Annotated in this window: 52 protein-coding genes (2 of these 52 running past the window's edge); 24 read left to right on the forward strand and 28 right to left on the reverse strand. The window is 66.4% G+C overall.

From position 1 onward, the window contains the following. Positions 1 to 77 carry the 3' portion of a DUF6625 family protein gene (locus ACT2BZ_RS07535; RefSeq protein ID WP_457940242.1) on the forward strand. Its footprint begins 790 nt before the window's first position, so the window shows 77 of its 867 coding nt (coding positions 791-867); its start codon lies off the left edge, out of view; the stop codon is at positions 75 to 77. 18 nt (positions 78 to 95) lie between these two features. Here ACT2BZ_RS07535 and ACT2BZ_RS07540 read toward each other — a convergent pair whose 3' ends face one another. The 3 genes from ACT2BZ_RS07540 to ACT2BZ_RS07550 form a co-directional block, all read right to left on the reverse strand. Next, entirely contained in the window at positions 96 to 911 is an 816-nt protein-coding gene (locus ACT2BZ_RS07540; protein WP_457940243.1) for a YiiX/YebB-like N1pC/P60 family cysteine hydrolase, read from the reverse strand. A gap of 76 nt (positions 912 to 987) precedes the next feature. Continuing rightward, the gene (locus ACT2BZ_RS07545; protein ID WP_457940244.1) at positions 988 to 1,932 is read right to left on the reverse strand and encodes a CHAD domain-containing protein; all 945 of its coding nucleotides are present in this window, start codon (positions 1,930 to 1,932) and stop codon (positions 988 to 990) included. After that, the gene (locus ACT2BZ_RS07550) at positions 1,929 to 2,402 is read right to left on the reverse strand and encodes a CYTH domain-containing protein (RefSeq protein ID WP_457940245.1); all 474 of its coding nucleotides are present in this window, start codon (positions 2,400 to 2,402) and stop codon (positions 1,929 to 1,931) included. Before ACT2BZ_RS07550 ends, ACT2BZ_RS07545 begins: the two co-directional genes overlap by 4 nt. A gap of 79 nt (positions 2,403 to 2,481) precedes the next feature. On the opposite strand from ACT2BZ_RS07550, the gene ACT2BZ_RS07555 reads away from it, so the two are divergent. From ACT2BZ_RS07555 to ACT2BZ_RS07575, 5 genes are all read left to right on the forward strand, one after another. Next, the gene (locus ACT2BZ_RS07555; protein ID WP_457940246.1) at positions 2,482 to 3,171 is read left to right on the forward strand and encodes a CerR family C-terminal domain-containing protein; all 690 of its coding nucleotides are present in this window, start codon (positions 2,482 to 2,484) and stop codon (positions 3,169 to 3,171) included. A 2-nt stretch (positions 3,172 to 3,173) separates the two neighbouring features. Then, positions 3,174 to 4,124 (forward strand): HlyD family secretion protein, encoded by a 951-nt coding sequence (locus ACT2BZ_RS07560; protein ID WP_457940247.1) that lies wholly within the window; start codon positions 3,174 to 3,176, stop codon positions 4,122 to 4,124. After that, entirely contained in the window at positions 4,121 to 5,038 is a 918-nt protein-coding gene (locus ACT2BZ_RS07565) for an ATP-binding cassette domain-containing protein (protein WP_457940248.1), read from the forward strand. Before ACT2BZ_RS07560 ends, ACT2BZ_RS07565 begins: the two co-directional genes overlap by 4 nt. After that, positions 5,035 to 6,171 carry an ABC transporter permease gene (locus ACT2BZ_RS07570; protein ID WP_457940249.1) on the forward strand — a complete coding sequence of 379 codons (1,137 nt, stop codon included), beginning with the start codon at positions 5,035 to 5,037 and terminating at the stop codon, positions 6,169 to 6,171. The genes ACT2BZ_RS07565 and ACT2BZ_RS07570 overlap by 4 nt, the downstream gene beginning before the upstream one ends. A 74-nt stretch (positions 6,172 to 6,245) precedes the next feature. Further along, entirely contained in the window at positions 6,246 to 6,596 is a 351-nt protein-coding gene (locus ACT2BZ_RS07575) for a hypothetical protein (RefSeq protein ID WP_457940250.1), read from the forward strand. A 55-nt stretch (positions 6,597 to 6,651) separates the two neighbouring features. On the opposite strand, the gene ACT2BZ_RS07580 is transcribed toward ACT2BZ_RS07575, so the two are convergent. Next, the gene (locus ACT2BZ_RS07580; RefSeq protein WP_457940251.1) at positions 6,652 to 6,987 is read right to left on the reverse strand and encodes a hypothetical protein; all 336 of its coding nucleotides are present in this window, start codon (positions 6,985 to 6,987) and stop codon (positions 6,652 to 6,654) included. A gap of 182 nt (positions 6,988 to 7,169) precedes the next feature. Between ACT2BZ_RS07580 and mbfA the strand changes: the two genes are divergently transcribed. After that, entirely contained in the window at positions 7,170 to 8,153 is a 984-nt protein-coding gene (mbfA, locus tag ACT2BZ_RS07585; protein WP_457940252.1) for an iron exporter MbfA, read from the forward strand. Between the two features lie 15 nt (positions 8,154 to 8,168). Here the strand turns inward: mbfA and ligD are convergent, their stop codons facing one another. The 3 genes from ligD to ACT2BZ_RS07600 all read right to left on the reverse strand — a co-directional run bounded on the left by ligD (position 8,169) and on the right by ACT2BZ_RS07600 (position 12,219). Then, positions 8,169 to 10,700, reverse strand: a complete 2,532-nt coding sequence (gene ligD / locus ACT2BZ_RS07590; protein ID WP_457940253.1) for a DNA ligase D — start codon at positions 10,698 to 10,700, stop codon at positions 8,169 to 8,171. A 3-nt stretch (positions 10,701 to 10,703) separates the two neighbouring features. Then, positions 10,704 to 11,600: a non-homologous end joining protein Ku gene (gene ku / locus ACT2BZ_RS07595; protein WP_457940254.1), complete on the reverse strand. Its 897-nt coding sequence runs from the start codon at positions 11,598 to 11,600 to the stop codon at positions 10,704 to 10,706. 112 nt (positions 11,601 to 11,712) lie between these two features. Then, positions 11,713 to 12,219: a YciE/YciF ferroxidase family protein gene (locus ACT2BZ_RS07600; RefSeq protein ID WP_457940255.1), complete on the reverse strand. Its 507-nt coding sequence runs from the start codon at positions 12,217 to 12,219 to the stop codon at positions 11,713 to 11,715. 395 nt (positions 12,220 to 12,614) lie between these two features. Between ACT2BZ_RS07600 and ACT2BZ_RS07605 the strand changes: the two genes are divergently transcribed. Then, entirely contained in the window at positions 12,615 to 12,767 is a 153-nt protein-coding gene (locus tag ACT2BZ_RS07605; RefSeq protein ID WP_457940256.1) for a hypothetical protein, read from the forward strand. Here the strand turns inward: ACT2BZ_RS07605 and ACT2BZ_RS07610 are convergent. From ACT2BZ_RS07610 to ACT2BZ_RS07620, 3 genes are all read right to left on the reverse strand, one after another. After that, positions 12,761 to 13,129 carry a DUF1850 domain-containing protein gene (locus tag ACT2BZ_RS07610; protein ID WP_457940258.1) on the reverse strand — a complete coding sequence of 123 codons (369 nt, stop codon included), beginning with the start codon at positions 13,127 to 13,129 and terminating at the stop codon, positions 12,761 to 12,763. The genes ACT2BZ_RS07605 and ACT2BZ_RS07610 overlap by 7 nt on opposite strands. Beyond that, entirely contained in the window at positions 13,126 to 15,246 is a 2,121-nt protein-coding gene (locus tag ACT2BZ_RS07615; protein WP_457940260.1) for a TRAP transporter permease, read from the reverse strand. The genes ACT2BZ_RS07610 and ACT2BZ_RS07615 overlap by 4 nt, the downstream gene beginning before the upstream one ends. Before the next feature lie 102 nt (positions 15,247 to 15,348). After that, the gene (locus ACT2BZ_RS07620) at positions 15,349 to 16,305 is read right to left on the reverse strand and encodes a TAXI family TRAP transporter solute-binding subunit (RefSeq protein ID WP_457940262.1); all 957 of its coding nucleotides are present in this window, start codon (positions 16,303 to 16,305) and stop codon (positions 15,349 to 15,351) included. A gap of 235 nt (positions 16,306 to 16,540) precedes the next feature. On the opposite strand from ACT2BZ_RS07620, the gene ACT2BZ_RS07625 reads away from it, so the two are divergent. From ACT2BZ_RS07625 to ACT2BZ_RS07635, 3 genes are all read left to right on the forward strand, one after another. Beyond that, entirely contained in the window at positions 16,541 to 16,894 is a 354-nt protein-coding gene (locus ACT2BZ_RS07625) for a YciI family protein (protein ID WP_457940263.1), read from the forward strand. Further along, positions 16,891 to 18,132, forward strand: coding sequence for an RNA polymerase sigma factor (locus ACT2BZ_RS07630; RefSeq protein ID WP_457940264.1), 1,242 nt, complete (start codon positions 16,891 to 16,893; stop codon positions 18,130 to 18,132). Before ACT2BZ_RS07625 ends, ACT2BZ_RS07630 begins: the two co-directional genes overlap by 4 nt. 162 nt (positions 18,133 to 18,294) lie before the next feature. Beyond that, complete coding sequence (locus tag ACT2BZ_RS07635; protein WP_457940265.1) at positions 18,295 to 19,065, forward strand: MBL fold metallo-hydrolase; 771 nt, start codon at positions 18,295 to 18,297, stop codon at positions 19,063 to 19,065. A 73-nt stretch (positions 19,066 to 19,138) separates the two neighbouring features. Here ACT2BZ_RS07635 and ACT2BZ_RS07640 read toward each other — a convergent pair whose 3' ends face one another. Together ACT2BZ_RS07640 and ACT2BZ_RS07645 are read right to left on the reverse strand one after the other, a co-directional pair. Next, positions 19,139 to 19,564, reverse strand: a complete 426-nt coding sequence (locus ACT2BZ_RS07640) for a hypothetical protein (RefSeq protein ID WP_457940266.1) — start codon at positions 19,562 to 19,564, stop codon at positions 19,139 to 19,141. Positions 19,565 to 20,262: 698 nt separating this feature from the next. Continuing rightward, positions 20,263 to 20,820 (reverse strand): endonuclease domain-containing protein, encoded by a 558-nt coding sequence (locus ACT2BZ_RS07645; protein WP_457940267.1) that lies wholly within the window; start codon positions 20,818 to 20,820, stop codon positions 20,263 to 20,265. A 202-nt stretch (positions 20,821 to 21,022) separates the two neighbouring features. Between ACT2BZ_RS07645 and ACT2BZ_RS07650 the strand changes: the two genes are divergently transcribed. Then, complete coding sequence (locus tag ACT2BZ_RS07650) at positions 21,023 to 21,811, forward strand: hypothetical protein (RefSeq protein ID WP_457940268.1); 789 nt, start codon at positions 21,023 to 21,025, stop codon at positions 21,809 to 21,811. Between the two features lie 209 nt (positions 21,812 to 22,020). On the opposite strand, the gene ACT2BZ_RS07655 is transcribed toward ACT2BZ_RS07650, so the two are convergent. Then, entirely contained in the window at positions 22,021 to 24,300 is a 2,280-nt protein-coding gene (locus tag ACT2BZ_RS07655; protein WP_457940269.1) for an NADP-dependent malic enzyme, read from the reverse strand. A gap of 176 nt (positions 24,301 to 24,476) precedes the next feature. Between ACT2BZ_RS07655 and mutS the strand changes: the two genes are divergently transcribed. The 3 genes from mutS (at position 24,477) to ACT2BZ_RS07670 (ending at position 29,621) form a co-directional block, all read left to right on the forward strand. Then, complete coding sequence (gene mutS, locus ACT2BZ_RS07660) at positions 24,477 to 27,128, forward strand: DNA mismatch repair protein MutS (RefSeq protein WP_457941247.1); 2,652 nt, start codon at positions 24,477 to 24,479, stop codon at positions 27,126 to 27,128. Between the two features lie 320 nt (positions 27,129 to 27,448). Next, a complete protein-coding gene (locus ACT2BZ_RS07665) occupies positions 27,449 to 28,468 on the forward strand; it encodes an HD-GYP domain-containing protein (RefSeq protein ID WP_457940271.1) in 1,020 nt (339 codons plus the stop codon). A gap of 142 nt (positions 28,469 to 28,610) precedes the next feature. Beyond that, positions 28,611 to 29,621, forward strand: a complete 1,011-nt coding sequence (locus ACT2BZ_RS07670; protein WP_457941248.1) for an aminopeptidase — start codon at positions 28,611 to 28,613, stop codon at positions 29,619 to 29,621. A gap of 30 nt (positions 29,622 to 29,651) precedes the next feature. On the opposite strand, the gene ACT2BZ_RS07675 is transcribed toward ACT2BZ_RS07670, so the two are convergent. The 5 genes from ACT2BZ_RS07675 to ACT2BZ_RS07695 all read right to left on the reverse strand — a co-directional run bounded on the left by ACT2BZ_RS07675 (position 29,652) and on the right by ACT2BZ_RS07695 (position 33,167). Beyond that, on the reverse strand, positions 29,652 to 30,440 hold the full coding sequence (locus tag ACT2BZ_RS07675; RefSeq protein ID WP_457940272.1) for a 2-keto-4-pentenoate hydratase: 789 nt from the start codon (positions 30,438 to 30,440) through the stop codon (positions 29,652 to 29,654). A gap of 86 nt (positions 30,441 to 30,526) precedes the next feature. Further along, positions 30,527 to 31,171 (reverse strand): CDP-alcohol phosphatidyltransferase family protein, encoded by a 645-nt coding sequence (locus ACT2BZ_RS07680; protein WP_457940273.1) that lies wholly within the window; start codon positions 31,169 to 31,171, stop codon positions 30,527 to 30,529. Then, complete coding sequence (locus ACT2BZ_RS07685) at positions 31,168 to 31,551, reverse strand: hypothetical protein (protein WP_457940274.1); 384 nt, start codon at positions 31,549 to 31,551, stop codon at positions 31,168 to 31,170. The genes ACT2BZ_RS07680 and ACT2BZ_RS07685 overlap by 4 nt, the downstream gene beginning before the upstream one ends. A 3-nt stretch (positions 31,552 to 31,554) precedes the next feature. Continuing rightward, entirely contained in the window at positions 31,555 to 32,499 is a 945-nt protein-coding gene (locus ACT2BZ_RS07690) for a phosphatidate cytidylyltransferase (RefSeq protein WP_457940275.1), read from the reverse strand. Further along, positions 32,496 to 33,167 (reverse strand): lysophospholipid acyltransferase family protein, encoded by a 672-nt coding sequence (locus ACT2BZ_RS07695; protein ID WP_457940276.1) that lies wholly within the window; start codon positions 33,165 to 33,167, stop codon positions 32,496 to 32,498. Before ACT2BZ_RS07695 ends, ACT2BZ_RS07690 begins: the two co-directional genes overlap by 4 nt. 240 nt (positions 33,168 to 33,407) lie before the next feature. On the opposite strand from ACT2BZ_RS07695, the gene ACT2BZ_RS07700 reads away from it, so the two are divergent. The 8 genes from ACT2BZ_RS07700 to ACT2BZ_RS07735 all read left to right on the forward strand — a co-directional run bounded on the left by ACT2BZ_RS07700 (position 33,408) and on the right by ACT2BZ_RS07735 (position 45,757). After that, positions 33,408 to 36,134: a bifunctional diguanylate cyclase/phosphodiesterase gene (locus ACT2BZ_RS07700; protein WP_457940278.1), complete on the forward strand. Its 2,727-nt coding sequence runs from the start codon at positions 33,408 to 33,410 to the stop codon at positions 36,132 to 36,134. Between the two features lie 78 nt (positions 36,135 to 36,212). Further along, positions 36,213 to 39,005: a [protein-PII] uridylyltransferase gene (locus ACT2BZ_RS07705; protein ID WP_457940279.1), complete on the forward strand. Its 2,793-nt coding sequence runs from the start codon at positions 36,213 to 36,215 to the stop codon at positions 39,003 to 39,005. 45 nt (positions 39,006 to 39,050) lie between these two features. Next, on the forward strand, positions 39,051 to 40,655 hold the full coding sequence (gene murJ, locus ACT2BZ_RS07710; protein ID WP_457940281.1) for a murein biosynthesis integral membrane protein MurJ: 1,605 nt from the start codon (positions 39,051 to 39,053) through the stop codon (positions 40,653 to 40,655). 101 nt (positions 40,656 to 40,756) lie between these two features. Beyond that, positions 40,757 to 41,281, forward strand: coding sequence for a dTDP-4-dehydrorhamnose 3,5-epimerase family protein (locus tag ACT2BZ_RS07715; protein WP_457940283.1), 525 nt, complete (start codon positions 40,757 to 40,759; stop codon positions 41,279 to 41,281). Between the two features lie 3 nt (positions 41,282 to 41,284). Further along, positions 41,285 to 42,601, forward strand: coding sequence for a glycosyltransferase family 2 protein (locus tag ACT2BZ_RS07720; protein WP_457940285.1), 1,317 nt, complete (start codon positions 41,285 to 41,287; stop codon positions 42,599 to 42,601). A 206-nt stretch (positions 42,602 to 42,807) separates the two neighbouring features. Next, entirely contained in the window at positions 42,808 to 44,028 is a 1,221-nt protein-coding gene (locus ACT2BZ_RS07725) for an acyltransferase family protein (protein ID WP_457940287.1), read from the forward strand. An 85-nt stretch (positions 44,029 to 44,113) separates the two neighbouring features. Then, a complete protein-coding gene (gene trpS, locus ACT2BZ_RS07730) occupies positions 44,114 to 45,181 on the forward strand; it encodes a tryptophan--tRNA ligase (protein WP_457940288.1) in 1,068 nt (355 codons plus the stop codon). An 84-nt stretch (positions 45,182 to 45,265) separates the two neighbouring features. Continuing rightward, on the forward strand, positions 45,266 to 45,757 hold the full coding sequence (locus ACT2BZ_RS07735) for a universal stress protein (protein WP_457940290.1): 492 nt from the start codon (positions 45,266 to 45,268) through the stop codon (positions 45,755 to 45,757). Here the strand turns inward: ACT2BZ_RS07735 and ACT2BZ_RS07740 are convergent. From ACT2BZ_RS07740 to ACT2BZ_RS07775, 8 genes are all read right to left on the reverse strand, one after another. Next, positions 45,754 to 46,371: a 2,3-bisphosphoglycerate-dependent phosphoglycerate mutase gene (locus tag ACT2BZ_RS07740; RefSeq protein WP_457940292.1), complete on the reverse strand. Its 618-nt coding sequence runs from the start codon at positions 46,369 to 46,371 to the stop codon at positions 45,754 to 45,756. The genes ACT2BZ_RS07735 and ACT2BZ_RS07740 overlap by 4 nt on opposite strands. Before the next feature lie 109 nt (positions 46,372 to 46,480). Then, entirely contained in the window at positions 46,481 to 47,299 is an 819-nt protein-coding gene (dapB, locus tag ACT2BZ_RS07745; RefSeq protein ID WP_457940294.1) for a 4-hydroxy-tetrahydrodipicolinate reductase, read from the reverse strand. A 26-nt stretch (positions 47,300 to 47,325) separates the two neighbouring features. Continuing rightward, complete coding sequence (locus ACT2BZ_RS07750) at positions 47,326 to 48,345, reverse strand: glucokinase (protein ID WP_457940296.1); 1,020 nt, start codon at positions 48,343 to 48,345, stop codon at positions 47,326 to 47,328. A gap of 35 nt (positions 48,346 to 48,380) precedes the next feature. Further along, positions 48,381 to 48,764 carry a methylglyoxal synthase gene (locus tag ACT2BZ_RS07755; protein WP_457940298.1) on the reverse strand — a complete coding sequence of 128 codons (384 nt, stop codon included), beginning with the start codon at positions 48,762 to 48,764 and terminating at the stop codon, positions 48,381 to 48,383. A 139-nt stretch (positions 48,765 to 48,903) separates the two neighbouring features. Further along, positions 48,904 to 49,965, reverse strand: a complete 1,062-nt coding sequence (gene mepA / locus ACT2BZ_RS07760; protein ID WP_457940300.1) for a penicillin-insensitive murein endopeptidase — start codon at positions 49,963 to 49,965, stop codon at positions 48,904 to 48,906. 90 nt (positions 49,966 to 50,055) lie between these two features. Continuing rightward, the gene (locus tag ACT2BZ_RS07765; RefSeq protein WP_457940302.1) at positions 50,056 to 50,973 is read right to left on the reverse strand and encodes an SDR family oxidoreductase; all 918 of its coding nucleotides are present in this window, start codon (positions 50,971 to 50,973) and stop codon (positions 50,056 to 50,058) included. Further along, the gene (gene queG / locus ACT2BZ_RS07770) at positions 50,970 to 52,166 is read right to left on the reverse strand and encodes a tRNA epoxyqueuosine(34) reductase QueG (protein ID WP_457940304.1); all 1,197 of its coding nucleotides are present in this window, start codon (positions 52,164 to 52,166) and stop codon (positions 50,970 to 50,972) included. The genes ACT2BZ_RS07765 and queG overlap by 4 nt, the downstream gene beginning before the upstream one ends. Next, positions 52,147 to 52,839, reverse strand: a complete 693-nt coding sequence (locus ACT2BZ_RS07775; RefSeq protein WP_457940306.1) for a glutathione S-transferase family protein — start codon at positions 52,837 to 52,839, stop codon at positions 52,147 to 52,149. The genes queG and ACT2BZ_RS07775 overlap by 20 nt, the downstream gene beginning before the upstream one ends. A gap of 154 nt (positions 52,840 to 52,993) precedes the next feature. Between ACT2BZ_RS07775 and ACT2BZ_RS07780 the strand changes: the two genes are divergently transcribed. Beyond that, positions 52,994 to 53,800, forward strand: coding sequence for an undecaprenyl-diphosphate phosphatase (locus ACT2BZ_RS07780; protein ID WP_457940308.1), 807 nt, complete (start codon positions 52,994 to 52,996; stop codon positions 53,798 to 53,800). Positions 53,801 to 53,807: 7 nt separating this feature from the next. Here ACT2BZ_RS07780 and ACT2BZ_RS07785 read toward each other — a convergent pair whose 3' ends face one another. Both ACT2BZ_RS07785 and ACT2BZ_RS07790 read right to left on the reverse strand, forming a co-directional pair. Continuing rightward, positions 53,808 to 54,575 (reverse strand): sulfite exporter TauE/SafE family protein, encoded by a 768-nt coding sequence (locus ACT2BZ_RS07785; RefSeq protein ID WP_457940309.1) that lies wholly within the window; start codon positions 54,573 to 54,575, stop codon positions 53,808 to 53,810. Positions 54,576 to 54,594: 19 nt separating this feature from the next. After that, a protein-coding gene (locus tag ACT2BZ_RS07790) for a complex I NDUFA9 subunit family protein (RefSeq protein ID WP_457940310.1) crosses the window boundary here: on the reverse strand, positions 54,595 to 55,304 show its 3' portion. 265 nt of this gene lie beyond the right edge of the window; only the last 710 of its 975 coding nucleotides appear in the window; its start codon lies beyond the right edge, outside the window — the gene reads right to left on this strand; its stop codon occupies positions 54,595 to 54,597.

A 55,304-nucleotide genomic window follows, 5' to 3' on the forward strand; every position in this document is an offset into this window, starting at 1 on the left:
TCGTCCAGTGCGACTGGCGCGAGGCCGCAGAGCGCGGCTTCTCGATCTCGCCGCAAGGGATCCGCGCGCTGCCGTGAGGACCCTGCGGCGACCGCTCAGGCGTCCTTCGCCGTTGCCGCGCTCGTGACCTCGGCCGGCTTCTCGCTCCAGATCACCGCCTTGTAGTCGAAGCCATATTCCAGCGTCGGCTTCACGATCCTGAAATAGGGCGACAGGTCGAAGTCGCGCGGCGTGTAGAGAGAGTGGTGGCGGATTTGCAGGATTTCCCTGCGCGAATAGTTCGACTGCGCCGAGGCCCGGCCGGGCGCGCGGGTGATTTCTGGCAGGATCGGGTAGCGGATCGTCTCGTAGGCCTGCGCGATCAGCGACGAGCAGATGGCGCGCGTCGGGTCGCCGGAACCGAAGGCCAGCGCGCGGCGGCGCCAGCGCACCGGCATCGGCGGCGTCGGGAAGAAATAGCGCAGCATGTCGAAGATGTTCTTCATGTCGTACTTCAGCCCCAGCCGCTCGACCATGAAGCCGACCACCTGGTTGCGGTCCTCTGGCGACATGCCGTGCGCGCGGCAGATGCGGGTGTTGTAGGTCTTGTATTTCGACAGCGGCACGGCGACGCAGCCTGCCCCGAGATTGACCTCGATCAGCCGCGGCCGTTCCGTGCCGTCCTCCGGTTCAGGCAATGTGTCCCCGACATAGAGCGCCGAATGCGACCAGGTGGACTGCGTCAGGTATTTGATCGCCGCCGAGATCTTCTGGTTGCCTTCGACCAGCAGGATGTCGCCGGGCTCCAGCGTACGCAGCAGGGTTTCGGGGTCTGACGGCGTGTAGGGCTCGTAGCCCGACGACTGCATCGTCAGCAGGCCGGCGAGAAAGCGCCCGAATCTGTCGAGTAGCGTGTCGCTGGTCTCGGTCATGCCTTGGCCAGTAGCATGACCTGACGGTCTTTTGCCACCGGGAGCACGGCTCACGAATCCGTCAGGGAGCAGCCTGCTAGGCGGCGCGGTGCGTTCCGGCCGGCCCGCGGCCTTCGGCGAGGTCGTCGCGCGCCCTGCGGGCAAGCTTCTTCACGGCCCGTTTCGGGCTGTCGGAGGACAGTTGCCCGGCCTCCGCGAGGCAGGTCTTGCGCAGCCTGCGCTCGGAGCGCTTGAGCAGCCGGTCTATGAGCTTCGTCTCGGCCTTGCCGGCAAGCGGATCGCCGTCTCCGGCAAGCAGCGCGCGCATGACGAGGATGTCATGCAGGTCGCCCAGCCTTTCGCCGAGCGCCTCCACCTCCTGTGCCTGCGCCTGTATTGGCTTCGGCCACAGTTTCTTCAGCAGCCACAGGTGCATGGCATGCGCCTTCACCGCCTTGCGCAGGTCGTGGAAGTCACTCGCTTCGCCGCGCTCGCCGGCGTCCCTGAGAGCCTTGCGCGCCTTGGTCAGCACGTCGCGCGCGCCCTCCGCCAGCACGTCGGCGGCCTGTTCCGGGTCGCCCGGCAGCACCAGCGCGTCGATCTTGCCGAGTCCTGCCCGGCACGACGCGGCGGCGCCCTCGGCCAATGCGGCAAGCGCCCTGTCCTCGTGCAGCAGGCGCTTGCGCCGGGCCTTCAGCGTGGCGCGCATCGCCTCGAAGGCTTCTGCCGCCGCGTGTTCGGGGAAGCTGTCGGCCAGCCTGTCGATGGTCTCGATGAGTGCCGCTGCCTCGCGCGGACCGGCGAGGCTGGCCGAGATGTCGCGGTAGCGCGCATTTTCCTCGCGGACGAAACCCGGGTCGCCCGTGCGCACCAGCCGCAGCAGAGCACGCAGCCGCTTGATGCGCTTGCGGCAGCCATGCATCGCCTTGTCGGGACTATCGGGCGCCGACGCCAGGTGACGCAGCATGCCCTCGATCTCGCCCTTGGCGATGCGGCGCACCTCGGCCGTCAGCGGCAGGCGCGGATCGATGCGAAAGCTCATGCGGCCGCCTCAGGTAGGTCGCCAAGGGCAAGCGATGCGTTGTAGTAGCGGGAATCGTCGGTCACTTCCTGCCCAAGCCATTCCGGCAGCCTGTCGTCCGGCACGTCGTCGGGCGTTTCAAGTTCGGCGATCACCAGTCCCGCGAGCGCTCCCCCGAAGACATCCACTTCATAGAGATAGCCAAGATGCCTAACATGGCAGCGTGTCTTCTCGATGACGCGCCCGAGCGCGAAGGCCTGCATCTCCTCGGCGTCCCCGAGCGGGATCGGATACTCGAATTCGTCGCGCCGCCGCCCCGCCCCGCCGAATTTCAGCGTCAGCATCCCCGACGTGCCGTCGCTTACCCGGACGCGCAGCGAACGACCGCCGGCCGCCGACAGGTAGAACTGCCGGATCCGGATTTCGGCCTCCACGCCGTCGCGCCAGCCATTGCCCGACACAAGGAACTTGCGTTCGACTTCTTCTGCCATGCCCGGCACTAAAGCCCGCGCCAGTCGGGGAGGCAAGGCGCTCCTTGACTTTAATCATACGATTGATTAAATTTGAAGAATGATCAGGAATACCGAAACCGCGCCGTCCGCGCGTGACCTCAACAGGTCCCCCGCCGAGCAGACCCGAGGCGCGCTGGTTCATGCCGCGCTCAAGCTGTTCGGTCGGCAGGGCTACCACGCCACCTCGACGCGCGAGATCGCCGCGCTCGCCAAGGCCAATATCGGCTCGATCGCCTATCACTTCGGTGGCAAGGCCGGGTTGCGCGCCGCATGTGCCAACTACATCGTCGAAATGATCGGCCAGATCGCCGGCGCGGCCCTGGCCGAGCCGCCCGAGGCGCCGAAGGATGACCCCGAGGCCGCGCACCGGCAGCTGAACCTCATTCTCGATCGCATGGCCGGCTTTGTCGTCGCGCGCCCGGAGGCCGGCGAGATCGTGCAGTTCGTGCTGCGCGAGCTGTCGCAGCCGAGCGAGGCGCTCGACATCATCTACGAAGGCGTCTTCGATCCCGTCCACCGCAGGCTTTGCGCCATCTGGGCCAGGGCCAGCGGCGAGGATGCCGACAGCGACCGCACCCGCATCACCGTCTTCACCATGATCGGCCAGGTGATCTATTTCCGCATTGCCCGCGAGGCGGTCATGCGCCGCATGGGCTGGACCGCCATCGGGCCGGCCGAGGCCGGCATGGTCGTCGATGTCGTCAGGGACAATCTCGACGCCGTGCTTGCCGCGCGCAGGAGGGGCTGACGATGAGCATCTTCTGCTCCGTTCCGCTGATTGCCACGCTTCTCGGCTGCGGCACCGCCGCGCCGCTTGCCGTCGGCTATGTAGAGGGCGAGTTCGTGCAGCTGGCGCCGATCGAGGTCGCCACCGTGCAGTCGGTTCTGGTGCGCCGCGGCGACCGCGTCGAGGCCGGGCAGGCCGTTGTCGAGATGCAAAGCGCCGATGTGGCCATCGCCGTTGCCCAGGCCGAGGCGGCGCTGGCGCAGGCCGAGGCGCAGTTGGCCGATCTCAAGCTCGGCAAGCGTCCGGAAGAGATTGCCGTGCTAGAGGCCATGGTCCGTTCGGCCAAGGCCCAGGCCGAAGAAAGCCGGCGCGTGCTGGCGCGCGCCGACGACCTCCTGAAGCGCGGCATCGCTCCGCAGGCGCAGTATGACGAGGCGAGCACCGCCGTCGAGGTCGCCGAGGCCCAGATCAACCAGGCCGAGGCCAATCTCGCGGTGGCCAGGCTCCCGGCCCGCGCAGAGGCGATCAAGGCCGCCGAGACGCAGGTCGTCCAGGCCGGGCAGGCGGCCGCGCAGGCCAAGTGGCGGCTTGCCGAGCGCACCGTCGAGGCTCCGGCGGCCGGCCGCGTCGACGACGTCATCCGCAACCCCGGCGACATTGCCGGCCCGTCGGCGCCGGTCATCTCCATGCTGCCTGACGGCGCGGTCAAGCTCACCCTTTTCGTGCCCGAGCCGGCCTTCGCGTCGATCAGCGTCGGCAGCCTGCTTGAGGTGCATTGCGACGGCTGCGCGGCCGGCCAGCAGGCGCGCGTCAGCTACGTCTCGCCCGATCCCGAATTCACGCCGCCCGTCATCTACTCGCTCGAGAACCGCCAGAAGCTCGTCTACCTCGTCGAGGCGCGCCCGCTCGCCGACGCTGCCGCCCTGCAGCCCGGCCAGATCGTCGACGTGGTGCTGGCGGACCCGTCGCGATGAACGCCATCGAGGTCCGCGACCTCGTCAAGCGGTTCGGCGATCGCACCGTCGTCGACCATGTCACCATGACCGTCGCCGAGGGCGAGATCGTCGGCTTCCTCGGCCCGAACGGTTCCGGCAAGACCACGACCATACGCCTGATGTGCGGCCTGCTAACGCCCGATGGCGGGGAGGGCACCGTGCTCGGCTACGACCTCCTGACCGAAAGCCTCAGCATCAAGCGCGAGGTCGGCTACATGACGCAGAAGTTTTCCTTCTACGAGGACCTGACGATTGCCGAGAACCTCGAATTCGTTGCCCGCCTCTACCGCCTGAAACCGGTCGCCGAACATGTCGACCGCACGCTCGAAGATCTCGGCCTCTCCTCGCGCCGCAACCAGCTTGCCGGCACGCTGTCGGGCGGCTGGAAGCAGCGCGTCGCGCTTGCCGCCTGCATCATGCACCGGCCGAGGCTGCTGCTTCTCGACGAGCCGACCGCCGGCGTCGATCCCAAGGCCAGGCGCGATTTCTGGGACGAGATCCACCGGCTGGCGCGCGACGGACTCACCGTGCTCGTCTCCACCCACTACATGGACGAGGCCGAGCGCTGCCACCGCATCAGCTACATCTCCTACGGCAAGATGCTGGCCACCGGCACCGTGGCCGAGGTCGTCGAGAATGCCGGTCTGACGACCTTCGTCGTCGAGGGACCGCGGCTTGGCGAAGTGGCGGCGATGCTCGAGGGGCGGCCGGGCGTCGAGCAGGTCGCTCCCTTCGGCGCGACGCTGCATGTCGTCGGTTCCGACCGCAAGGCGCTGAAGGCGGCGCTCGCTGACATCGGCCGGCGCGAGGGCGTCAGCGTCAGACCGGGCGAGACCAGCCTCGAGGACGTCTTCATCCAGTTCATGGCCGGCTCGCAGGACAACATGGCATGAACGCCGTCTTCTCCTTCGCCCGTCTCAGCGCGCTGCTCATCAAGGAGTTCATCCAGATGCGGCGCGACCGCATCACTTTCGCCATGATGCTCGGCGTGCCGCTGATGCAGCTCGTGCTGTTCGGCTTCGCCATCAACAACGATCCGAAGAGCCTGCCGGCGGCCTTGGTGGCGATCAGCAACGACCACTACACCCGCGCCATGGTCTCGGCGCTGGAGACGACCGGCTATTACCGATTCGACCATGTGGTCGCGAGCGCGGCGGAGGCCGAGGCGCTGATGGCGAGCGGCGCCGTCTCCTTCGTCGTCACCATCCCCGCCGATTTCGCCCGCCGCGTCGATAGCGGTAACAATCCGCAGATCCTGATCGAGGCCGACGCCACCGATCCATCTGTCGCCTCGGGCGCCATTTCGACGCTGGGCACCGTGGCCTCCACCGCGCTCCTGCGCGAGCAGGGCATACAGGCGCAGGCAGCCGAGAACGCCAGGAGCCAGCTCGAGGTCGTCGTCCACCGGCGCTACAATCCCGAAGGCATCTCGCAATACAACATCGTGCCCGGGCTGCTCGGCGTCATACTGCAGATGACGCTGACCATGATGACCTCCATCGCGCTGACCCGCGAGACCGAGCGCGGCACGATGGAAGACCTGCTTGCCATGCCGGCAAGCCCGCTCGAAATCATGCTCGGCAAGGTGCTGCCCTATCTGGTCGTCGGCGCCGTGCAGGTCGTTGTCGTGCTGGTCGCCGCGAAGCTGCTCTTCTCGGTGCCCTTCGTTGGCTCGCTGCCGCTGCTGCTCGGCGCCATCTTCGTCTTCGTCATGTCGCTGGTGCTGCTCGGCTACACCATCTCCACCGTCGCGCGCACCCAGATGCAGGCGCTGCAGCTCACCTTCTTCTTTTTCCTGCCCTCGCTGCTGCTGTCAGGTTTCATGTTCCCCTATCGGGGCATGCCGGCCTGGGCGCAGTATGTCGGCGAGATCTTCCCGTTGACGCACTTTTTGCGCATCACCCGCGCCGTCATGCTGAAGGGTGCCGACTTCGCCGCGATCGGGGCTGAGGTCGGTGCGCTCGCCCTGTTCATCGTGCTCTTTGCCGGTGTGGCATTGCTGCGCTTTCGCCGTACGCTGGACTAGTCTATCTCGATTCGGCGGCACGCAACCCGAAGGTCTCGGCTGCGTTAAGCCGTGTCGAAACTGGAACCTCCAAGATGCGCAAATATGTCGTTGGTTTGGCCCTCGTGGCCGGCTTGTCTTCACTGTTGCCTGCGGCCTCCTTTGCCAAGGACCTGCAACTCGAGATCGGCCGCGACGGGCTTCGACTGAAAGAAGCATGCGATTGGCGCTATGACGACTGCCGCGATGACCGGCATCACCGCGATCAGGGCCGGCGCTTCTGCACCGAGGAACGCGCGCTCGACAAGGCGGAGCGGATGGGCGTCAGGCGCGCCCGCGTCGTCGCGGCAAGCCGCCGCTCCATCGACATTCGCGGACGCGACCGCCGCGGCGACCGCGTCATGCTTCGCTTCGGCCGCGACCGGGATTGCGCGCTTTACCGCTAGGCATCCCGCAGCAGGAAGCGCGGCAGGCGGGGCGCAACCCTGCCTGCCGCGACGCTCAACCCATCAGCGAGCGTACGCGCTTTTCGCCGCCCGCCTTGCGCCAGGCGTTGAAGCGGTGCGTCGCCGCGGCAAACGAGATCTTCATCGCCCGCGCCACCGAGTAGCGGCTCTTGCCTTCGTCGAACATGCGATAGCAGCATTCGACGCCCTCTTCCGACAGCTTGCCGTCGGCGGTCTTGTTCTGCGGGTTGGCCGGATCGAATTTCTGCGCCGCCTGCTCGACCAGCCCCTTCAGCCGGTCGAGATCGCCCTGGATGCCGGCAATGAGCTCGAGCACGGGTTGGGGATCGAACGCCACCTTTGCGGCCTCTTCGGATTTCTTGGTCGTCATGGCAGAACCTCGCCTATAGGGTAAGGTTAGCCTATATAGGTTCGGTCCCGTGCCGGAGAAGACATGGCTTGCCAAAATTGCGGCGCTGCCGAGCATCCGCTTCCACGCGGACCGCGTCCGCCATTGACCTGCCCTAGGTTCCGACATACTTTAGAATAATTCTAAACTAGAGATTTGCAGCCATGTTATCTCGCGTCTTCGGCATTGGCCGCCGCTCCTTCGATTCTCTGTCCGAGCAGGAAATTCTCGCGCTCGCCATATCGTCGGAGGAGGACGATGGTCGCATCTACCGTGCCTATGCCGACGGGCTGCGCGAGGAATACCCGGCCTCGGCCAAGGTGTTCGAGGAGATGGCCGAGGAAGAGGACGGCCACCGCGCCTCGCTCATCGCGCTGCACCAGAAGCGCTTCGGCGAAAGCATCCCGCTGATCCGCCGCGAGCATGTCCGCGGCTATTACGAGCGCAAGCCCGACTGGCTGGTCCGCCCGCTCGGCATCGAGCGTGTTCGCGATCAGGCCGAATCCATGGAGGACCAGGCGCATCGCTTCTACCTCGAGGCGGCAAAGCGCACCTCCGACGCCTCGACCCGCAAGCTGCTCGGCGACCTCGCCGCCGCCGAGAAGGCGCACCAGGCGCTCGCCGTCCGGCTCGGCCTCAAGCATCTACCCGAGGACATCCGCGAGGAGGAGAATTCCGCCGAGCGGCGCCAGTTCATCCTCACCTTCGTGCAGCCCGGCCTTGCCGGCCTGATGGACGGTTCGGTCTCCACGCTGGCGCCGATCTTCGCTGCAGCTTTCGCCACCGGCGACACCTGGCAGACCTTTCTCGTCGGCCTGTCGGCTTCGGTCGGCGCCGGCATCTCGATGGGCTTCACCGAGGCGGCGCATGACGATGGCAAGCTGTCGGGTCGCGGCTCGCCGCTGAAGCGCGGCCTTGCCTCCGGCATCATGACGGCACTGGGTGGCCTCGGCCACGCTCTGCCCTACCTGATCCCGGATTTCTGGACCGCCACCACCGTTGCGGTGGTCATCGTCTTCTTCGAGCTCTGGGCCATCGCCTATATCCAGAACCGCTTCATGGACACGCCCTTCCTGCGCGCCGCCTTCCAGGTCGTTCTCGGCGGCTCGCTGGTCTTTGCCGCCGGCGTGCTGATCGGCAACGCCTGACCGGGCTCCCGGCGGCTAGCGCCGGCCGAGAGGCTTGCCCTGCTTGAAGAAGTCCTTCCACGGGTCCGGCTGCTTCAGCCGGTCGAGCGTCGACTTGTCGCCTATCGGGAAGGCGTTCGGCGGCAGCCCGTCCTCGATCTCCTGCCATGTCACCGGCATCGAAACGGTGGCGCCCTTCTTGGCGCGTGACGAGTAGGGCGCGACCGTCGTCGATCCCTTGCCGTTGCGCAGGTAGTCGATGAAGATCCGGCCCTTGCGCGCCTTCTTCGACAGCGTCGCCGTGTAGCGGTCGGGCTCGGCCTGTTCCAGCGCCTTGGCGAAGTCGTGCGCGAAGCCCTTCACCTGCGTCCAGTCGGCCGAGGGCTTCAGCGGCACCACCACGTGGTAGCCCTTCCCGCCCGAGGTCTTGACGAAGGTCGGCAGCGAAAGCTCGTCGAGCCTGGCGCGGATGTCGAGGGCAGCCTGGCGAACGTCGTCGACGTCGAGCCCCTCGTCGGGGTCGAGGTCGAAGATGATCTGGTCGGGCTGTTCGAGCTTGTCTACCGTGCTGCCCCAGATGTGGATCTCGACGACGCCGAACTGCGCCAGCGCGGCAACGCCGTCGAAGTCGCGCACGAACAGCAACTCCTGCTCGTCCTCGGGGTCCTTCATGCGCAGAATGCTTTCGTGCATCCCAGGCGAGGCGTGCTTCTGAAAGAAGCGCTGGCCGTTGACGCCGTCGGGCGCGCGTACCAGCGCCAGAGGGCGGTTGACCACGAAGGGCTCCATGCGCGGCCACACCAGCGCGTAGTGTTCCCGCAGGTCCTGCTTGGAAACCTTCTCGTCGGGCCACAGTAGCTTGTCGGGGTGGCTGAGCTTGACCGACGTCTGGACGTCGCTCGCCGCGGACTTTGCGGGTTTCGCAGCCGCCTTCGTCCTGCTCTTGGGCGCCGCCCTGGCGGCGGGCTTCGCGCCCTTGTCTGCCGGCTTCGGCTTTTCTTCCACCACTTCCTCCGCCGGCTTGTCTTCGCGCAGCCCCTGGAACGATGCGTGGCGGATCATATGCTCGGCCGTCCAGCTGCGAAACTCCACTTCGCCGACCAATTCCGGCTTCACCCAGACCAGCCCCTTGCCTTTCGGCAGGCTGGCGTCGAATGGCGACTTCGCGGTCTTCAAGCCATCGAGCTTCTTTTTCAGGTCCTCCGCGACCATTGCCGAGAAGCCGGTGCCGACCCGGCCGGCATATTTCAGCGCGCCGTCCTCGTGATAGCCGACCAGCAGCGAGCGCAGCCCGCGCCCGGTCTTCTCCGACGGCAGATAGCCGCCGATGACGAACTCTTGGCGCTGCGTGCATTTCGACTTGATCCAGACCTTGCCCCGCCCGCTGCGGTAGGGCGCATCGGGCCGCTTCGACACGACACCCTCGAGCCCCATGCGGCAGGCGTGCTGCAGCATCACCTTGCCGGGTTCGGTAAAATGGTCGCTGAAGCGCACCGCCGCGTTCTCATCCTCCGCGCCGAGCAGTTCGCGCAGCCGCTCCTTGCGCTCGACCAGCGGCTCCTCGCGCAGGTCCTCGCCGTCGAGCCGCACCAGGTCGAAGACGTAGTAGATCATGCGGTCTGTGCGGCCCGACGACAGGTCTGCCTGCAATTGCGAGAAGGAGGAGATGCCGTCGCCGCCGAGCACCACGATCTCGCCGTCGATGATGGCGTCCCGGCATTTCAGCTTGCCGAGCGCCGCGGTGATCTCGCCGCCGAATTTCTCGGTCCAGTCGAGCCCGGTGCGCGTCAGCAGCTTTACCTCGGTGCCGGCGATCTGCGCCTGCATGCGGTAGCCGTCGAACTTGATCTCGTGCAGCCATTCCTTGCCGGCGGGTGCTTGCGCCTGCAGCGTCGCCAGCGCCGGCTCGATGAAGTCGAGGCTCGTTGACGCCTTGGTAGTCTTGCCGGCGGCCGGCCTGTTGGAGTGCCAGACCTTGGGTTTCTTGCCCTTGGCCGCCTTGCCTTCGCCGACCTCCTCGACGGTCAGGCCGGATTTCACCGATTGCGGCGCCTCCACGAGAATGTCCTCGCCGGGCCGTGCGGCCTGGTCGTCGGACTTGATCAGCAGCCAGTTGTCGCGCTTCTCCCCCGGCCTCGGTTTCAGCCGCACCAGATGCCATTTTCCCGACAGTTTCTCGCCCTTCAGCTCGAAGTCGATATGGCCCTTCTTCATCCCCTTGGCCGGGTCGTGCTCGGGTACCCAGGTACCCTCGTCCCAGACGATTACGGCGCCCGCGCCGTATTCGCCCTGCGGGATCGTGCCCTCGAAGGGCGCATACTCGATCGGGTGGTCCTCGACATGCACCGCCAGCCGCTTCTCGTGCGGATCGAGGCTCGGGCCACGCGTCACCGCCCAGCTCCACAGCACGCCGTCATGCTCTAGCCTGAGGTCGTAGTGCAGCCGCGTCGCCGCGTGTTTGTGGATGACGAAGATGCCGCCGGCGCCTTTCTTGCCGCGTGCCACCTTGCCGGATGGTTCGGATGTCTTCTTGAAGTCGCGCTTGGCGCGGTATTGTTCGAGCGCCATGGCCTAGGCCGATTTGCGCTTCGGCGCCGCCTTGCCCTTCGGCTCGGCCTTTGCCTTTCCGGTCGACTTCTGCTTGCCGGCGCCCGTCTTGCGCTTCGACGACGACGACGGCTTCTCGTCATTGTCGGCGGCGAGGCTCTTTTTCAGCGCGTCGAACAGGTTGACCACGTTGGACGGCTTCTCCGCCTTCTTCGGCTTCGGTGCCCGCCGGCCTGTCTTCTTGGCGCGGATCAGTTCCAACAAGGCTTCCTCGTACTTGTCGTCGAACTCGGCCGGGTCGAACTTGCCCGCCTTCTTGCCGATGATCGTCTCGGCAAGGTCGATCATTTCCTTGTCGGTCTTCACCTTGTCGATTCCGTCGAACACCGTGTCCGGCTGGCGCACAGTGCTGTCGTAGCGCAGGGTCGTCAGCAACATGCCCTTGCCGAGCGGCTCGACGATCACCGGCCGCTCGCGCCGGTAGAGCACGATGCGAGCCAGGCCTGCCTTCTTCTTCGCAGCCATGGCGTCGCGGATCACCGCGAAGGCGTCTTCCGAGACCTTGTCTGCCGGCGTCAGGTAATAGGGCGTGTCGAGATAAATCTGCTGGATCGAGGATTTGTCGACGAAGCCGTCGAGGCTCATCATGTTCGAGGATTCGATCTGCACCGCCTCGAACTCGTCCTCCTCGATCTGGATGTACTCGCCGTTGTCGACTTCGTAGCCCTTGACCTGGTCGTCATCGTCCAGCGGCTTGCCGGTCTCTGCATCGACATAGATGCGTTTGACGAGATTGCCCGTCTTGCGGTTGAGGATGCGGAACGACACTTTCTCCGCATGTGTGACAACATTGGTCAGCTCGACCGCGCAGGTCACCAGCGAAAGCTTCAGATAGCCCTTCCAAGCGGGACGCGGCGCCATTGTCGTACTCCCTCACACGGAACAATAGCATCTTGAACGGGCGAGCCCATGCCCGGTTCCCGATTCGCACGGCCGGGACCGGCCTGTGCCGGTCCCGATCGCTTGTGGCGGCCTATTCGGCGGCCTGCATGTTGATCGAACCCTCGCCGAGCGCGCTCAGCTTCTTGTCCGTCTCCTGCTCTTCCTTCAGGTTCTGCGCCAGCACCGAGGCGCAGTCGTTGCGACCGAGCTGCTTGGCCCAGGCCATCAGCGTGCCGTAGCGCGTCATCTCGTAGTGCTCGACTGCCTGGGCCGAGGCGATCAGCGCGGCGTCCAGCACCTGCTTGTCGTCGATGTCACCCGAGACGTCGTCGGCTTCCTCCAGGATGCCGTCGATCGCCGGGCAGTTGACCGCCTTGGCCTCGACGCCGTGCATCTGGAAAACCTGCTCGAGGCGTTCGATCTGACCCTCGGTCTCCTGCAGGTGCTTCTCGAAGCCTGCCTTCAGCTCGGCGTCGGTCGCCTTGTCGATCATCTTCGGCAGCGCCTTCTTGATCTGCTTCTCGGCATAATAGATGTCGCGCAGCGTGTGCACGAAGAGATCGTCGAGCGTCTTGATGTCTTTGGAAAAGAATCCCATGGCATTGTCCTTCCTGTCTGGATTGGTCTTTCGGCGTCGGCGAAATGCCGACAGGCCGGGCCGGATGCTGTCCGGCTTGGGCGGCAAACGTGCCGGCCCGGCGCACGGTTCCTGACCGGCGGCAAAACCGACTCGAGGAATGTTTCCGCGGTTCCGTCGAAGCGGAAACAGGAGGCGCGTCGCTGCGACACCGTGGCGAAACCGCTGTGCTGCAAAAAGCACAGTAGGAGGGCGTTAATTCGCGAGCCGCCGAAACACCGCGAATCAGGCGCAATTCCGCCATTGACAGACGCGAATCCTGCCAGGGCTTAACAACGCGTTCACGGAAGATTCACGACTGATCGCTAGGATGGCGCCTAATCGGAAGGGACATCCGAGATACAGGGCTTGAGACGATGACTTTCTGGAACAACCTTTCGCACTTTGCTGTCGCCCTGCGCGAATTCGTGGCGCCGACCTATCGGCCCGAGCGCCACTACATGCGCGGCCCCGGCCCTGCCTGTGCCCGTCGCCAGCCCGGCTCCTTCAGCACGCCCGGCTTTCAGTGATCGCTGCCGCACGGCTCTAGCGTGACCGGCTCGCCGGCAGCGGAGCCGAGCTCCATGCAGCCGTCATCCGTGCACAGCGTCCAGCCCTGGCTGGTCGCGCCCGATGCGGCCAGCACCAGCCTGGGCAGCGCGCCGATTCTCGGCACATAGACCCACCAGCCGTCCTTCAGCACCGCGCCCTCGGGCGGCTCCATGCCGGCGCCCGATCCCTGCACCCTGGCCTCGACGATGCGCAGCCCCTCGGCGCCGACCGTCCAGTTTTCCTGCCAGCTCGTCTTCTCCACCGAATGCGTCCACGACAGTGTGAAGGCGGCTGCGACGAGCGTCACCGTCTTGCCGGCCGCGACGATGCAGAGGCTCATTCGGGCCGCGCGGCGTCCGCCGCCGCTGCCGCGCGCTTGCCCCGCGTCCGGTAGAGGTGCTGGCCGATCACCACGGCGGCGAGCGCGAAGCCGGCCTCATCGGTCATCGGCAGCGCGGCGATCAGCGTGAAGGCCGCGCCTGCCGCGAGCAGCCTTTCCCAGACCGCCAGCGGCGTGCGCAGGAAGCCGATCACCGCCGCGCCCCACAGCCCGATCGCCAGCGCAGTCTTGAAGACGATGTAGGCGACCGCCGGCAGGTAGCCGATCTCGGCCGCCAGCGGGCCGCCGTCCTGCAGCATCAGCGCCGGCGTATAGACTGCCATGAACGGGATGACGAAACCGGCCGCCGCCACCTTGATCGCTTCGAGCGATATCTTCAGCCCGCTCTCGCGCGCAATGGGCGCGGCCGCGAAGCAGGCCAGCGCCACCGGCGGCGTCAGGTCGGCGAGGATGCCGAAATAGAACACGAACATGTGGCTGACCAGCAGCGGCACGCCGAGCTGCAGCAGCGCCGGCCCGGCGATCGAGGCGGTGATGATGTAGTTCGGGATCGTCGGGATGCCCATTCCGAGGATGATGCAGGTCACCATGGTCAGCACCAGCGACAGGAACAGGCTGGATTCGCCGACCGAGACAATGAACTGGCCGAAGGTCGTGGCGACGCCGGTCAGCGTCATCGTGCCGATGATGATGCCGACGACGGCACAGGCGACGCCGACAGGCAGCGCGGTCTTGGCGCCCTCGGCAAGTGAATCGCGGCAGGCGGCAAGCGTGTCGCGCCCGCCGGCGACGAAGATGTTGGCCACCACCAGCACCGCCGCCGCGACCAGGATGGCGTTGATGCCGATCTTGAAGAAGCTCGCCGCCACCAGGCCGAGCCCGATCCAGAAGATCGCCCGCAGCACCATCGAGGGCAGCCCGAGCGCAACCGAGCCGCCGAGGATCAGCAGCACCGTCATCGCCAGGCCGATCGTGCCGGCATAGAGCGGCGTGTAGCCGGAAAACAGCAGGTAGATCAGCACCGCCAGCGGCAGGATCAGGAACCAGCCGTCGCGGAACGCCTTGAGCGGCGAGGGCAGGTCGGCCTTCGACAGGCCGAGCAGATTGTGCTTGCCGGCCTCCAGATGCACCATCCAGAAGGCCGAGGCGAAATAGAGCAGCGCCGGGATGATCGCCGCCTTGACCACCTCGTAATATTCCACGCCCAGCGTCTCGGCCATGATGAAGGCCACCGCGCCCATCACCGGCGGCATGATCTGCCCGCCCATCGAGGCTGTCGCCTCGACGCCGCCGGCGAAGGCCGCGCGATAGCCGAAGCGCTTCATCAGCGGGATGGTGAACTGACCGGTGGTGACGACATTGGCCACGCCCGAGCCCGAGATCGTGCCCATCAGCCCGGAGGCGATAACCGACACCTTGGCCGCGCCGCCGCGCGCATGGCCGACGAAGCCGAGCGACACGTCGGTGAACAGCCGGATCATGCCGGCGCGCTCGAGGAACGAGCCGAACAGGATGAACAGGAAGATGTAGGTCGCCGAGACATAGACGGGGATGCCGTAGATGCCCTCGGTGCCGTAGGCCATCTGGTCGATGACCTGCGAGAAATCGTAGCCGCGGTGGTTGAGCGGCGAGGGCAAATATTCGCCGAACAGCGCGTAGAGCAGGAAGGCGCCCGAGATGACCGGCAAAGCCGGGCCCATCATCGCATAGGCGGCGATGAACACGGTCGCCAGCGCCACCACGCCGAACACCAGGTCGAGCGTGTTGAGATCGCCGGCGCGGAAGATCAGCGGCTCGTATTCGACATATTGGTAGACGGCGACCGCCACGCCCGCGAAGGCCAATGCCCAGGCGATCGTCTTGCCCATTGCGCCATAGCCGCGCGCCGCCGCGACCAGCGGGAAGGCGAGCAGCATCAGGAAGGCGACGTGGTCGGCCCTGAGGATCTGGCTCGGAATGCTGATGATGTGCGCTGCCGTGGCGATCTGGAACACCGAGAAGGCGACCGCGATCCAGAACAGCAGACGGCCTTGGCCGTCATCCCTGAAACCGCGCCCTGTCGGGTCGTGGAATTCGTCGAGCGTGCTCGCCTCGGCCTGCTCGGGAGTGCTCGCCATGTCTGCCTCTGGGGGTGTTTATGGAAAGGGCCGCGGCGGGCCAAGGACCCGCCGCGGCGTCGTTGCCTGGCGCTGCGCAGCGATGCCGCGCGGGCGGGCTTTCTACATCACGCCCTTTTCCTTGTAGTAGCGTTCGGCACCCGGATGCAGCGGGATCGGCAGGCCCTTGGCTGCATTCTCCAGCGAGATCGCCTTGGCGGCATTGTGCGCGGCCACCATCGAGTCGAGGTTCTCGAACAGCTGCTTGGTCATCTGGTAGGCCTCCTCGTCCGACAGGTCGGAGCGGGTGACCAGGATGTTGGTGATGGCCAGCGTCGGCACGTCTTCCGTCTGGCCCTCATAGGTGCCGGCGGGAATTGTCGCGGCCTGGAACGGTGCGCCGAGCTTTTCGGCGACCTCTGCCGGTACCGCCACCACGGTGATCGGCAGCGAGGTGGCGAGGTCCTTGATCGAGGCGACGCCGAGGCCGGCCGACTGCAGCGTCGCGTCCAGCTGGCGGTTCTTGATCAGCTCGACCGACTCGCCGAACGGCAGGTACTCGGTCTTGGCGAGATCGTCATAGCTCATGCCGAGCGCGCCGAAGATGGCGCGGGCGTTGAGCTCGGTGCCCGATTTCGGCGCGCCGACCGACAGGCTCTTGCCCTTCAGCTCCTCGAACGAGCCGATGCCCGATTCCTTGCTTGCCACGATCTGCACGTAGTTCGGATAGATCGCCGCGATGGCGCGCAGCTTGTCGAGCGGCTTGGCGAAGCCGGCGTCGGCATTGCCCTCGGCCGCCGCCTTGACGGAATCGCCGAGCGCGAAGCCGATCTCGCCCTTGCCCTGCTGCAGGAGGTTGAGGTTTTCGACCGAGGCCTTGGTCGACTGCACCTGCGTGCGCACGCCCTCGATGTTCTTGCCGTAGATCTCCGACAGCGCGACGCCGAGCGGGTAATAGACGCCGGACGTGCCGCCGGTCAGCACGTTGATGAACTGCTCGGCCTTGGCCGGGATGGCCGATAAGCCGATAGCCAGCGCCATGGCGCCGGCGGCCAGCGGCCTGATCGTCGAATTCAGCATGAGTTTCTCTCCCTGGGTGTCTCTCTGCTAGGCGCGCGAGTTTAGACACCGGGAGTGAAATGCCAAGTTGCAAATGCACCACGTGCGACGAAGGGCTGATGCCGCAAAGGCCGACCCCTTGCCGATGCCGCGGCGGCGGGCGCAAAATAGTCAGACCGCTGTCGAAACCGGCGTGCTCCGAGCGACATCAGTACGGGTCGCAACGATGCGGCCTTGAACCGCGAAGGAGACCATCATGCGATACATGCTTCTGATCTATGGCGACGAGGCGGCAATGCGCAGCGCCCCCGCCGACGCCGTCACCAAGATGTCGGCCGCCTATGCGTCCTACACCAAGGCCATCAGGGAGGCTGGCATCCTGCTCGCCGGCGACCCGCTGCAGCAGACCCGCTCGGCAACCTCGGTGCGCGTCGGCGACGGCAAGACCAATGTCATCGACGGTCCCTATGCCGACACCAAGGAGCAGCTTGGCGGCTACTACATGGTCGACGTGCCCGACATCGACGCGGCGATCTCCTGGGCGGCGCGCTGCCCCGGCGCCGCCACCGGAACCGTCGAGGTGCGGCCGGTCTGGGAAATGACGATGTGACCAGCGGCGCCGAAGCGGCGCGGGTGGCGGCCGAAACCGCCGCCCGCCAGAGTTACGGCCGCCTCGTCGCCTGGCTCGTCGCCCGCACCCGCGACGTCGCCGGCGCGGAAGACGCGCTTGCCGATGCCTTCGCGGCCGCCCTCGAGCGCTGGCCGCAGGCCGGCGTTCCCGACAGGCCGGAGGCATGGCTGCTTGCCGTCGCACGCCGGCGCGGCATCGATGCCGCAAGGCGCCGCCAGACGGGCGTGGCGGCGCAGGAGCATCTGCTGCTGATTGCCGACGAACTGGAGGCCGAAATCGCCGACCACGACATTCCCGACGAGCGGCTGCGCCTGATGTTCGTCTGCGCGCACCCGGCCATCGAGCCGGGCATCCGCGCGCCGCTCATCCTGCAGACCATACTGGGCTTCGACGCTGCCACAATCGCCTCGGCCTTCCTGGTGTCGCCGGCCGCCATGGGCCAGCGGCTGGTCCGCGCCAAGGCCCGCATCCGCGAGGTCGGCATACCCTTCAGCGTGCCTGATCGCGACAGCCTCGCCGAGCGGCTGGGCGCCGTGCTCGAGGCCATCTACGCGGCCTTTGCCGAAGGCTGGGCGGACCCGGCCGGCACCGAGACGCGCCGCCGCAACCTCGCCACCGAGGGCATCTGGCTCGGCCGGCTGGCCGCCTCGCTGCTGCCCGACGAGCCGGAGGCGCTCGGCCTGCTCGCGCTGATGCTGTTTGCCGAGGCGCGGCGGCCGGCCCGCCGCAGTGCTGCGGGCGACTACGTGCCGCTGACCGAACAGGACACCGCGCTGTGGGACGCCGCGCTGATCGACGAGGCCGAGGCGCTGCTGTCCCGCGCCGGCCAGATGGATCTCATCGGCCGCTACCAGCTCGAGGCAGCGGTGCAGTCGGCACATGTCTCGCGCCGCCGCTCGGGCCGCACCGACTGGCCGGCGATCCGCGCGCTCTACGATGCGCTGGCGCTGGTCGCGCCCTCGCCGGTGGTCGGCATCAACCGCGCCGTGGCGATCGCCGAGACCGACGGGCCGGCAACCGCGTTGGCCGCGCTCGATGCCATCGGCGGCGACAGGCGCCTTGCCGACTACCAGCCCTGGTGGGCCGCCCGCGCCGGCCTGCTGGCCCGGCTCGGCCGTGAGGCGGAAGCCCGCGAAGCCTATGAGCGGGCCATCGGCCTCGAGCACGACCCCGCCGTGCGCGCCTTCCTGCAGCAGCGCCAGTCGGCATTGGCCTGACGGGTGCGTTCTGACACGCCACCCGCCGACCCGCGCAGCGCTCACGTTCGCGTGACACGGCTTGCCCGAAGCGCCCGGCGGACTAGTCTTGGGGCGAGCGCCGGAAGCGATGCGCCTCCGCCGTCGTTCACCGCATGCGCACAATCGAACAGGGAGAATCCCATGCCAGTCACACGACGCGACACGCTGCAGCTTGGCCTCGTCGGCCTTGCCGGTCTCGGCGCCACCACCCTCGTGCCGTATCAGGCGCGCGCCGCGGGCGAGGCCGACAGTTACAAGACCGACTCCGGCGCCATCGGCGTCATGCCGCTCAGCCACGCCTCCTTCGTCATGACGACGCCAAGCCTGACGATCTACAACGACCCGGTCGGCGGCAAGGAGCTCTATGACGGCCAGCCGGCGGCCGACCTCATCCTCATCACCCACGAGCATGGCGACCATTACGACGCCGACACGCTGGCCGCCATCACCGGCCCGGACACGAAACTCGTCGTAAATCCAGCGGTCATGGCCATGCTGTCCGACGAGCTGAAGGCCAAGGCGACAGCCATCGGCAATGGCGAAACGACGACGGTGGGCGAGATAGGTATCGAGGCTGTGCCGGCCTACAACACCACCGAGGAACGGCTGAAATACCATCCCAAGGGCCGCGACAACGGCTATGTGCTGACCATCGACGGCAAGCGCATCTACATTGCCGGCGACACCGAGGACATTCCCGAGATGCGCGCGCTGAAGGACATCTACGTCGCCTTCGTGCCGATGAACCTGCCCTACACGATGGACACCGACCAAGCGGCCTCGGCCGTCTCCGAGTTCAAGCCGGTCTATGCCTACCCCTACCACTACAAGGGCTCCGACCCGCAGGCCTTCGCCGCCAAGGTTTCCGACGGCACCGAGGTGGTGATGGGCCCCTGGTACGCCGAGGGCTGAACCCGGCAAAGACACCTCCACCCCTGCGAGGCGGGCGGGCCAAGCGCCCCGCCCGTCCCCTGTCGGACAAGCCTCACCGCTTTTCGCTGGCGTAGATCGGCGAGTGGCGTTCCGGCTTGCTGCGCCCGAACGCCCAGGGCGCGTAGCGCCTGGCGAAGTGGATCAGGAAGGCGAGCATCAGGGCGGCCTGGTCGAGGTCGGCCGAGGTCATGCCGCCAGGGCAGACGCCGTCGCCGTTTTCCTCGAGCCGCAACTGGCAGCCGAACTTGCGGCATCGCGGGTTGCGGCAGTTCTTCGTCGCGCCGCGCGTGGTGAGCGCGAAGCGCATGGCCATCACCAGGACCTCCTCCATCTCGCGCGCGATCCACGTCTCGCCCGTCTCCGGATCGACATGCACCGACGAATGCGTGGCGTGGTAGCCGGCGATATCCCTGATCTCGCGGACCAGCTTTTCGAGACCGTCGTCGTCGGTCGCTGCGGCGGGTTTCTTGCGGGCCATGTCGGTCGTCCTTTGCTGGTTTGTCTGGGGGAAATGTTGGGCGCGCCAAGGCGGCCCGCGCCTTTGAAAAGGCCGGGAAGCGAGGCCGGGAAACCGCGCCTTCTCTTTAGTTTTTTGCGGCGCGGTTTCCCGGGTCGCCGACGTTCTTGCCCTGCCGCAGGGAGCAACGAGTTTCACGCACATGCCTCGGCCAGGGCCCGGGTGTGTGGACGATGATGTCCAACCGCGCCACCGTTTCGCGCAGCCACCCGGCGCCGTCACCCTCCCCTGATCCCCGGTCCGGACCAGGTTTCCCGCGAGGGCGATGCGGGCATTATGCGGGAGGGGCGAGGGGTGGGGATAAGTGGGGGTGAGAAAATCCCCTCTCTTGCGATTTCTAACACTTAGCCCCGTGAACAACTCGGCTAAGATGTTGAAATCGGCCCTTCGGGCGTTCGTCATTTGATAAGCCCATTCAAGGGCTTATCATCCGCTTTGCGGAACTATCCTCACTCTCCCCCGCTTGGGAGGAGATCAGGGCTGCCTTGATGCCGGCGAAAATCCATCCACGGTATTGGGACAGAAACAGATTGCGGCGTTTCAAGAGACGGTGAAGGCGGCGGCGCGCATTATCTCCCCCCTTGCGGGGGAGAAAGGATTTTCACGATCTTAGCGAAGCCAAGTCGTAGAAAATCCAAGAGAGGGGATTTCTTCCGGCATCACCCGTCGCCCAGCCGCCCCTGCGCCTCGCGCAGGATCACCATGCACACCCCATCGAGCCCGGTCAGCACGTCGTCGTTCCAGAAGCGCAGCACCCTGAACCCCGCCGCCTCGAAGTGCCGGTCCCTCGCCTGATCCTGCGCCGACTCAGCATGCTGGCTTCCGTCCACCTCGACGACCAGCTTCGCGTCGAAGCAGACGAAGTCGAGAATGTAGCCGTCGAGCGGAACCTGCCGCTTGAACTTTAGGCCCTCAAGCTGCTTGCGGCGCAACGCCTGCCACAGCACGTTCTCGGCCTTGGTGGCGTCGGCGCGCATCTTGCGTGCGAAGCTGCGGTGCGGTGGTGGGACGGCCTGGCGCATGGTGGGCAGGATAATCCCCTCTCTTGCAAATTCTAAGGACTTGGCTTTGCCAAGCCCAAGAATTTGCTTTCTCCCCCGCAAGGGGGGAGATAACGCCGGCCGCAAGGCTTCCACCAAAATCGCCAGATTTGCCAGATTCGCATCGGCTTGCCCCGATCTGCCGCATTCCAAGACTGGCGCAACGCCGCCGCGCATATCTCTCCCCTTGCGGGAGAGAAAGCGATTTCAACATCTTAGCCGAGCACGGCCGCCAGGCCGCGCACAGGCCAAGTGTTAGAAATCGCAAGAGAGGGGATTTGTCCGATCCACATCTGCCAACCTTGCGACCCCACTGACCGCGTTGCCGTCTCGTGACTACCAAGATGACTCCGCACTTCCGATAGGCCAAGCTCGAGACATGATCCTGCACGAGTCGGCAATCGTCTCCGCCCACCATGCGCTCCTCGCCAACGGCAGTCTCGGCGACGCATATTCGCGTGCGGGGATTGGCTGCGTCCGGTTGATTGAGAAGGTCGCACTATCACGCGGCGAATACATGAATGGCCGACCAGAAATCGCAGTCGTTCTCGACCTAGGCGCGCGCATGGTGAACAGTTGTGGGGCTGCCGGTCGCCTAATGCTTTGCGGATATTGGTCTCCGTCTGCGCACCAATGTCGCGATATTGTCGAGTGCCATCAGCTTGTCGAGCACTTCCGTTTGCATCCGGAGAAGGCACCGGACTGGTTGAACGCAACGGGAAAGGCGCGCTTCAAGAAATTCAAGTTTGGGGTTATCCGAAAGACCCTCCTGGCGGACCCCACTGCCAAGGATGTCGAGTACGTGAAGGGTGCGTTCGACTTCTACTCTAATGCCGGCTCGCATCCGAGCATTGAAGGACTGTCGCTGCATATGACGGCGAATGGCATTAAGAACATTGGGCCAACCGCCCATCCAGAACGCTTCCTAGTCTTTGCCGCAGACCTATGGGCTTATATGACGCGAGCTACGCTGCGGTTCGTCGATGCAGTCGAGTGCCTGATGCCTGATCATCCCAAGATTGCAGACGAATTCCGATTCGAACTGGCGGTGGTATTGGGGTGGCAAGAATTTCTGACTCCGATCGGGATCGACGACATTGTGAACTTAAGCGGAAAGACGCCTTCATCGCACACGTCCACTGGGATAGATGAACGGGCACGGTTCTGACAGGATCCCCTCTCTTGCGATTTCTAACACTTGGTCTCCGCGCGGCCTGACGGCCGTGCTCGCCCAAGATGGTGAAATCGCTTTCGGCCGGGTCCCCGCTGCTTCGCAGCGTCCCGGCGTTCGCAGGCCTTTAATCATACCACTGGCATGATTAATTCGCTTCGCGAACCAGCCGCTCACCCCCCGCAAGGGGGGAGATCAGGCCGGCGCTACACCCCCGCCGTATACGCCGCGATCACCGCCATGTTCACAATATCCGAATCCTTGGCGCTGAGCGGCACGATCTGGACCGGCTTGTTCAGCCCCACCAGCAGCGGGCCGATGACGGTCGAGCCGCCGAGTTCCTGCAGCATTTTTGTCGAGATCGAGGCCGAGTGGAAGGCGGGCATGACCAGCACGTTGGCCGGGCCTGACAGGCGGCAGAAGGGGTAGCGCTTCATCGCCTCGGCGTTGAGCGCCACGTCGGCCGCCATCTCGCCGTCATATTCGAAATCGACGCGGCGCTTGTCGAGAATCTTGACTGCCTCCTGGACGCGCTCGGAGCGCTCGCCGGGCGGATGGCCGAAGGTCGAATAGGCGAGCATGGCGAGCCGCGGCTCGTAGCCCATGCGGCGCGCGAAGCCCGCCACCTCCTCGGCGATGTCGGCGATCTCGATGGCGTTGGGCATGTCGTGCACGGCGGTGTCGGCGACGATGACGGTGCGCCCGCGCGCCAGCACGATCGACACGCCGATGACGCGGTGGCCGGGCTTTGCGTCGATGACGCGGCGGATGTCCTCCAGCGCCGTCGAATAGTTGCGCGTGACGCCGGTGACCACCGCGTCGGCGTCGCCCAGCGCCACCATGCAGGCGGCAAAGTGGTTGCGGTCGTTGTTGATCAACCGCTGCGCGTCGCGGAAGAGGTAGCCCTTCCGCTGCAGCCGCTCGTAGAGATAGTCGGCATAGACGCCGTTCCTGCGCGACAGCCGGGCATTGATGATCTCGATGCCCGGCCGGTCGAGCTCGACGCCGGCATTTTTCGCGTTCTCGCGGATGATCTCGTCGCGGCCGACCAGGATCGCCGTGCCGAGCTTCTGGCTGGCATAGGAGGCGGCGGCGCGCATCACCTGCTCCTCCTCGCCCTCGGCGAAGACGACGCGCTTGGGCTGGCGGCGCACCCGGTCGTAGATGCGCTGCAGGGTCGAGGCGATCGGGTCGCGCCGGGCCGACAGTTCCTGCGCATACTTGTCGAGGTCGAGGATCGGCTTGCGGGCGACGCCGGAGTCCATCGCGGCCCTGGCGACGGCAAGCGGGATGGCCGAGATGAGGCGCGGGTCGAAGGGCACCGGGATGATGTAGTTGGGGCCGAATTTCGGCCGGTTGCCCTGGTAGGCGGCGGCGACGTCGTCGGGCACGTCCTGGCGGGCGAGCTCGGCCAGCGCGTTGGCGGCGGCGACCTTCATGGCGTCGTTGATGGTGGTGGCGCGCACGTCGAGCGCGCCGCGGAAGATGTAGGGGAAGCCGAGCACGTTGTTGACCTGGTTCGGATAGTCCGAACGGCCGGTCGCCATGATGGCGTCGGAGCGGATGCGCGCGACCTCCTCCGGCGTGATCTCGGGGTCCGGGTTGGCCATCGCGAAGATGATCGGGTTTTTCGCCATCGAGCGGATCATCGCGTCGCTGAGCGCCCCCTTGGCCGACAGGCCGAACACCACGTCGGCGCCGTCCATGGCGTCGGCCAGCGTGCGCTTGGTCGTCTTGGTCGCATGCGCCGACTTCCACTGGTTCATGCCCTCGGCGCGGCCCTGGTAGACGACGCCCTTGGTGTCGCACAGGATGATGTTTTCCGGCGCAAAGCCCATCGACTTGATGAGCTCGATGCAGGCGATGCCGGCCGAGCCGGCGCCGTTGCAGACGAGCTTCGTGTCCTTCATGTCGCGGCCGGTCAGGTGCAGCGCGTTGATCAGCCCGGCCGTGGCGATGATCGCCGTGCCGTGCTGGTCGTCGTGGAAGACGGGAATGTCCATCAGCTCGCGCAGCCGCTGCTCGATGATGAAGCAGTCGGGCGCCTTGATGTCCTCGAGATTGATGCCGCCGAAGGAGGGGCCGAGGAATTTGACGCAGTTGATGAACTCGTCGGCGTCCTCGGTGTCAACCTCGAGGTCGATGGAATCGACGTCGGCGAAGCGCTTGAACAGAACCGCCTTGCCCTCCATCACCGGCTTGGAGGCGAGCGCGCCGAGATTGCCCATGCCGAGGATGGCGGTGCCGTTGGAGATGACGGCGACCATGTTGCCCTTGGTCGTGTAGTCATAGGCGCGTGAGGGGTCCTCGGCGATCGCCGCGACCGGCACGGCGACGCCCGGCGAATAGGCGAGGCTGAGGTCGCGCTGCGTCGCCATGGGCTTGGTCGGGTTGATCTCCAGCTTGCCGGGCCGCCCCATGGCGTGGAAGTCGAGCGCCTCCTGGCCGCTGACCGAGGGACCGCTATTGTCCGGTTTCTTTGCCATGCTGAAATGTCCCCTCCCAGGGTAATGCTTTTCTTTTGTGGAGCATTCGGGATTAAGGCTACACTCCGGCGCTGTAAACCGCCAACAAGGGCCGGCAAATTTTTGCCCGACCGGAAGACGCGTTGAACCAGGAAGCCCCGATCAGGACCGAAGCCGCACACCCGCCCGCGACCCCGATGATCGAGCAGTTCATCGAGATCAAGGCGGCCAATCTGGATTCGCTGCTGTTCTACCGCATGGGCGATTTCTACGAGCTGTTCTTCGACGACGCCGAACATGCCTCGCGCGCCCTCGGCATCGTGCTGACCAAGCGCGGCAAGCATCAGGGCCAGGATATCCCGATGTGCGGCGTGCCGGTGCATGCCGCCGACGACTATCTGCAGAAGCTGATCGGGCTGGGGTTCCGCGTCGCCGTCTGCGAGCAGATCGAGGATCCGGCCGAGGCCAAGAAGCGCGGCTCCAAGTCGGTGGTCAAGCGCGACGTCGTGCGCCTCGTCACGCCGGGCACCATCACCGAGGACAAGCTGTTGGCGCCCTCGGAGTCGAGCTTCCTGATGGCGCTCGGGCGGGTCAAGGCCGGCGCCGGCAGCCAGGGCAGCTACGCGCTGGCCTGGATCGAGATGTCGACCGGCATTTTCCGCGTCGCCGAGACCGACGCCGACAACCTCGCCTCCGACATTTTCCGCATCGACCCGCGCGAACTGATCGTCGCCGAGCCGGTGTTCCACGATCCCGAACTGAAGCCGCTGTTCGACCAGCTCGGCCGCGTCGCCAGCCCGCAGCCGCCGACGCTGTTCGATTCGGCCGCCGCCGCCGGCCGCATCAGCCGCTTCTTCGACGTCGCCACGCCCGACAGTTTCGGCGCCTTCGGCCGCGCCGAACTGTCGGCGATCGCGGCCATCGTCGCCTATGTCGAGAAGACCCAGAAGGCCGAGCGCCCGCCGCTCTCCTTCCCGGAGCGCGAGCAGGCCGGCTCGACGCTGTTCATCGACCCGGCAACGCGCGGCAACCTTGAACTCCTGCGCACGCTCTCGGGCAGCCGCGACGGCTCGCTGTTCAGGGCGATCGACCGCACCGTCACCGGCGCCGGTGCGCGGCTGCTGGCCGACCGGTTGATGTCGCCGCTGACCGATCCGGCCGCGATCAACAAGCGGCTCGACGCGGTCGGCTTCTTCCTCGCCGAGCCGCAGCTTTGCGATGCGCTGCGCGCAGCACTCAAGGGCGTCGCCGACATGCCGCGCGCGCTGACGCGGCTGGCGCTCAACCGCGGCGGCCCGCGCGACCTCGGCGCGCTGCGCTCCGGCTTCGATGCCGCCGGCCAGATCGCCGACCTGCTGTCGGGTGCGGCGCTGCCCGAGGAACTCGCCGACGCCATGGCCGCGATTGCCGCGCTGCCAAACGACTTTGCCGCCCATCTCGACGCCGCGCTTGGCGACGAGTTGCCGCTCTTGAAGCGCGACGGCGGCTTCGTGCGCCAGGATTACGATGCCGAGCTCGACGAGATGCGCTCGCTGCGCGACGCCTCGCGCCGGGTGATCCTCGGCATGGAGCGCGACCTGATCGAGGAGACCGGCATCCGCTCGCTCAAGATCCGCCACAACAACGTGCTCGGCTACTACATCGAGGTGACGGCCAACCACCAGGCGGTGCTGAACGGCTCCGACGCACTGAAGGCGCGCTTCATCCACCGCCAGACCATGGCGAGCGCCATGCGCTTCACCACCACCGAGCTTGCCGGGCTGGAGACCAAGATCGCCAACGCCGCCGACCGCTCGCTGTCGATAGAGTTGGGCGTCTTCGACCGGCTGGTCGCTGAATCCGTCGCCGCCGCCGAGGCCATCCGCGCCGGTGCCGAGGCGCTCGCCGTGCTCGACGTGTCGGCCGCTTTGGCGAAGCTCGCGACGGCCGAGGATTATTGCCGCCCGGCGGTCGACGGAAGCCTCTCCTTCGAGATCAGGGGCGGCCGCCACCCGGTCGTCGAGCAGGCGCTGCGCCGCCAGGCCGAAAGCCCCTTCGTCGCCAATGATTGCGACCTGTCGCCCGAGGGCGATGCCCGCCACGGCGCCATCTGGCTGCTCACCGGCCCCAACATGGGCGGCAAGTCGACCTTCCTGCGCCAGAACGCGCTGATTGCGATTCTTGCGCAGATGGGCGGCTACGTGCCGGCGAAGAGCGCCCGCATCGGCGTCGTCGACCGGCTGTTCTCCCGCGTCGGCGCCTCCGATGACCTGGCGCGCGGCCGCTCGACCTTCATGGTCGAGATGGTCGAGACGGCGGCGATCCTCAACCAGGCAAGCGACAAGAGCCTCGTCATCCTCGACGAGATCGGCCGCGGCACGGCGACCTTCGACGGCCTGTCGATCGCCTGGGCGGCGGTCGAGTACCTGCACGAGAAGAACCGCTGCCGCGCGATCTTCGCGACACATTTCCACGAGATGACATCGCTCAGCAGCAAGCTCGGCCGGCTGCACAACGTCACCATGCGCGTCAAGGAATGGGAGGGCGACGTGGTCTTCCTGCACGAGGTCGCGATGGGTGCGGCCGATCGCAGCTACGGCGTCCAGGTGGCGCGCCTGGCCGGCCTGCCGGCCGCCGTCGTGCAGCGCGCCAAGGACGTTTTGCAGCAGCTTGAAACCGGAGAATCCGCAGGCAAGGCCGACCGCCTTGTCGACGATCTGCCGCTGTTCTCGGCTGTTGCAAAACGCGAGGCCCCGCCGCCAGCAAAGACCGAGGCGCTCGGCGCCGCACTCGAGGCCATCAACCCCGACGAACTGACGCCGCGAGAGGCGCTCGAAGCGCTCTACCGGCTGAAGGGGATGGGCGGCTAGCGACAGGCCCCGGAGCCTCTGTTGCCGCACGGATCGGAGGGCGCCTGCCGGACCGCTGCCGACTGGCAGCATTGTGGATGGCAGTGAGAGGGTTTGCCGTTGAGCCGCGCTTGGTGACGGCGGCGTGCTCTCGCATTGGACGGCAGGGCACCGATGCTGGTTGCGAGGATACGCAATAGTATATCCTCAGCCCTCCAGAAATTCGCCATTCAACCGGGTATTAATTCTTCAGGTCTATCTAGCTATCCGTCGGACGCCACTGAGGGGGATCGAACCGCTTCCGTGGTTTCGGTCCTTATCGACTGCCAGGCAGGCATCGCATGATGAAGTCTACGCTTCTTGAAATTGACAAGAATGAAGCCTGTCTCGGCATGTTCATCCATGGATTTGGCAACCAATGGCTGAGCAGTCCCTTCGCGCGAAGCCAGTTCAAGCTGACCAGTCCGGCTGAACTGAGAGCGCTTCGCGAAAGTTCGGTGAGTACCCTGACCATCGATCTGTCCAAGGGGGTCGGGCCGAGGAACTCGACGTCCGGGAAGCCGAACCGGGTGTTCGACAACGGTGCGGCTGCCATGACGCACGCGACCGGTATGGTCCGCTCGCTCTTCAGCAACGCCACCTCGCCGAAGGGAATCGACCGCACGCAGGCCGAGGCGGTTGTCGATGTAGTCGACCAGCTTGTCTGCACCCGCCCGGCAACCATCCTGAATCTCACCAAGCTCAAGACGAAGGACGAGGTCAGCTTCCAGCATTCGATCGCCGTCTGTGCGCTTGTTGGCCTGTTCGCGCGCCATCTGAAGCTCGAGGGGAAACTGGTCCGAATCCTGTGTGTCAGCGCCCTTCTGCACGATATCGGGAAGCTTCGCATCCCAAGCGCGATCCTGACCAAGAACGGGCCGCTCACCGCCGAAGAGATAGCGGTCATGCAGGCCCACCCGCGCAGGGGTTACGAAATGCTGGAGAGAGGAACCGACCTGCCGGAAATCGTCGCGAAGGCTAGTCTTCAACACCACGAGAAGCTCGACGGATCCGGCTACCCGAATGGTTCCAGAGGCGACGAGATCTGCGCCGCGGCCCGGATCATTGCCATCTGCGATGTTTTCGACGCATTGACCTCCATCCGACCATACAAGGCGGGGTCTACTCCGGAAGCTGCCGCGGCGATGATGGCGACGTGGAACGGTCATTTCGATCCGATGCTTCTGGGAAAATTCTTCGATTGCATGGGCCTGCAGGGAGCTCAAAAGCGGATGGTGACGAAGGGCTCTGCGCAACCTGCCAATACCACCGGAGAAATGCTGGGCCTGTCTCAGGCGGAGCTGGACGATTTCCAGTTCTGACCTGCCCGGTTTTTCTCCACCTGAAGTCTACGTCGGCCGCTGACCGCTTGCGTGCCCCGGGAGCGGACGGGTAAACCCAGATCATGGATGCCATGGCCTCATCGTGACGCGCGCATTTTTTCGACTGATTGCCCTGGCCGTCATGCTGTCCGGCCTGACCGGCTGCTACTATGCGCAGTCGCTGAAGGGGCATGTCGAGATCATGTCGGTGCGCAAGAGCGTTGCGAGACTGATCGACGATCCCGCGACTCCGGACGCGTTGCGCGCCAGGATGCAATCGGCGAGCGCCATCAGGCAGTTTGCCAGCGACAAACTCGCGCTGCCCGACAACAGCAGCTACCGCAGCTACGTCGATATCGATCGGGATTATGTGACTTTGGCGGTCTTTGCCGCGCCGGAATTCTCGCTGGCGCCGCGCACATGGTGCTTCCCCGTCTTCGGCTGCGTTCCCTACCGGGGCTATTTCTCGCAGGAGTCCGCGGCGGAGCAGGCCGCTGCGCTCAAGCAGCAGGGCTTTGACGTCTACATCTCCGGCATCACGGCCTATTCGACGCTCGGCTGGTCGAGCGATCCGCTGCTGAGCACCATGTTCCGGCAGGGCGAAACCGCGCTCGCCGAACTGGTGTTTCACGAGCTTGCCCACCAGCGCGTCTATGTGGCCGGCGATTCAGCCTTCAACGAGGCTTTCGCCGTCGCCGTCGAAACGACCGGGGTGCAGAAATGGCTGCGCGCGACGGGCGACCCCGGCGCGCTGCGCCGCTACGAGGCCGAGCGCAAGCGTCGCGACGCCTTTCTCGCGCTGGTGTCGCAAACGCGGGTCGAGCTGGCCGCCGTCTATGGCGGCGCCGGGACCGTGGCGCAGAAGCGGGCGGCGAAGGCGGCCGCCATCGAACGGCTGCGGCAGCGCTACCGGCGGCTGCGCGACGGCCGCTGGGGCGGCTACCGGGGATACGACGCCTGGATCGATGCCCCGATCAACAACGCCAAGCTTGCAGCGACCTCCGTCTACAGCGAACAGGTGCCGGCGTTCCTGCGGCTCTTCGAGCTCTGCGCGGGCGACTATCCGCGCTTCTATGCGGCAGTCCGTCGGCTCGGCGCAACGACGAAGGCCTTGCGAGACGAGGCGCTGAAGACGGCCCGTACCTGCGGCTGAGCCACTCGCGGCGCAGACGAGCCTGTTCCGCTAGCGCGTGAAGGCAACCTCGATGGTGCCGAGGCTGCCATAGTCGCCGGTCACCACGTCGCCCGGGCCGACAGGAATCGGCACGCAGCAGGTCCCGGTCGTGACGATCTGTCCTTGCGCGAGCGCGACGCCTTGCCCGGAGAGTTCGTTGGCGAGCCAAGTCAGCGCAATGAGCGGGCCGCCGAGAACGTTCGCGCCGCGCCCCTCGTGAACGGCGCCGCTGCTGTTGAGCCCCGTGACCCTGTGCGAGGCCAGGTCGGTGCTGCGCCAGGAGCCGGGCGCTTCGGGGCCGAGCACGAACTGGTCGGCGCAGGCATTGTCGGCGATGAGCTGCGCCTCGCCCGCTGTCTCGAAGGTCATGAAGCGGGAATCGGGGATCTCGATGCCCAGATGCAATGCCGCCACGGCGTCCAGCACTTCGCTTTCGGCATAGGCCTTTTCGCGCGGCGGCAGTGTCTCGCCCATGCGGAACACGAATTCCACTTCGGCCACCAGCATCCGGTTGGCTCCGAGCGAAACGGGGACGCCCTGCGGGACGATCCTCTCGGCCAGCAGCCGTCCGGCCATCGGGCCGCTCACATTGATGTGCTTCTGGCCGGCGACACTCGTCGCGGCGATCTTCCAGCCGGCAAGCGGCCTGGTGCTCATCCCCTCCGCGAGGGCCTGCACCGCGTAGGCTTGTGCCCGTGTGGTCGGGCGCAACTCTGCCGGCATGGCCTGCATGTGACGGCCGTCACGCCAGTGCTTCAACAGGAATTCGGACGCCGCCAGTTTCTGCTCTTCCCGCATCCTTGCCTCCAAAGTGTCGCGCATCCGGCTTGTCACCGGTTGTTACCCGGGACTGTCTTTGAACACCACAGCCTCACGGCTACGGATCATGCGCCTCGCAGTTTTCCCACGATCCGCCACGAGCGGCGCAGCGCCGTCACGCCCGAGCCGAGGGCGACCAGCCAGAGCGCTGCGAGCAGGATCTCGTTGCGGCCGTTCCACAGCGGCTCGAACAACGAAGCGAGCGCGGCGGCGGTGACCAGCGCCATGCGGTGCGGCTTGGCCATCGGGCCGCAGAAATCGGCGGCGAGCCCGCAACCGCGCCCGACCTCGCGCACATAGGCGGTCAGGATCGCCAGCGCCACGGCGGCCCAGCCGAGCGCCGGCCAGCCGATGCCATAGCCGATGCCGGCGAGGATCAGCATGTCCGACACGCGGTCAGGAAACTCGTTCCAGAAAGCGCCGTCGGGAGCGGCCTTGCCCGCCTCGATCGCCACCATGCCGTCGAGCAGGTTGCAAAGCAGCCTGAGCTGGCAGAACAGCGCGCCGGCGACGAGGAGCAGTGCACGCGCCACCGCACCGTCGGCCATGCCGGCCTGCCAGAAGGCGAGCCCGCCAAGTGCCGCCGCCGCCATGCTGGCGACGGAGATCTGGTTCGGCGAGATCGCGGTCCTCGCCAGAAAGCGGGTCAGCGCGGCGGCCCAGCCCGAGCCACGGCTGGCCAGCGGCCGCCTGTTTTCCGTTTCGGTCATGTCGCCCTCCTGCCGCGCCAGAGCGCCAGCGCATAGCCTGCCGAATAGAGTGCCGTCACGCTTGCCGGCAGCGCGATGGTGGCCAGAAGCTCCGGCGTGCCGGCGGCCATATGGATCGTGCCGAGGATGGCGAGCGACAGCGATACCGCGATCAGCGGCGGCAGCACCAGCGCGGCGATCCCCGCCAGGCGCCGGCCAAGCGCTTCGACCATGCGCTTCAGCACCAGCGTGATCCCCGCCGACAGCGCGCCCTGCACCAGCCCGGCAACGAGCGGCTCGGGCATCGGGTGTGCTCGGTTGGCGAAGGCCGCCCATCCGCCCATGGCCAGGAAGGCGATGCCCATGTGGACGAGGGAGTTCTCCGCCGGACGTCCCGCCATCCGTCAGTCCACCGTCCAGAAATAGCGCACGATGTGGAAGAAGATCGGCGCCGAGAAGACCACCGAATCCAGCCGGTCGATGAAGCCGCCATGCCCGGCGATCACGTTGCCCCAGTCCTTGACGCCGCGGTCGCGCTTGATCGCAGACATGACGAGGCCGCCGAAGAAGCCGGACAGCGTGATGACGAGCGCCAGCAGCCCTGCCTCCAGCATGGTGAAGGGCGTCATCCACCACAGGCCGGCGCCGACCAGCGTGGCGCTCGCGATGCCGCCGGCAAAACCCTCGACGGTCTTGGACGGCGACAGCCGGGGTGCAATCTTGTGGCGGCCGAGAAGCTTGCCCCAGACATATTGCAGCACGTCGGAAAGCTGCACCACGACGATCAGGAAGGCGATCAGGAAGACGTTGCGGCCCTCGAAGCCCGGAATGTCGAGATTGAGCAGCGCCGGCACGTGCGAGGCGCAGAACACGCAGATCATCAGCGCCCACTGCACCTCGGCGACGCGCACCAGGTAGTTTTCCGTCTCGCCGCGCAACACGGAGACGATCGGCAGCAGCAGGAACACATAGACCGGGATGAACACCGAGTAGAGCCCGTACCAGTCGGTCCACACCAGGTAGTACTGGAACGGCAGCACGACGAAGAACGACGCCACCAGCGACCAGTGGTCGGCGCGGCTGGCATTGGTCAGCGTGACGAATTCGCGCAGCGCCGCGAAGGAGCAGAAGCCGAACAGCAGCACCACGCCGGCCCGCCCGCCGATGAAGGCGATGGCGAGCAGCACCGCCATGACCCACCAGGCGCGAATGCGGTCGTTGAGGTTTTCGACCGCGCTGTTCTGGCCGTCCGGCGACAGCCGGCGCTGCAGCACGTAGCCGACGGCCGAGGCGACCACCAGGATGGCGCCGACGCCGAAGAGCAGGTTGAGGAGGTCGGGATGGATCACGCGGCACTCCCGTTGCGTACCGGTTTGAGCGCCAGAAGCGCCGCGCGCGCCCGATCGAGGAAGGCGTCGGCGGCCTCGCCCTCGGCCACCTGGATCGTCGGCCCGAAGATGACGCTGCAGATCAGCGGCACCGGCACGAACTCTCCTTTCGGCATGACGCGGTTGAGGTTCTCTATCCACACCGGCACGAGCTCCAGCGCGGGCCGGCTCGCCGCCAGGTGGTAGAGACCGGCCTTGAAGGGCTGCAGCGCGTCCTTCGTCTCGTTGCGCGTACCCTCAGGAAACAGGATCAGCGAGGAGCCCTCGTCGACAGCCTCGCGCATGATCTCGATCGGGTCGCGCGTTCTGGTCTCGCGGTTGCGGTCGATCAGCACCGCGTTGAAGACGTCGCAGCCGATGAAGCGCCTGAGCGGCGATTTCAGCCAGTAGTCGGCGCCCGCCACCGGCCGCGTCCTGCGGCGCAGCCGCGGCGACAGCACGATCCACACCAGCAGGAAGTCGCCATGGCTGGCATGGTTGGCGAAATAGACGCGCTGCCGGTCGGAAGGCTCGTTGCCGATCCACACGCCGCGCACCGCCGTGACGAAGCGGGCAAACAGCGTCACCAGGAAGGCGAAGGCGGTCGCCGCAGCGCGCCGAAGCCGGTTCGAGGCCGGGCTAGGCGGCATGGCCGGCCCACGCCTCTCGGCGGCACTGGCGGCGGATTTTGACGGACATGCCCCTTCCCCTCGGTGACGCGCGCATCTTTTGGCCGAAAACCGGTCGAGCGCAAGGGGGCGTGCACAGGGGTGCCGTTGGACCCCGAAACACCCGACAAATGCCCGAAAAGGCCACAAAAACCGCGCTTGCCGGCTAAACTCGGTCTTTTCTAAAGTGATATTTAAGCACTCGCCGATAGCGTCGGCCTGATGCGTGCCGATCCCGGCGCGTCGGCTGGTTGGAAATCATTGAGTGCCAGGCTCGAATCTCTCCGCAGTGTAGTGCGGCTGATCTGGAGACCGACGAATGTTCCGGCGGTGCTGGCGCTGTTCGTCATCGTTCTGGCCGGCTTCTTCGCCGAGCACCAGAACCGCCGGGTCTTCGAGCAGAGCCTGCGTTCCGAAGTCCTGAGCAGCGTCGGCGTGATCCGCGCCAAGATCGAAGGCAACGTCAACGGCAACATCCAGCTGGTGCGCGGCCTCGTCGCCACGCTCACCACTGAGCCGAACATGCGCCAGCACCGCTTTGCCCAGCTTGCGGCCAACCTCCTGTCCGGCGACTCGCAGCTGCGCACCATCGCCGGCGCACCAGATCTCGTCCTGTCCCTGATCTATCCGCTCGCCGGCAACGAGAAGGCCATCGGTCTCGACTACCGCAAGAACGACGCGCAGCGCGAGGCGGCCCTGCGGGCCCGCGATACCGGCGATCTCATCCTCGCCGGCCCGGTCGATCTCGTGCAGGGCGGCCAGGGCTTCATCGGCCGCTTTCCGGTCTTCATCGAGACACGCCATGGCGTTCCGTCCTTCTGGGGCATCGTTTCGGCGGTCATCGACCGCGATCGCCTCTACCGCGAGAGCGGACTGCTCGATCCAAAGCTGCCCATCGACATCGCGCTGATGGGCCATGACGGCTCGGGCGCCGCCGGCCAGCGCTTCTATGGCGACGAGAGCGTCACCAGCAACAATCCCGTCACGGCCCGCATCCTGCTGCCGACCGGTTCCTGGCAGATCGCTGCCGTTCCCAAGGGCGGCTGGGATGTCACCCCGCCCAACACCTGGACGCTGCGCCTGCTGATCTTCGTCGCCGGTGCGCTGATCATGGTGCCGACCGTGATGACCGGCCGGCTGATCGAGGAGCGCTCCGACAACATCAGCGAGCTGCGCCGCCGCGAGATCGAGCTCGAGCGCCTGTCGCGCCGCCTCGGCCTCGCCCTCAACAGCTCGCATATCGGCGTCTGGGAGCTCAACACCGGGGACAACAGCCTGCTCTGGGACGACCGGATGAACGAGCTCTACGGCCGCCCGGCCGATGGCGGTCCGCGCACCTATGCCGATTGGGAGCGCGCCATCCATCCCGAGGATCTCGCCCGCGTGCTGACGGAATTCCCCACCGCGCTGGCGGCCGGCGGCAGCTACCAGACGCAGTATCGCCTGTTGCTCGACGGCGAGGTCCGTCACGTCCGTGAGAGCGCCAAGGTCTACCAGGATCCCGGCGAGCCGCCCCGCATCGTCGGCGTCAACTGGGACGTCACCGCCGACGTCGAGCTGAACGAGAGCCTCAAGCAGGCCAACATGCTGACCGAGGCGCGCAATGTCGAGCTCGAGGCAGCCAAGGGACGCATCGAGTTCAATGCGCTGCACGATTCGCTGACCGGCCTGCCCAACCGCCGCTACCTCGACGACGTCCTCGCCGCCCACATCGACAAGGCGCATGGCGAAGGCGAACGCGCCGGCCTGCTGCATATCGACCTCGACCGCTTCAAGCAGATCAACGACACGCTGGGCCACGCCGCCGGCGACGCCATGCTGCGCTATGCGGCCAAGGTGCTGACCTCGAACCTGCGCCAAGGCGATTTTGTCGCCCGCGTCGGCGGCGACGAGTTCGTCGTGCTGTGCAAGGCCGACCGGCTCGACGAAGCGGTCTGGAACGAACGCCTTGCCCGCCTCGCCGATCGCATCATCGAGCAGATGCACCAGCCGGTCCCCTACGAGGGCCATGAGTGCCGCTTCGGTGTTTCCATCGGCATCGCCAGCGACCTCGAGGCCGGCACCGATCCGCGCCGCCTGCTCGTCAATGCCGATCTCGCGCTCTACCGGGCCAAGAGCCGCGGCCGCAACCGCTACCAGTTCTTCAACGAGGCGCTGCAGGCCGAGATCGTCTCGACCAAGCGCATCGCCGACGACATCCTGTCGGGTCTCGAACGCAACGAGTTCGTCGCCTACTACCAGCCGCAGTTCGACGCCGCCACCCATGCCGTCATCGGTGTCGAGGCGCTGGCCCGCTGGAACCACCCGACCGAGGGCCTGCTGGCGCCCGCTTCCTTCATGAAGATCGCCGAGGAGCTCAATGTCGTCGGCACCATCGACCGCATGATCCTCGAGCAGACGCTGAGGAACTTCAACGAGTGGACGGCCAGCGGCCTCGACATCCCCAAGGCCTCGGTCAACGTCTCGGCCCGCCGGCTGCATGACGAGGAACTGATCCGCAGCCTGCGCAAGCTCCGCATCAAGCCGGGCACCATCTCGTTCGAGCTGGTCGAATCGATTTTCCTCGACGAGAACGACGAGCTGGTCACCTGGAACGTCGAGCAGATCAAGAATCTCGGCATCGACATCGAGATCGACGATTTCGGCACCGGCTACGCCTCGATCGTCAGCCTGCTCAAGCTCAAGCCGCGCCGCCTCAAGATCGACCGCCAGCTCATCATCCCGCTGCTGCGTGCGCCGGGCCAGCGCCAGCTCGTCGGCTCCATCATCGACATCGGCCGCTCGCTCGGCATCGAGGTGCTGGCCGAGGGCGTCGAGACGATGGGTCACGCCAAGGTGCTGGAGGGTCTCGGCTGCCATGCGCTGCAGGGCCACGCCTTCGCCCATGCCATGAGCGCCGCCCAGCTGAAGAACTTCGTCCTGTCGCGAAAGCTGCGCGCGGCCTCGTGACCCCGGCTCGGGGTTCTGCGCCGCAGTGTTCACGCTCGCAAAATCACGCTATAGACGCCGCCTTGACGGCGAGGCCCAATGGCAAAGATTCCCCTTAAGCTCGACCAGTTGATCGACGGCGCAGCCCTGCGCGTGGCGCTTTCCGGACTGCCCGGCGGTGCATCGGGAGAAGGCGCGCGCGTGCATGCGCTGTCCCTGCTCAAGGACGCGCTCGCCGAGGGCCGGCGCACGGCCGAGACCATGCTCCTCGACGACGGCGGCGGCACCGCCTGCGCGGCGCGCCTGTCGCATGTCATGGACGAGATCATCGGTGCGCTGCACGACTTCACGATTGCCCAGTTCGGCGAACCGCCTGCCGCCACGCAGGAAGGACGCATGGCGCTCGTTGCCGTCGGCGGCTATGGCCGCGGCACGCTTGCGCCCGGCTCCGACATCGACCTCCTCTTTCTGCTGCCGCAGAAGCAGACCCGGGCCGGCGAGCGCATGGTCGAGTTCATGCTCTACATGCTGTGGGACATGGGGCTGAAGGTCGGCCACGCAACGCGCGACATCAACGAGTGCCTGCGCCTCTCGCGCTCCGACATCACCATCCGCACCTCCATCCTGGAGGCACGCTTCCTGTGGGGAAATGAGCCGCTGTTCGACGACCTCGTCATCCGCTTCGACCATTCCGTGGTCAAGGATACAGGCGCCGAGTTTGCCCAGGCAAAGCTAGCCGAACGCGACGAGCGTCACGCCAAGGGCGGCGAGAGCCGCTATCTCGTCGAGCCCAACGTCAAGGACGGCAAGGGCGGCCTGCGCGACCTGCAGACGCTGTTCTGGATCGGCAAGTATTTCTACCGGGTCAGGAGCGGCGAGGAACTCGTCTCCAAGGGCGTCTTCACGCGCGCCGAATACAACCGCTTCCGCAAGGACGAGGATTTTCTCTGGGCGGTGCGCTGCCACATGCACTTCCTCACCGGCAAGCCTGAGGAACGGCTGCATTTCGACATCCAGCGCGAGATCGCCGAGCGGCTCGACTACACCAGCCACCCGGGCCTGTCCGGCGTCGAACGCTTCATGAAGCACTACTTCCTCATCGCCAAGGATGTCGGCGACCTGACGCGCATCTTCTGCGCCGCGCTGGAAGAGGAGCAGGCCAAGCAGGTTCCCGGCTTCAACCGCCTCCTGATCGGCTTTTCGCGGCGCCGGCGAAAGCTCGCGGGAACCACCGACTTCATGGTCGACAACCACCGCATCACGGTGGCCGATGACCAGGTCTTCGAGCGCGACCCGGTCAATCTGGTGCGGCTCTTCTGGCTCGCCGACAAGCACGGGCTGGAATATCACCCCGACGCGCTGAAGCTCCTGACGCGTTCGCTGAAGCTGGTGGACCGCTCGCTGCGCCGTGACCCGGAGGCCAACCGTCTGTTCCTCGACGTGCTGACCTCGGACCGCAATCCCGAGCTCAACCTGCGCCGCATGAACGAGGCCGGGCTGCTGGGCAAGCTGATCACCGATTTCGGCAAGATCGTCGCGATGATGCAGTTCTCCATGTACCACCACTACACAGTGGACGAGCACCTGCTGCGCTGCATCGGCGTGCTGGCCGAGATCGAGCGCGGCGACGGCGAGAAGGTGCATCCGCTGGCGCATGTGCTGATGCCCTCGCTGAAGAAGCGTCGCGAGGTGCTCTACGTCGCGATCCTGCTGCATGACATCGCCAAGGGCCGCCCCGAGGATCATTCGGTGGCCGGCGCCAGGATCGCCCGCCGCATCTGCCCGCATATGGGCCTGTCGCCCGCGGATACCGAGACCGTCGCCTGGCTCGTCGAGCACCACCTCGTGATGTCCATGACGGCGCAGACCCGCGACCTCAACGACCGCAAGACGATCGACGACTTCGCCACGCTGGTGCAGTCGGTCGAGCGCTTGAAGCTGCTCCTCGTACTGACCGTCTGTGACATTCGCGGCGTCGGACCGGGTGTCTGGAACGGCTGGAAGGGACAACTGCTCAGGACGCTTTATTACGAGACCGAACTGCTGCTCACGGGCGGCTTCTCCGAGGTCGGTCGCGCCCAGCGCGCCGCCGAGGCGCGCGAGCGCCTGACCGAGGCATTGGCCGAGTGGCCCGACGCGGCGCGCAGGAAATACGTCAAGCTGCACTACGAGAACTATCTTCTGACAGTCGATCTGCCCGATCAGGTCCGCCATGCCCAGTTCGTCCGCGAATCGAGCACCGCCGACAGGCAGCTCGCCACGATGGTCAAGACGCATGCCTTCGAGGGGGTGACCGAGATCACCGTTCTGGCGCAGGACCATCCGCGCCTGCTGTCGGTGATCGCCGGCGCCTGCGCCGCGGCCGGCGGCAACATCGTCGACGCGCAGATCTTCACCACCGCAGACGGGCGGGCGCTCGACACCATCCTCATCTCGCGCGAGTTCGACCGCGACGAGGACGAGCAGCGGCGCGGCACGCGCGTCGGCCGGCTGATCGAGGACGTTCTGTCGGGCCGAAGCTGGCTGCCCGAGATGATCGAGAAGCGCGCCAAGCCCAAGCGCGGGCAGAAGACCTTCAGGATCACGCCGCGTGCCGAGATTCGCAACACGCTGTCCAACCGTTTCTCCGTGGTTGAGGTCGAGTGTCTCGACCGGCCGGGCCTGCTGTCGGAGATCACCGGCGCGCTGTCCGACCTTTCGCTCGACATCGCCTCGGCGCACATCACGACTTTCGGCGAGAAGGTCATCGACACCTTCTACGTGACCGATCTCACGGGCGCCAAGATCGACAATCCGACCCGCATCGAGGCGATCCGCAAGCGACTCATCGAGGCGCTTGCCGGCACCAAGCCCGAGCGCGGCTCCAAGCGTCTCTCCGCTGCGGCGGAATAAGGCCGACAATCGAATGCCCTGTTCCACCAGCCACGGTCCCGCCCGATGAGTCTCGTCAGGAAATTCGCCACCGTCGGAGCCGGCACGATGCTGAGCCGCGTCTTCGGCTTTGCGCGCGAAATGATGATGGCCGCCGCGCTGGGCACCGGTCCGGTCGCCGAGGCCTTCTACGCGGCGTTCCAGTTTCCCAACACATTCCGCCGGCTCTTCGCCGAGGGCGCCTTCAACGCCGCCTTCGTCCCACTCTTTGCCAAGGAGATCGAGGCGGGCGGCGTTGAAGGCGCGAAAAAGTTCTCCGAGGAAGTCTTCGGAGTCCTGTTCACCGTCCTCCTGCTTCTCACGATCGCGATGGAACTGGCGATGCCGTTCCTCATCCGCTACGCCATCGCGCCGGGCTTCGCCGAGAACCCCGCCAAGCTTCTGCTCACCACCGAGCTCGCGGCGATCATGTTCCCCTATCTGATATGCATGTCGCTCGGCGCGATGATGGCGGGCATGCTGAACTCGCTGCACCGCTACTTCGCGGCGGCCATAGCGCCCGTCTTCCTCAACATCATCCTTGTCACCATCCTCGTCGCGGCATGGTATCGCGGCCATGACGGGCCGGGGGTCGGCACGATGCTCGCCTGGGGCGTGATGATGGCGGGCGTCGTCCAGCTTGGCATCCTGTTCTTCGCCGTGCGCCACGCTGGTGTCTCGATCGGATTTCGCCGGCCGCGCCTGACCAAGAATGTCAGGCGGCTGCTGTGGCTCGCTTTGCCCGCCGCCATCACCGGCGGGATCACGCAGATCAACACGCTGGTCGGCACGGCCATCGCCTCGGGCAAGGCGGGCGCGGTGCCCTCGCTCAATCTCGCGGACCGCGTCTACCAGTTGCCGCTCGGTATCGTCGGCGTGGCGGTAGGCGTCGTCCTCCTGCCCGAACTGGCGCGCGCGCTGCGCTCCGGCCACCGCGTCGAGGCGGCCAACCTGCAGAACCGCTCGGTCGAGTTCACGCTCTTCCTGACGCTGCCCGCGGCCGCCGCGCTGCTGACCATCGCCGAGCCGATCGTGCGGGTGCTCTACGAACGCGGTGCCTTCACCCCGCAGGACACGACGCTGGTGGCCGAAGTGCTCTCCGTCTTCGGCATCGGCCTGCCGGCCTTCGTGTTGATCAAGGCCTTCACGCCGGGCTTTTTCGCGCGCGAGGACACGCGCACGCCGATGTATTTCGCCGGCCTGTCGGTGATCGTGAACATCTCGATCGCGCTGACCCTGTTTCCGGCCTATGGCGCTGTCGGCATCGCGATCGCGGCCGCGACCGCCGGCTGGATCAATGCGGGCCTGCTCTTCGGTACGCTGGCCTGGCGGGGCCACTGGACGCGGGACGCCGCGCTGGTGAAGCGCATACCGCGCCTGGTGCTCGCCTCCGCCATCATGGCCGGCGCGCTCTATTTCGCCGCCGGCTGGCTGGGCGACTGGCTTGCGGCGGCCTCGCCGATCTACAGCCAGGCGAGTGCGCTCGCCGTGCTGGTTGCCGGCGCCATGGTGATCTATTTCGCCACGGCCTTCGGTACGGGCGGCGCCGACATGGGCATGATCCGGCGCAACGTGAAGCGCAGGCCCGGCGAGACGCCAGCTGCCGGTGAAGCCGGTCAGGACCCGGATTAGGCGGCGCTTCGCTTGACGCCTGCCTCCCGTCCGGTAACTGAGTTCGAATTCAACGCAAGCAACGCCGGTCCGCTGCCGGCACAGGATGGACAAGGTTAGCAATGCCGCTTTCGCTCGAGGACTTCACGGATGATCCGGCCTGGGACGAGGGCAGGATCTTGCAGGACGTCGAGATCGAAAACAGGATCGACGGCGTCCGCATCCAGCGCCTCGACACGAAGGTCGACAAGCGCGGCGACTTGACGGTTCTCCTCTCCGACCTGCAGGAGCCCGTGCAGCCCGCGCCGCACGTCTACTGGGTGACGGCAGCGCCCGGATCCATCCGCGCCTGGGTCTATCACAAGCGGCAGTACGACCGCCTCGCCTACACCAACGGCGACATCAGGGTCGTCCTCTACGATATCAGGCCCGGCAGCCCGACCCACGGGCAGCTGAACATCCTTGACGTCGGCGAGGCCAACAATATCACGCTGACGATACCGCCCTTCGTGATCCACGGCGTCCACAACAGGGGCAGCCAGACGGCGACCTTCATCAACATGCCGACCCGCGCCTACGATCCGTCCCGTCCCGACAAGAGCAGGGTGCGGTTCGATCATCCGGGCATCCCCTACCGGTTCGTCTGAACGATGACCCGGTTCACGGTCGTCATGGCGACCTACAATCGCGGGCGCCACATCCTGCCCTCGATACGCTCCGTGCTGGCCCAGACCCATGACGGTTTCGAACTCGTGGTGGTAGGCGACTGCTGCGACGACGAAACGGCCGACGTGGTTGCGGCAATCGGCTCGCCGAAAATCCGCTGGCACAATCTCGCCGAACGATGCGGCAGCCAGTCCTTCCCCAACAATGCCGGTATCGCGATGGCCGGGTGTGACCATATCGCCTATCTCGGGCACGACGACATCTGGGCGCCCGGCCATCTCGCGGCGCTGGCTACCCTGTTCGAGCGCGACCCGACACTCGATTTCGCTGTCGGCGGCGCGATCTTTCATGGCGCGCCGGGCAGCGACTTTCGCCAGGTCACCGGCATCTTCGACGACGACCGTGTGCCGTTCGAGCACTTCTTCCCGCCCTCAAGCTTCCCGCATCGCCGCGACGTCACTGATCGCATCGGCCCCTGGCTCCCTCCGCACGAGGTGCGTGCGCCGGTCGACTCGGATTTCCTGCTGCGCGCCGCACATGCCGGGATGCGCTTCGCCTCGACCGGGCGCGTCACGGCCCACAAGTTCGCTGCCGGCCACCGCTACCTGAGCTACCTGCGCCACGCCTCCGATGAGCAGGAGGCGATGCTCGCGCGCATGGCTGCGCCGGGCTACGAGACCTTTCTTGCGGCCGAGGTGGCGGCCGCGCGCGCGGCGGGGACATTCATGGCCGTGCGCTATTCCGCTTTCGAGAATCTCGAGAAGGGCGCAATGGCCAGGCGCAATGCCGGCAACAAGGGCATAGCGCTGCCCGTCCTGCGGCCGCTCGAGCGCTGCGAGACGATCCGGCAGGACGACGGTCCGCGCGCCCTGGACTGGCGCCTGCCGATGTCCGACGATCCGACGGTCCGCTGGGTGGGCAGCAATCCGCGTCCCAGGGTGCTCATCCCCTTCACCGCAGCCGGGCCTGTCCGGATCAAGCTGCAGCTTGTGCATTCCGACCGCCACGCCCTCCGGACCCTTGCCGTCACCGTCAACGGCGGGCCGGCGGGCGTCCGGCTCTCGAATCCCGTGCCGCGCGGCGCGTTCTTCGGCGCGACCGCATCCCTCGTCGCCCGGCTCGACCCTTCCGGCTATACTGTCCTGCAACTTGAGCTGGGGCGATCGCAACGTCCGCTCGGCAGCAACCGGGGCCTCGGCATGGCCGACATCGTCATACTGCCGCTGGGGGCCGCCGGCCGGCTCGCGACGGCTCTCGGCAGCTTCCTTGACCCGTTCCGGTCGCGTCAGGGGGGCGACTGAGGGCGACCCGCCGAGAGGGGCAGGTCGCCTGCATTTCACGCCAGATCGAGGGGTCTTACGCTCAAATCGGGGTGTTCTTCCTGCAAACCGAACCCTTACGTCGGCATTTTCGCCATTTCCGGGCCGGTTTCTTAACAAAACCGGGTCAGGTTGCGCCTGATCGGCGGGCCTGCGTACCGCCGCCTGCGATTGCCCGGAGAGTCCTGATGCCGCCAAGCGCCAGACTTCACTACGTCGACTGGCTACGCGTTTCGGCCTTTCTGATCCTCATCGTCTACCATTCCTCGGTCGCCTTCTTTCCCGACATGGACTGGCTGATGAAGAGCCCGCAGGGCAGCCTCGGCCTGCAGCTGACGATGGACTTCCCGCGCGCCTGGCGCCTGGCGCTGCTGTTCTTCGTCTCCGGCATGGGGACCTGGTTCACCTTCCGCTCGGCCACCGCCTCGGCCTTCCTGAAGGAGCGCTTCGTCCGGCTTTTCGTGCCGCTGATCTTCGCCATGTGCGTGATCATCGTGCCGCAGGTCTGGTTCGAGCGCATGGCCGAGGACGGCTATGAAGGCTCGCTGCTGACCTTCTGGGTGACGCGCTATTTCACCGAGGGGCGCTACCCGGTGGGCAATTTCACCTGGGCGCACATGTGGTTCGTCGCCTACCTGTTGGTCATGTCTTTCGTCTGCTATCCGGTGTTCCGGATCCTGTCGCATCCGCGCGCCAAACCGGTGACGGACTGGTTCGAGCGAACGGCGAAAAGCGACGGAATCTACCTGTTCTTCCTATTTCCGCTGGTTCTGAACCTCGTTCTGACGCCGTTCTTCCCGCGCCAGACCAATGCGCTCTACAGTGACGGCGCCTGGTTTGCTGCCTGGGCGAGCTGGTTCGGGCTGGGCTTCCTGGTCGCCCGCCACCATGCCGCGGTCATCGCCGCGATCGTCGAGCGCCGCTACCACAGCGCCGCCTTCGCCTTCGTGCTGACGACCTATCTCTATCTCTTCTGCTTCACCGACGCCGGCGGGCATTTCCTCGGCAACTACGCAGACGTCACACCGCTGTTCAAGCTGCTGGTCTTTGCCCTGGCCTGGTCGATGATCCTGGCGCTGGTCGGCTTCGGCGCGAAATATTTCGACCGCGAAAGCGCGGCACTGATGTGGCTGAACCGCAAGATCTTTCCGCTCTACATCGTCCACCAGACGGTGGTGATCGCCGCGCTTTACTACGTGCTGCCGCTCGATCTCGGCGTCTGGCCCGCCTGGTTCCTCGTGGTGGTTGCCACCTTCGCCGGTTCGCTGGCCTTTGCGATGCTAGCCGAGAAGCTGCCGCCGCGTCTTGGCCTGCTGGTCGGCATGCCGGCTCGCCGCCGCACCTTGCCGCGTTCGGCGGCGAAAGCCCCCGCCGCCGCGCCACGGGGCGGCCGTACCGTGAATACTTGATCCCGGACAGGGCTTCGTCCATAAGCCCTTCTCGCATTTCGCCGCGCGCGAAACGGCCCTCCACAAGCCATCGGGATCAACGACAATGACCACCTTCCAGCCGCTCGTCTTCTCCGGCGTCCAGCCGACCGGAAACCTCCACCTCGGAAACTATCTCGGCGCGATCAAGAAGTTCGTCGCCCTGCAGGAAACCAGCGACTGCATCTACTGCGTCGTCGATCTCCACTCCATCACCGCGCAGCTCGTCCATGCAGACCTTGCTGACCAGACCCGCTCGATCACGGCGGCCTTCCTGGCCTCGGGCATCGACCCGAAGAAGCACATCGTCTTCAACCAGAGCCGGGTGATGCAGCACGCCGAGCTCGCCTGGATATTCAACTGCGTGGCGCGCATCGGCTGGATGAACCGCATGACACAGTTCAAGGACAAGGCCGGCAAGGACCGCGAGAACGCCTCGCTCGGCCTGCTCGCCTATCCGAGCCTGATGGCCGCCGACATGATGGTCTACCGCGCCACCCAGGTGCCGGTCGGCGACGACCAGAAGCAGCATGTCGAGCTGACGCGCGACATCGCCCAGAAGTTCAACAACGACTTCTCCGACCGCATCGCCGAGCTTGGCTGCGGCGTCGAGATGATGGTCGGCGAGGAGAAGGTCAACGGCTTCTTCCCGCTCATCGAGCCGGTGATCGGCGGACCGGCGGCGCGCATCATGAGCCTGCGCGACGGCTCCAAGAAGATGTCGAAGTCGGACCCTTCGGACCTCTCGCGCATCAACCTGACCGACGATGCCGACACCATCTCGAAGAAGATCCGCAAGGCAAAGACGGACCCCGCGCCGCTGCCGAGCGAACTCGACGGCCTGGCAGAAAGGCCGGAGGCGGAAAACCTCGTCGGCATCTATGCCGGACTGGCGGAAATCTCCAAGGAAGCCGTGCTCAAGGAATTCGGCGGCCAGCAGTTCTCCGTCTTCAAGCCGGCGCTGGCCGACCTTGCAGTGGAGAAACTCGCGCCCATCGCCGGCGAGATGCGCCGCATTTCGGCCGACAAGGCCTATGTCGATGCAGTGTTGCGCGACGGCGGCGAACGGGCCGGCGCGCGGGCCGAGGCGACGATGAAATCGGTGCGTGAGATCATCGGGTTGCTCGGCGACTGACGAAGCGTCACTCTGCACCGTCTTGCCGCCCGGGGCGGCAGATGGCAGATTGCCGCGCGATCAGGTCTCGAAGCAGGATGACAGATGGTCTCTAAACGCCTGAGCCGGGAAGCCGGCCACCGCCGCAAGTTCCTGGCGATCATCGACGACACGCCGGAATGCGAACGCGCCGTGGCCTATGCGTCGCGCCGTGCGCAGACCACGGGCGGCGTGCTCGTGCTTCTCTATGTCATCGAGCCCGGTGAAGTGCAGCACTGGCTGGGCGTCGAGAAGATCATCCGCGACGAGGCGATGGCGACGGCGAACGCCGCGCTCGACGGCTATGCCGGCAAGGTGCGCGAGAAGCTCGGCATCGAGCCCGAGCTGGTGGTGCGCGAGGGCAAGCCCGCCGAGGAGATCCACAAGCTGATCGAGGACGACCAGGACATCGCGATCCTGGTGCTGGCCGCCGGCGCCTCCAAGGAGGGGCCGGGACCGCTGGTTGCCTCGATCGCCGGCAAGGGCGCCGCCTTCCCGATCCCCGTCACCGTCGTGCCGATGAACCTGTCGGACCAGGACATCGACAGCCTCGCCTAGGCGAGCACTTCCTTGGAAGCCACGGTGGAATCGGCGTTGAGCTTGTAGACGATCGGCACGCCGGTCGCGAGCTCCAGATTGACGATCTCCTCGCCCGAGGTGCCGTCGAGCGCCATGATCAGCGCGCGCAGCGAATTGCCGTGCGCGGCGACCAGAACGGTCTCGCCGCGCAGCACATGCGGCTGCAGGTCGTGCAGGTAGTAGGGCCAGACGCGTGCGCCGGTATCCTTCAGGCTCTCGCCGCCGGGCGGCGGCACGTCGTAGGAGCGGCGCCAGATATGGACCTGTTCCTCGCCCCACTTCTTGCGCGCGTCGTCCTTGTTGAGGCCGGAGAGATCGCCGTAGTCGCGTTCGTTGAGGGCCTGGTTGCGGATGGTCTCGAGATCGCTCTGTCCGACCACGTCGAGGATGATCTGGCAGGTCTTCTGCGCCCGCATCAGGTCCGAGGTGAAGGCGATGTCGAACTTCAACCCGCGCGCCTTCAGCCGCTCGCCGCCGGCCTTGGCTTCCTCGCGGCCGAGATCGGTCAGGTCGACGTCGCGCCAGCCGGTGAAAAGGTTCTTCAGATTCCATTCGCTCTGGCCGTGGCGGACGAGCACGAGTGTGCCGGACATGGTCTCTCCTATGACTGATCGGAATATGTGAACGGGACCGGGCCGATCCCGGGCGAACGGCTCGCAGAGCCGGAAAGGGTTGCCTGGCTGGAGGTAATGCGCGGCAGCGTCATGCCGCGCCGAGCCCCAGCACGTCGCGCATCGAATAGAGACCCGGCTTGCGCTCGCGCGCCCAAAGCGCCGCCCTGACCGCGCCGCGCGCAAAGATGCTGCGGTCGTCCGCCTGGTGCGAAAGCGTGATGCGCTCGCCCGGACCGGCCAGGATGACCGAATGGTCGCCGACCACCGAGCCGCCGCGCAGCGTCGCGAAGCCCACCGTCCCCGCCTTGCGTGCCCCGGTGTGACCGTCACGCGACCGCACGCTGTTTTCGGCAAGGCCGATGGCGCGCCCGGCGGCTGCGGCCTCGCCGAGCAGCAGCGCGGTGCCTGACGGCGCATCGACCTTGTGGCGGTGATGCATTTCGAGGATCTCGATGTCGAAGTCCTCGGGGTCGAGCGCCTTCGCGGCCTGCTCGACCAATACGGCGAGCAGGTTGACGCCGAGGCTCATGTTGCCGGACTTGACGATGGTGGCGTGGCGCGCGGCCGCGGCGATCTTGGCCTCGTCGTCGGCCGAGCAGCCGGTCGTGCCGATGACATGGACGATGCGGGCCTGCGCGGCGTAGCCGGCGAACTCGACGCTGACGGCAGGCACGCTGAAGTCGAGCACGCCGTCGGCGCTGGCGAAGGCAGGCAGCGGATCGTCGGTGATGGCGACGCCGATCGGGCCGACGCCAGCCAGCTCGCCGGCGTCCTTGCCGATCGCGGGGGATCCGGCGCGCTCGAGCGCGCCGGCGACGCGCACGCCCTCGATCTCGTGGATGGTGCGGATCAGCGTCTGGCCCATTCGGCCAGCGGCTCCCACGATAACAAGGCTCATGTCAGTCATGCGTTTTCCCGTCAGGCGGCTTTCGTTCAACCGCGCCACCGGCGGCCGGCAGTCTCGACGCCGAACCGCGAGGGCTCGCGGGCGTAGGCGCCCAGTCCGGCCAGCGCGGCGAGCGGGTGAGTAATAACATAGACGGGTATCGAGGCCATCATTTCGCGGTGCGGGGCCTTGTCCTCGAAGGCCGCGCGGAAATTGCCGGCCTTCAGCGCCGGCAGGATCCTCGGCGCTATGCCGCCCGTCAGGAACACGCCGCCGCGGCTCTTGAACACCAGCGCAAGGTCGCCTGCCGTACGGCCCAGGCACGTCACGAAGAGCTCCAGCGCCTCCTCGGCGATCGGGTCGCTCCGGTCGAGCGCTGCGCCTGTGATCTCCGCCGGCTGGGTGAAAGGGTGAGGTTTGCCGTCTGCCTTGGCGACGGCGCGATAGGTGCTGACCAGGCCGCGGCCGCACAGGATCTGCTCGCCGGACACCCGGCCCTCCAGCGGCTCGATATGCGGCCAGATCTCGTAGTCGCGCGGCGTGCGCGGGCCGATATCCATGTGGCCACCCTCGCCGGGAACGGGGATCCACTTGCCCTGGAAATGCACCAGACCGGCAACGCCGAGACCGGTGCCCGGCCCGAGCACGACGCGGCTGGCATCAGGCTCGGCCGCGCCGCCGCCGATCTGCTCGAGATGCCGGTCGCCGAGCGCCACGACGGCCAGGGCCTGCGCCTCGAAATCATTGAGCACGACGACGTCGCCGAGGCCGACCGTCGACAGCATGCCTTTGGGCCGTACCACCCAGGGGCAGTTGGTGAGCGGGATCGCATCGCCATTGACCGGCCCGGCCACCGCCAGGATGGCCGAGCGCGGCTGGATCGACAGGCGCTCGACCACGGCGGCACGAATGGCCTCGTCGATCGTCGCGAAGCTCGCCGTCTGGACGATCTGCGGTTCGCCGGGCTCGGTCTCGGCGTCCATGACGACGCTGAAGCGCGCATTGGTGCCGCCAATGTCGCCGATCAGGATCGGAAATTCAAAGCCGTCCGCTTCCGGTTGTCCCATGGTGTATCTGCGTTCCCGTCCCGACTGGCCGTGGTTCAGCCGGTTTCCCTGGCCTTGAGCATGATTTCCCCGGTTGCGCGGTTAAGCGCCATCGGTATGTCGTAGACGATGGCAAGCCTGGTCAGCGCCTTGACATCGACGTCATGCGGCATCGGGGTCAACGGATCAACGAAGAAAATCAGCGCGTCGACCATTCCCTCCGAAATCAGTGCGCCGATCTGCTGGTCGCCGCCGAGCGGACCGCTCTTCAGGCGCTGGAGATCGAGTTCGGGACAGGCCTCGAGGATGCGCTGCCCCGTCGTGCCTGTGGCAAACAGCGCGCAGCCGGCCAGGTAGGGGCGATGGGCCTCGACGAAGGCGACCATGTCGTCCTTCTTCTGGTCGTGCGCGATGAGCGCAAGTCTGTATTTCGAAGACACCGGGTGAGCGCTCCAGACGGCTGGAGCGTCTTCCGATCCGGACGGGCTCCAATGAGGTGGCGGTATCGCCGCAAGCAGCCGGCGAGGCCGGCTGCAACCTATAGGGAGGTTTTCCGGGAGAGGAAAGGCCGGCCGCGGTTCAGTTGTCGGGGCGCCATTGCGGCAGCGGCACCGGGCTGCCCTGTGCAGGCAGGAAGGCGCTGGCCGATAGCGGAAGCCCCGCCGTTTCCGGTTGGACCGGGGCCGCGGCGATGGCGGAGCCGCTGCCGCCAAGCGTGACGGCAGCCTCGGAGACCGGCGAGGGTGCATCGAGCACGGCGCGGCAGGCCTTGGGCAGGGCGTCCATGGTCATCAGGTCGCGCGCCTTGGGCGCGTCCGGGTCCTTGTTGGGGCGCCACGGCTCCTCGGTGAACCACCAGGCGAGCGACTTGTCGCAGCCGTCGCCGGGATTTGTCGCCGCCTGCCTCTTGCAGTCGGGCGAGCCGGGCTGGCAGCCGATGCGGACGTGGAAATGGGAATCGTGGCCCCAGAACGGCCGGACTTTCTGCAGCCAGCTGCGGTCACCCGTGACGGTGTCGCAGAGCTTCTTTTTGATGCCCGGGTGGACGAGAATGCGCTCGACCTCGGGGTAACTAGCGGCGCGCTTCAGCAGGCGTGCACGGGCCGGCGTCCAGACGCTCTCGTCGACGGTGAGCCCCTTTTTCCTGATCATCGAGACGGCGCCGATCTTCTCGCGCTCGGTGACCGTCAATCGTCGGTTCGGCATCGGCGTGAACCAGATGTCGGCGTCGAGGCCGATCTGGTGCGAGGCATGGCCGGTAAGCATCGGGCCGCCGCGCGGTTGCGAGATGTCGCCGAGCAGCAAGCCCGGCCAGCCGTCGGCGACGGCCTCGCGCGACAGCTTCTCGATCAGCGCGACCATCGTCGGATGGCCCCAGCGCCGGTTGCGCGACGGGCGCATGGCCTGCCAGTGCGGGCCGTCATTGGCGATTGCAATGCCGCCGGAAAAGCAGCCCTTGGAGTAGAAGCCATAGGATTTTGCCGGCAGTGCGGCGGGCAGCGCAGTGCGCCCGAACAGGTCCTTGGCGAGCTCGGCGGCAGCAGCCGGCGGCGCATCGAACATCGGCATCGCGACGGCCAGCAGGGCCGCCGGCAGCAGCCGCGCAGCGCTCCTGCGAAATCTGTCGAACAGTGCGGACATTGAAAGTTCAGGTGCCATGCAATTCCTGCAGCGTGATGTTTGCGTGAACCCCTCGGCTCGAATCATAGCACGTTCGCGCCGCTTGTTCGATCACGAGCGCTTCATCGCGCTGCGCGCATCGCTGTCGCCGCCGCCCCGCCAAGTGCCGTCAGCCCACATGGCGGCGAAGGAGGCGCGATAGTCCGGGTAGAGGAAACGGTAGCCGGACTGCTTGAGCCTGGCGTTCGAAACGCGCTTGTTCTCGCCGTAGAAGGAGCGCGCCATCGGCGACAGTTCGGCACTCTCGAAGGCGATTTCCGGCGGCGGCTCGACGCCCATCAGGCCCGCCGCATAGGCGACGACGTCCTGCGGCGGCGCCGGCAGGTCGTCGGTGACGTTGAAGATGCCGCCCTGGTTGCGTTCCGCCAGATGCCAGAGCGCGCCGGCGATGTCGGCGGCGTGGATGCGGTTGAACACCTGGCCGGGCTTGACCAGGCGCTTGGCGGTGCCTTTCTCGAGGTTGACGAAGGCGTTGCGGCCCGGGCCGTAAATGCCCGACAGGCGGAGCACCGCGACCGGCAGGCCGGTCTCCTCGCCGAGGGCCAGCCATTCGGACTCGGCGGCGACCCGCATCACCGAACGGCGCGACACCGGCCGGCATTCGCTCTCCTCGTCGACCCAGCCGCCGGCATGGTCGCCATAGACGCCGACGGTCGACAGGTAGCCGATCCAGGCGAGCTTCGGCATGGCGGCGGTGATGGCATCGCGCGCGGCGTTGAGGACCGGGTCGCCGGCCTCGCCGGGCGCGATGGAAACGATCAGGTGCGTGGTGCCGGCAAGCTGCGCCGCGACGTCGCCGGTGAGCGCCTCGCCGTCGAAGGCGAGAGGGGCGACGCCCGCTGCGCGGAGTTGGTCGAACTTTTCCGCCGTGCGCGACGTGCCGGCGATGCCGACGGCCGGATCGCAGCGCGCCGCGGCGAAGGCCTTGCCGGAATAGCCGGCGCCGAAGATGAAGGCTTTTTCGATCATGCGTTTCCTGCGGTTTGCGCGCCGCGCGCGCGGTGGGCGAGCCCTTCCTGGACGCCGGCCCATTCGGCGAGCACGGTTTCGTCGGCTTCGCCGGGTCGGTGCTTGAGAGCGAGGGTGGCAAATTCCGTGGCCGCAACCAGCCGCGACAGCGCCCAGACCGCCGCGCCGCGCACCAGCGGCGAGGCATCGGAAAGCAGCGTGCGGCAGGCCGGAACGAGGGTGAGGTCGGCCGAATTGCCGGTGGCGACGAGCACGTTGCGCAGGAAGCGGTCGCGGCCGATGCGCTTGACCGGCGAACCGGAGAACAGGCTCCTGAAAGCGGCATCGTCGAGCGCCAGCAGGTCGGCCAGCGCCGGCTCGCGCAGGTCCTCGCGCGCCGACAGCTTCGCCTCGGAGGCCTGGGTGGCGAACTTGTTCCACGGGCAGACGGCCAGGCAGTCGTCGCAGCCATAGATGCGGTTGCCGATGGCCTGCCGGAATTCGGCCGGGATCGGGCCCTTGTTCTCGATGGTGAGGTAGGAGATGCAGCGCCGCGCATCGAGCCGGTAGGGGGCAGGGAAGGCGTCGGTCGGGCAGACGTCGAGGCAGGCGCGGCAGGAGCCGCAATGGTCTTCCTCGGCAGCATCGGCGGGGATTTCGGCGGTGGTGAAGATCGATCCCAGGAACAGCCAGGAGCCGTGTTCGCGGCTGACCAGATTGCTGTGCTTGCCCTGCCAGCCGATGCCGGCGGCTTCTGCCAGCGGCTTTTCCATCACCGGGGCGGTGTCGACGAAGACCTTCACGTCGCCGCCGGCGCGCGCCACCAGGCGGCCGGCCATTTCCTTCAGGCGGCCCTTCATCACGTCGTGATAGTCGCGGTTCTGCGCGTAGACCGAGATGGCGCCGCGGTCCGGCCGGGCGAGAATGTCGCGCGGGTCGCGGTCGGGCCCGTAATTCATGGCGACGACGATGATCGAGCGCACTTCGGGCCACAGCGTCTTCGGATCGGCACGGCGCTCGAGCGTTTCGGCGATCCAGTCCATCGAGCCGTGGAAGCCTTCGGCGACGAATTGCCGAAGCCGGGAGGGCGCAAGCGGGATGGCGTCCGGGCTGGTCACGGCGACGGCGTCGAAGCCCGCCCGTTCAGCCTCGCGGGCGATCAGCTGCCGCAGGGTTTCGCCCCTTGCAGGGCGCTCAGAAGTCGAGGTCCGCATAGTGAGCAGCCGGCGACAGCCCGCGCACCCTGTCCGAGAGCAGCGGCCGGAAGGACGGGCGCGACTTCATCCGCGTGTACCAGTCGCGTGCCGCATTGTGGCCGCTCCAGTCGATCTCGCCCAGATAGTCGAGGATCGACAGCGTCGCCGCCGCCGCGAGGTCGGCATAGGTGATGCGCGGCCCGGCGAGCCAGGGCCGCGTGCCGGCCAGCCAGTTGGTGTATTTCATGTGCTGGCGGATGTTGGCGCGCGCCGCGCGGATGGCCGAGGAATCGGGCGAGCCGCCGCCGAGCGCTTCGGGCATCAGCGGCTTCAGCACGCGCTCGCGCACCAGGTGACGCGTCACCTCGCTCTCGGTCTTGACCAGGTACCAGTCGGCCAGGCGGCGGATTTCGGCGCGGTCCATCGGGTCCTCGGCGAGCAGCCGGCGATCGCGCTTCAGCGCGCCGCGCGTCTCGTCGAGATATTCGGCAATCACATGCGCGCCGATGATCGGCACGTCGCCCTCGGCGAGCAGCACCGGCAGCGTGCCAGCGGCATTCAGCGCCAGAAATTCCTTGCGCCGCGTCCAGGGCTTTTCCTCGATCAGCGCCAGTTCCTCGCCATACTCGCCGAAGGCCAGGCGGACGAAGCGACAGGTAGCAAACATCTGGTGATGGAAAAGAGTGAGCATGATCCTGCGATAAACTGAAAATGCGGCTGGTCTCGGGCCGGCCCCGCCGCTAGAAGTTGGGCGCCCCGATTCAGGGGTCGCCACGGCGCACGAGCTATAGGGTGAGTTCCGCGCCGTGACAAGCAGATGCGGCCTGTCGATTCGCGGAGCTATCATGGAACATCAGACCATCGTGGAAGCCCTTCTGCTCGGGCTGCTGGAAGGATTGACGGAGTTCATTCCCGTCTCCTCGACCGGCCATATACTGCTTGCCGGCCACTTTCTCGGCTTCAAGTCGACCGGCAAGGCCTTCGAGATCCTGATCCAGCTTGGCGCGATTCTCGCCATCCTGACGGTCTATTTCGGCCGCCTGTGGAAGATGCTGATCGACTTCCCGTCCGATCCGCGCACCCGGCGCTTCGTGCTCGGCATCCTGATCGCCTTCCTGCCGGCCGCCTTTTTCGGCGTGCTCGGGCATGATTTCATCAAGACCGTGCTGTTCGAGACGCCGAAGCTGATCTGCATCATGCTGATTCTCGGCGGCTTCATCCTGCTCTGGGTCGACCGGCTGGACCTCAGCCCCCGCTATCACGACGTGATGGACTATCCGCTGTCGCTCTGCCTGAAGATCGGCCTGTTCCAGTGCCTGGCGCTGATCCCGGGAACCTCGCGCTCGGGCGCCACGATCGTCGGCTCGCTCCTGATGGGCACCGACAAGCGCTCCGCGGCCGAGTTCTCCTTCTTCCTCGCCATGCCGACCATGGCCGGCGCCTTTGCCTACGATCTTTTCAAGAACCGCGACGTGCTGTCGGCGGCCGACCTGCCGATCATCGGCGTCGGCTTCGTCGCCGCCTTCTTCATGGCGGTCATCGTCGTGCGCTACCTGCTCGACTACGTGTCGCGCCACGGCTTTGCGCTGTTTGCCTGGTGGCGGCTGCTGGTCGGCTTCGTCGGCCTCGCTGCGCTCTTCATCTGGGGCTGAGCGGACCCTACAGGAGGCCGGAAATGCCGCGTCGGAGCAGATCGAGCGCCAGCACGGTAAGGCCGATCCTGAACCATCTGCGAAACGCTTCTTCGGGCAGCCGCTCCAGCAGCCGGGTGCCGTAGATCGTGCCGAGATAGCCTGAAAGCACCATGGCGACGATGAGCGGCAGCCAGGTGTGGAAGGCGAAGCCAGCCACGCCGAAGACGACGATCTTCAGGAAGTGCTGGGCCGTCATGGCGACGGCATGCGTGGCCACCAGCGCCTTGCGGTCGTCCTGGAAGAAGTTGGCGAAGATTGCCGACACCAGCGGCCCGGTGGCGCCGACAAACATTGTGGCGACCGCGAGCACGATGCTGGCCAAGCCTAGCCCAAGCATCGACAGCCGCTCGATGCCGGGGATTTTCGCCCAGGTAAGCAGCAGGACGAAGGCACCGAGGATGAGCTTCAAAAGCGAATCCGGCAGCTGCACGACGAGGAATGCCCCGCCGATGGCTCCGACCACGCTGCCGGCTACGAAGGGCGCGGCGATGTCCATGCGCACGAAAGCGCGCTGATGCCAGGCGCGGCCTGTATTGGAGCCGAGCTGCACGGCGCCGTGCACGGGGATGAGGGACGCGACGGGCACGAAGAGGCCCATCAGGGTGAGCATGGCGATGCCGCCGCCGACGCCAAAGGCGGCCGTCAGGGCCGAGGTGAAGAAGCTGGCGACGGTCAGCAGGCCGGCAACCCAGGGCGCGAGCCCTTCGGGAAGCAAAGCGGCGATCAGCTCCACGTGGGCAAGGGCCCCTGCGTCAGGCCTCGCTTCGATGCGTGAACTGGCCGGCGACGCGGTAACGCCACAGGTAGGAGGGCAGGATCGCCGCCGTCGATTGCGGCGAGATGCCGATGCCGGCGAGCGTCCGGCCCTCGGCTTCGGCCTCGGTCGAAACCACGTTGGGGCTCTTCAGCAGCGTCACCTGATCGGTGGTCAGCAGCGGCTTGGGCAGCAGGCCGAGGATGCGTCCCTGCAGATAGGCGAGCCACCACGGCACGGAGACCAGCATGCGCTTGCGGTCGATGATCTCGAGCATCTGCTGCATTGCCTGGCGGAACGTCATCACATTGGGGCCGCCGAGTTCGTAGACCTGGCCGCCCTTGACCAGCCCATCCACCGACCGGGCGACGGCTTCGGCGACGTCGCCGACGAACACCGGCTGCAGCCGCGTGGTGCCGCCGCCGATCAGCGGCAGTGCCGGCGAGAACCGCGCCATGTTGGCGAAGCGGTTGAAGAACTGGTCCTCGGGACCGAACACGATCGAGGGACGGAAGATGACGGCGTCCTTGACGGTTTCGGTGACCGCCTTCTCGCCAAGCGCCTTGGTCCGGCCATAGACCGATTCCGATCCGGCATCGGCGCCGATGGCAGAGACGTGCGTGAGCTTCGCCCCGGCGGCCTGCGCCACCTCGGCCACCACGCGGGCGCCTTCGTCCTGAACCGACGAAAATGACTGCGAACCCGATT

Source organism: Mesorhizobium sp. 10J20-29 (genome assembly GCF_054130485.1).

Excerpts from the sequence above, each read along its gene's own strand:
- ACT2BZ_RS07650 (WP_457940268.1), top strand. The coding sequence starts at position 21,023 with ATGATCCTGCACGAGTCGGCAATCGTCTCCGCCCACCATGCGCTCCTC.
- ACT2BZ_RS07780 (WP_457940308.1), top strand. The coding sequence starts at position 52,994 with ATGGAACATCAGACCATCGTGGAAGCCCTTCTGCTCGGGCTGCTGGAA.
- ACT2BZ_RS07670 (WP_457941248.1), top strand. The coding sequence starts at position 28,611 with ATGCTGTCCGGCCTGACCGGCTGCTACTATGCGCAGTCGCTGAAGGGG.
- ACT2BZ_RS07725 (WP_457940287.1), top strand. The coding sequence starts at position 42,808 with ATGCCGCCAAGCGCCAGACTTCACTACGTCGACTGGCTACGCGTTTCG.
- ACT2BZ_RS07735 (WP_457940290.1), top strand. The coding sequence starts at position 45,266 with ATGGTCTCTAAACGCCTGAGCCGGGAAGCCGGCCACCGCCGCAAGTTC.
- ACT2BZ_RS07605 (WP_457940256.1), top strand. The coding sequence starts at position 12,615 with ATGACTTTCTGGAACAACCTTTCGCACTTTGCTGTCGCCCTGCGCGAA.
- ACT2BZ_RS07675 (WP_457940272.1), bottom strand. The coding sequence starts at position 30,440 with ATGCGGGAAGAGCAGAAACTGGCGGCGTCCGAATTCCTGTTGAAGCAC.
- murJ (WP_457940281.1), top strand. The coding sequence starts at position 39,051 with ATGAGTCTCGTCAGGAAATTCGCCACCGTCGGAGCCGGCACGATGCTG.
- ACT2BZ_RS07565 (WP_457940248.1), top strand. The coding sequence starts at position 4,121 with ATGAACGCCATCGAGGTCCGCGACCTCGTCAAGCGGTTCGGCGATCGC.
- ACT2BZ_RS07550 (WP_457940245.1), bottom strand. The coding sequence starts at position 2,402 with ATGGCAGAAGAAGTCGAACGCAAGTTCCTTGTGTCGGGCAATGGCTGG.
- ACT2BZ_RS07775 (WP_457940306.1), bottom strand. The coding sequence starts at position 52,839 with ATGCTCACTCTTTTCCATCACCAGATGTTTGCTACCTGTCGCTTCGTC.
- mepA (WP_457940300.1), bottom strand. The coding sequence starts at position 49,965 with ATGTCCGCACTGTTCGACAGATTTCGCAGGAGCGCTGCGCGGCTGCTG.
- mbfA (WP_457940252.1), top strand. The coding sequence starts at position 7,170 with ATGTTATCTCGCGTCTTCGGCATTGGCCGCCGCTCCTTCGATTCTCTG.
- queG (WP_457940304.1), bottom strand. The coding sequence starts at position 52,166 with ATGCGGACCTCGACTTCTGAGCGCCCTGCAAGGGGCGAAACCCTGCGG.
- ACT2BZ_RS07580 (WP_457940251.1), bottom strand. The coding sequence starts at position 6,987 with ATGACGACCAAGAAATCCGAAGAGGCCGCAAAGGTGGCGTTCGATCCC.
- ACT2BZ_RS07695 (WP_457940276.1), bottom strand. The coding sequence starts at position 33,167 with ATGCCGCCTAGCCCGGCCTCGAACCGGCTTCGGCGCGCTGCGGCGACC.
- ACT2BZ_RS07555 (WP_457940246.1), top strand. The coding sequence starts at position 2,482 with ATGATCAGGAATACCGAAACCGCGCCGTCCGCGCGTGACCTCAACAGG.
- ACT2BZ_RS07575 (WP_457940250.1), top strand. The coding sequence starts at position 6,246 with ATGCGCAAATATGTCGTTGGTTTGGCCCTCGTGGCCGGCTTGTCTTCA.
- trpS (WP_457940288.1), top strand. The coding sequence starts at position 44,114 with ATGACCACCTTCCAGCCGCTCGTCTTCTCCGGCGTCCAGCCGACCGGA.
- ACT2BZ_RS07700 (WP_457940278.1), top strand. The coding sequence starts at position 33,408 with ATGCGTGCCGATCCCGGCGCGTCGGCTGGTTGGAAATCATTGAGTGCC.
- ACT2BZ_RS07625 (WP_457940263.1), top strand. The coding sequence starts at position 16,541 with ATGCGATACATGCTTCTGATCTATGGCGACGAGGCGGCAATGCGCAGC.
- ACT2BZ_RS07750 (WP_457940296.1), bottom strand. The coding sequence starts at position 48,345 with ATGGGACAACCGGAAGCGGACGGCTTTGAATTTCCGATCCTGATCGGC.
- ACT2BZ_RS07540 (WP_457940243.1), bottom strand. The coding sequence starts at position 911 with ATGACCGAGACCAGCGACACGCTACTCGACAGATTCGGGCGCTTTCTC.
- dapB (WP_457940294.1), bottom strand. The coding sequence starts at position 47,299 with ATGACTGACATGAGCCTTGTTATCGTGGGAGCCGCTGGCCGAATGGGC.
- ACT2BZ_RS07685 (WP_457940274.1), bottom strand. The coding sequence starts at position 31,551 with ATGGCGGGACGTCCGGCGGAGAACTCCCTCGTCCACATGGGCATCGCC.
- ACT2BZ_RS07635 (WP_457940265.1), top strand. The coding sequence starts at position 18,295 with ATGCCAGTCACACGACGCGACACGCTGCAGCTTGGCCTCGTCGGCCTT.
- ACT2BZ_RS07645 (WP_457940267.1), bottom strand. The coding sequence starts at position 20,820 with ATGCGCGGCGGCGTTGCGCCAGTCTTGGAATGCGGCAGATCGGGGCAA.
- ACT2BZ_RS07655 (WP_457940269.1), bottom strand. The coding sequence starts at position 24,300 with ATGGCAAAGAAACCGGACAATAGCGGTCCCTCGGTCAGCGGCCAGGAG.
- ACT2BZ_RS07765 (WP_457940302.1), bottom strand. The coding sequence starts at position 50,973 with ATGATCGAAAAAGCCTTCATCTTCGGCGCCGGCTATTCCGGCAAGGCC.
- ACT2BZ_RS07715 (WP_457940283.1), top strand. The coding sequence starts at position 40,757 with ATGCCGCTTTCGCTCGAGGACTTCACGGATGATCCGGCCTGGGACGAG.
- ACT2BZ_RS07740 (WP_457940292.1), bottom strand. The coding sequence starts at position 46,371 with ATGTCCGGCACACTCGTGCTCGTCCGCCACGGCCAGAGCGAATGGAAT.
- ligD (WP_457940253.1), bottom strand. The coding sequence starts at position 10,700 with ATGGCGCTCGAACAATACCGCGCCAAGCGCGACTTCAAGAAGACATCC.
- ku (WP_457940254.1), bottom strand. The coding sequence starts at position 11,600 with ATGGCGCCGCGTCCCGCTTGGAAGGGCTATCTGAAGCTTTCGCTGGTG.
- ACT2BZ_RS07545 (WP_457940244.1), bottom strand. The coding sequence starts at position 1,932 with ATGAGCTTTCGCATCGATCCGCGCCTGCCGCTGACGGCCGAGGTGCGC.
- ACT2BZ_RS07610 (WP_457940258.1), bottom strand. The coding sequence starts at position 13,129 with ATGAGCCTCTGCATCGTCGCGGCCGGCAAGACGGTGACGCTCGTCGCA.
- ACT2BZ_RS07620 (WP_457940262.1), bottom strand. The coding sequence starts at position 16,305 with ATGCTGAATTCGACGATCAGGCCGCTGGCCGCCGGCGCCATGGCGCTG.
- ACT2BZ_RS07665 (WP_457940271.1), top strand. The coding sequence starts at position 27,449 with ATGATGAAGTCTACGCTTCTTGAAATTGACAAGAATGAAGCCTGTCTC.
- ACT2BZ_RS07570 (WP_457940249.1), top strand. The coding sequence starts at position 5,035 with ATGAACGCCGTCTTCTCCTTCGCCCGTCTCAGCGCGCTGCTCATCAAG.
- ACT2BZ_RS07640 (WP_457940266.1), bottom strand. The coding sequence starts at position 19,564 with ATGGCCCGCAAGAAACCCGCCGCAGCGACCGACGACGACGGTCTCGAA.
- ACT2BZ_RS07680 (WP_457940273.1), bottom strand. The coding sequence starts at position 31,171 with ATGACCGAAACGGAAAACAGGCGGCCGCTGGCCAGCCGTGGCTCGGGC.
- ACT2BZ_RS07615 (WP_457940260.1), bottom strand. The coding sequence starts at position 15,246 with ATGGCGAGCACTCCCGAGCAGGCCGAGGCGAGCACGCTCGACGAATTC.
- ACT2BZ_RS07600 (WP_457940255.1), bottom strand. The coding sequence starts at position 12,219 with ATGGGATTCTTTTCCAAAGACATCAAGACGCTCGACGATCTCTTCGTG.
- mutS (WP_457941247.1), top strand. The coding sequence starts at position 24,477 with ATGATCGAGCAGTTCATCGAGATCAAGGCGGCCAATCTGGATTCGCTG.
- ACT2BZ_RS07720 (WP_457940285.1), top strand. The coding sequence starts at position 41,285 with ATGACCCGGTTCACGGTCGTCATGGCGACCTACAATCGCGGGCGCCAC.
- ACT2BZ_RS07560 (WP_457940247.1), top strand. The coding sequence starts at position 3,174 with ATGAGCATCTTCTGCTCCGTTCCGCTGATTGCCACGCTTCTCGGCTGC.
- ACT2BZ_RS07705 (WP_457940279.1), top strand. The coding sequence starts at position 36,213 with ATGGCAAAGATTCCCCTTAAGCTCGACCAGTTGATCGACGGCGCAGCC.